The sequence below is a fragment of the Pseudonocardia sp. ICBG601 genome, from assembly GCF_020496245.1.
In genome coordinates this window covers 1-56,858 of record NZ_JAHLJA010000034.1, presented here as the reverse complement: position 1 = coordinate 56,858, position 56,858 = coordinate 1, and the positions used below count along the sequence as shown (strand labels likewise).

The following is a 56,858-nucleotide window of genomic DNA, read 5'->3' as shown; positions in this document are numbered from 1 at the left end:
GCGCGGGGCGCGGCGCAGGAGCCGGCCGTGGTGGGGCTGCCCGCGGCGGCGCGGGCGCAGGCTGGGGCGGGGCCGGGCGGGACGGCGGTTCAGACACAGGAGCCGGGGCCGGCGCGGGGGCGGGTGCGGGGCCGGTCACCACGTCGGTGACCGCACCACCCGCCGCACCGACCGCGTCCACCGCCTTATGACCCGCATCGGTCAGACCGCCCAGGACACCCACCGCGCCCTCCCCCGGCGGCCCCTCGGCCGCGGGCTCGGGCTCCGCCGTCGCAGCGGAGGCGAGCAAGACCGGCGTCACCGCGGTCCCACCGAGCATCGCTCCCGCCGCAAGCGCGGCGACCGCAGAACGGCGCACCACCCCCGCTGCCAGCGACAACGAGACCGAGGACGAGCGAGAAGCACCAGAGCGAGGGGGCATCAACAGACTTCCTTCATGATCAACAATAAGTACGGACAAGAGGGGCCGAGGTCATCAGCGGGCTCATCAGCGGCCGCCGACGTTGTTGACCTCATCGGTGATCGAGGTCGAGGAGTCGGCATCGGTGGAGCCCTCGCTGCCCGCGGAGTCGGTGGAGGCGCCCTCGTCTGCGGCGAGGCCCCACTGCTTGACCCAGTCCACCTGCATCCGCCCCGACTCCCCGTCCCCGCGCGGGAACCAGTCCAGCTGCAGACACAGATGCATCGGACCCGGCGGCAGGATCGAGGTGTCGGTGGTCTTCCACCACTCGCGGCCATCCACGAACGCGGTCACCCCGCCTGGTGTCCACTCCACGGCGTAGTTGTGCCACCGGGTGGCATCGATCTTCAGTTCGCCGTGGACCTGGGAGTTGTCCGCCCCGTAGTGCAGGAACAACTCGACCTTGTCCCGAGACGGATCCATGATCTCGGCGAAGTCGATCTCGCCGCCGACCGGGAAGTTCTCCTGGGTCGGCCAGAGCAGGGCGAGGGCGTTGTAGGAGGGGGAGCCGGTCGGGGCGAGCATTCGGGCCTCCCAGCGGCCGTACTTCTGGGAGTGCGCGGTCCACGCCAGACCGGCGGTCGTGCCGTCCCCGGACCCGTCAATGGTGAGGATCCCGTCAGCGACGGTCGCCGCGCCCGGGGAACGGACACCGTTCCCCGCATGCCCCGGGCCGTCATAGGCGCTCCACCCAGGGCCGAGCGCGGTGCCGGTGAAGTCATCGACGACATCCGGGACGCCCCACCCGAACACCTCACCAGCCGTGGCGCCCTGGTCTTGCGCAGACGACAGAGCAGAAGAACCGGGCGGGGCCGCAGCCACCGACGGGGCCTGCGCGTTCTGTCCGGTCTGCCCCTGGTGAGCATTGGAACCGTTTTCATGATCATCCGAGCGGTTCCCGGCCCCGGCGCTGTAGCAGGCGGCCGGGACGAAACCGGGCTCATCAGCGCCGAGGGCGAGCAACGCCGACCGCACCACCCCCGCACTACCACCGTCCTTGCTGCCGGGGTCGAGTTCAGCCAGGACGCGGGCGGCGGTGATCCGCCACCCACACACGACATTCGCCGTCTCCGCAGGGCCTCCACCTGGAGGGGCGGAGCCCAGCAGCAGAGCCGCAGCAGCCGCGAACACCGAGACACCGCCGACCATCAGCGCCCACCCTGACCACTACGACCGCCACCGGCCGGCCCGGCTCCGGGCGAGACCCGGCGCTTCACCACTCGCTCCACCGCCTCCACCGATCGACACCCGTCCCGAACAACGCCGCGACTGTACCCTATCCACTGTTGTATATCCGTCCACTCGGGCGTGTGATACACACCCGCCAACCCGGACCAGAGATAGAGTCTCAGAACCTACAGACGGTGGCCCCTCGCCCCCGGAAACCGGGGACCCGCAGGGACGACCAGGAACGACCACGACACGAGGAGGAACACCATGGCCCGTCGCCGAGCACAGCCCCACACCACCAGCAACACCGCAACGACCAGTGGAAAGTCCGGCCCCGCCAGCGCGGCCGCGGAGGGGGAGGCGGGGCCGCCGCGGATCAAGCCCGGCGCACCCGACCCGAACCGGTTCGGCACCATCAGCGAACGCCTCAACTACCTCGCCAGCGCCATCCGACGTCCCAACGGAACCGTCTTCCCCGCCACCGACATCGTCCGATGGATCCGCAGCCAAGGCGGCGGCGTCAGCGACGTCTACATCACCAAAATCCTCAACGGCACCCGCGGGAAAGAACCCTCACCCACCTACACCCGCTGGCTCGCCCGCTACTACAACGTCGCCGACGACTTCTTCTACACCGACCACCCCGAAGCCGTGGACGGGCCCGCGCACACCCTGCACATCCTGGTCCGCGAACCCGCCGGCACCGACCTCCTCCACAACTGGGCACTGCTGCCCGAACGCCAGCGCGAGATCATCTCCGCCCTGGTCACCAGCATGGTCCCCCCGCACCACCGACACGCCCTCAGCGCCACCGCCGACAACACCACCGGCGGCGGTGACGACGGGACCGACAACACCGACAGAGCTGACGACACCGACCCCGACGACGACATGGACGACGACTCGTCCACCTCCACAGCCAGAGCCCAGCAGCCATGACCACCGCGCTCCGGCCCGCCAAGGTCAGCCGCGACGGGACCGCCTCCGAGATGTCGATCTTCTACGTCGTCCCCGACGACCAGCTCGTCCCCGACCTCCACCCCACGCTCGGGGCGTTCCGGGCCGGGGAAGCGGTGTTCGCGACCGGCTACCTCGTCGGACTCCTCGAAGCGCCCTGCATGGACTTCCTCCGCCACCACCGCGCCACACCAGAACAGACACCGGTCGGCGCGAAAGTCGCGATCACCCACCGGGCACCGTCGACACCCGGGGACCGACTCCAGATCACCGCACGCTGCACCCACGAGACCGGCACCCGATACGCCTTCACCGTCACCGCACACAACCAACACGGGGTCCTCGTCGCCGACGGGCACATCGTCCAGCACCTCGTCGACACCACCACATTCCGCACGACGCTCCACGAACGAACGCAGGGAAAGGACACACCCATGAACCGTCTTCACGAGGCGCCTACCAGCAGAAACAACGATGACGACGAGAGAGACGACAACAAGTCGGCGGCGTACCCGGCGTACACCACCGGGGAACTCGCCCACCGCCTCCGCCAGCACGGCTTCATCCACCACCGCACCGCACACCCGCAGGACACCGACGAGAATGCAGGAGCAACGACATGACCATCGCCATCAACGCCACCGAGGAGCGGCCCGCGGCGCTGCGCTGGGACGACACCCACGGCCTCTACCGATGCCCGACCTGCGACCAACCACCACAGAACCTACGACTCGGGCCGACCGACGTGTTCCTCTGTAGCGACTGCGCCACCTACTGGCCCACCCACCTCGCCACCGGCAGCTACGGCTTCTGGGACAGAGACGCCGTCGACCACGAGCACCGCGACCGCGGATGCCTCGACCACCCCGCCACCGACACAGCCGAGGCCGCGATCGCGACGGAGGCGCCGCGCGCGGCCGCGTAAACCGTTGCCGCAGGTCTATCTCCGTCCAGCAGCGAGACCGGGCAGATCGACGACCTCGAACTCCAGCAACTCCGACTCCACACCCAGCCGAGCCGACGACACCCCATGCGCCATCTCCCGACCATACGCTAACCAATCATAAAACGAGTCGTCGGAATCCCACCACGACACCACAAAATACCGGCCACCACCATCAACCGGACGCAGCAACTCCAACCCACGAAACCCCGAAACCGCGCTCATATCGGCGCGGCACGAAGCAAACCGGCGTTCTAGGCCAGCTTCCCACGCATCCGCGACACGCACAGCATAGATTTTCACGACCGCCAAAACAACCACCTTCGCGATACTCGAAGAGTGACAGGCGGCATCATTTCCCCATCCATATTTTCTGTCTGCGCATCACCCGGCCGACTCCAGCCGCCACCGCAGCAGTCACGAGAGCCGGGGTCGGGTACACCACAAGACCGACAAGCCACCACCGTTCATCCCTGTGGGCCAGCTCACCGGGAACAAAAGCGACGCTCGCGGTCACTACGACAAGTAGTGCCACAGTGCCCCACGACGGATGCCCACTCCTTCGACCTGCAAAAAGGTCGCGGACGGCCGAAGGCATCTCGATCGGCGATCGGATTCAACAATGGATAGACTCACCCTCCTTGCGCTTCCGTGCCGTCCACATGTGGCTCTATCGGCGCGGTGCTTCGGTCGGGCGGACCGTACCGATTGATTAATTTACCCAGTTCGGCGGCAAGAACCAGCAGAGGGCGGTCGTCGCTCTCGGATACCGGAACAATCAGGACAGGCTCCGTTGCAGTTGCCACGCCTCTGTGAATCTTAACTAACGCTTCATATACTAGCCAAGCCCGCTGCCTGAAGCTAACCGGACCAGCCTCATCCAGAGCGGAGTCGTCGACATACACGCTTACTCGCCACAATGCCCCTTCGCATTCGATGGAGAGCTTATCGTGTCGGAATCGCAAGTCGCGACGGAGTCGATCAACGATCACCGAAAACCGACCTCGACGACGGAAGGCGACGTCTGGAATCGCGGCCACTAACACCTCCCACGCGGGACGTAAGCAGTCCACTTTCCTCTGGATCAATTTCTGCTCGCGCCACAGCACGTACAGAACTCGGAGGCCGAGTACGCAGAGACTCCCAAGGAAGACAGCTATCCCCGCCTCCAGGAGAATTGCCCCCACGCTCTGTAATGTGACAGAAACGCTGGAGCGGCCTTCAGAGAACCAGCGCACCACGAGTGAGGGTATCCGCAGGATAGGTCCGCCAAGCAGCATGGCGAGCGAGGCAAGAGAAGCCAAGTAGAAGACCCAGCGTACGGCCGATTCCACTGCTTGCGCAGCGCCAGTCGCATTAACCGCCAGCAGTACGCAGCTGTAGCCCAGATACGAGTTCGCCACCACATGAAACATATAAGCTGGTGCCAGGTCTGCGCTGAACTCGTCGAGAATCTCTGGATACTGCACGAGGTGACCATTGGATGCGCCCCAAAAAACGGCCAGCAGCACTGCAATAAATAGAAAGGCGGCGACTTGTTGATGAATAGGAGCCTTTTGTGTGCGCATACTGGACCTGCTGAAGCGGCAGTCCAGGACAAAAAGCAGTGCTATTAGAAAGAAGGAGATGAGAGCCAGGTAGAATACAAGGAGACGCAAACCCGGCGCTATCCCGTCCAGAGCCCGACCAAGGACCCGCTCTGACGCGATGAGCATCGTCAGTAGAGAGGTCGTCAGAGCGTTTCCCCAAGGGCGGGCCCGTGACGTTCTGACTAGGAAAATGCGTCCCAAGAGAATCGTTGAAACGACGACCCATACTGCAATGTAGGCGGAGAGCATAACGGCGCCCTACTCCAGCTTATTCTGGCCTGGCTCAGAATATGTCGACCGCGTTCTCCAGCGTCCCACCAAGAATACTTCGTCGCGTAGCCGCCTCTGCCTGATGCCCCCAGTACTGAAGAAGCGCAGCGAAGTGCTCCGCGTCATTCTCGTGAGGGGAATCGAAGCGATCCCGGCGAAGGCACCTCCAGGTCGTACCGGGAGGTAAATGCGGTGCGATCATCGCCGCTACATCATCGTCACTGTTATCCGGTTCATGGTCAAAAACCATGTGGCCGACTTCGTGCAAAATAGTTCGTGTGCGCTGCCGGGGCGGCAGGTTCGCATCATGGATGATGATGTCGGTGTCGGTTGCCTCGACCCATAGCCCAAAGATGCTTGGATCTGGGAAGCAGAACTCTAAGATCTGAATTGGCCGCATCCGCTTTTCGCCAAGATTCAGACAAAGCTCGTCAAGGTCCAATGGCAGCTGCAGGTTGAGATCACGAAGCAGATGGCGCGCTTTAGCTTCAACAGCCCGTCCCGGAGACTGCGACCAGAGCGGAAACTGCGGCCTCTTTATCAAAATCTGCGACCCTCCGTGGTCACCAAGCATTGAGGTCCTCATCTGGAAGCTCCTCGAAGCGACGGCGACGGGCACAGTCGCGCTGCTTGCCCAACGGCTTCCCTGTCGGCAAGGTGGTCACCATGTCGTGGAGCCAATCACGCATCTCCGGATCCAGCGTTGCCGCCCGGGCAGCAATACCGTGAACTTTCGCGTCACGCAGGCTCGCGATCAACTGCAACTCTTCATGGATAGCAGACGCAGTCGAGCCGCTCTCCAAAAAATAAGCGGGGGGAATTCCAAAAAATCTCGCAAGCGCTTCGACAGTCTGGATCGTTGGATTTCTGCTCTTGCCGCTACGCAAGAGTCCTATGTAATTTTCACTGAGAGTCGGCTCGCCGTTTGTCGAGTTCTTTTCGAGCCACCGTGCCACCTCTCGATTTGTGTACGGTGACCGCCCCGGTGGATGCACCGTCTCGAAGACCTGATTGACCTTCTCTGCGAACGCGAGCGGGCGATCCCCATCATCAGCAGCCGACATCAGGGCACCGTCCTTCCAGGGGCCAGGGGCCAGGGGCCAGGGGCCAACCGTAGCAGCGAAGCTGTCGCTCATCCCTAGCAACGACTCCGGTCGGCTCCAGCGCAACTCTAGCAGCTCTTACTCAACTCATCATTGAAACGCTCGACAGTCAAACCATGTACGGAGTTGACGGGCCGCAGGCTGTGTGCCAACCTCCCGGACACGTCCCGTGACGGGACGATCACTCACTACCGCCGGGCAGGCTGCCCGTCACGTGCTGGTACTTCGTCTCCCCCGGAGGTCCCCATGCTCGCCTCGCCCCCCGACGAGCCTGATCCCACACGGCAGTGGATGCCGCCGGGTCTCGTCCCGCCGCGGCCGGTCCGTCGTTCGGGGCGTGACGGGGTGGACCAGGAGAACTGGTTGCGGGACAGGATCCTCACCGCCACCCGGGAGCTGACGCTCGCCGCAGAAAAAGTCCGCAACCCCTACGGCGCGACCCTGGAAGATCAAGCGCCGGCAGCGTGGCATGTCCGGACCACCCAGGCAATCCTGGACGATTGCGTCGAACACCTCGATGACCTCGACGACTGCGACGGACGCCACCGGCCCGGTGAGCCCCCGACGCGGCCGACACGCCCGTAAGAAGCCCCTTCCGGCAGAGCCGACGGGAGGGCCTGGCAGGATCAGACGGTGAGCTGGCTCTTCTGGCTCTTCTGGCTCTTCTGGCTCTTCTGGCTCTTCTGGCTCTTCTGGCTCTTCTGGCTACCGGAGCCCCGGACAGCCGCTTCCCTCGGCGCAGACGAAGGACCGACGACGATGACCACCTAGACCCTCGGAACGGACGGCAGCCACATGCTGGTCGTCCTTGGATCTCAACTCGATATGGCGGGCTGGAGCAGCATCAGCAGCAGTATGTGCTTCAGAACGAAGTAGGGCCCGACCTCTCGGCCGGGCCCTACGACGGAAGTACAACGGAGTTCCAGCTCCGCTCCTTCAGCCCCCCCCATCCCTGAAGGAGCGAGCACGCGTTGGATGCGTGGTTGAAGGATAACGCGGCCCGTCAAGCCCCGGCAACGCCCCCGGTCGGGGGCGCCCGGGAGGTCTGTGGGTGTCTGGTCCGGGCCGCGCTCGGGCTCGACACCGGCCTCTGGTCCCTGACCGCGGGCGAACCGGGCGAGCTAGCTGCTACCGCAGCGGCGATGACCGCTGCGGGCTGGCCGCCCGCCGGCGAGCTGTCCGCCGATCCGCCGCCTGCGGCGCGGATGTGTACGCACTGCGTCCGACGTTCCGGTGTCGCCCGGGACACCGTCCTCGGTACGGTCCTCTGCGGCCGGTGCTGGGTCGAGCTGGGCGAGGACGCGACCCCTGACACCGGCTCGGGTTTTCCCCGGGGGCTGCCGCGCACGGCTCGGGACTGGTACGAGGCGATCCGTGCGTCGACCTGGTACCGGCGGCTGCGCCGCGACGCCCGACGACGCCTCGACGCACTGCTCGCCGAGCTCGCCCGACGGGCGGACTGGACCGATCATCTGACCTGGCCGACCTGGAAACGTCTGCAGGAGGCTACCGGGTGGGCGCGGTCCTCGGTCGCGTCCTGGCTGGCCAAGCTCCAAAAGTCCGACTGGCTCGTCCTGATCGAGCCCGGCTCGACCCCGCAGTACCGAGGCCCGCTCCAGGCCATGATCCACGGCCGCCGCGGCAACCGGGCGGCGGTCTACCAACTCCACCTGCCCGACCACGCGATCACCGACACGAACACCGCCGAACACCGCGACACCGCACGTCCGCTCACCGAGACCGGCACCATCCCCTCCCCAACCCGCGCCGACGCGCCCCGCAGTTCGTTGCGCGACGAAAGTTGGACCCCAACGGGGTTTACTCTTACCGAAGGTAAGAGTTCAGTTCACACGCGCGCGAGAACGATCATCCACAACCGGGTCAGGGCCCGGGCCGGGGCCGAGCCGCCCCGCCAGGGCCGCCGGTGGGGAGACTGGTTCGATCACCGGGTGCCGACCAGCCGCGGGGAGATGCTCGCCGCTGCACGCCAGCTGCGCGACGACCCGCTGCTCGCGCGGCTCTCACCGCGAGCAATCCGCGCCCGGGTGAAGGCGTTCTGGCGGGCCGGGTGGACCAACAACGACCTGCGCCATGCCCTGGATCATCAGCCCACCCTCGACGGGCCTGCCCGGCCTGTCGAGCGCTGCCCGGCCGGGCAGGTGCGCTGGCCCTCGGCCTGGCTACGCCACCGCCTGGCCCCCTGGCAGGGCCCTCACGGGCCCCTTGTCGCCCCGCACGTCGACGACCAGGCCCGGGCCGAGATCGCGGCCCGGCGCGGCCGTGCAGCCGCCGATCGGCTGCCCTACGGCCACACCCACCTGGGTGTCGACGCCCTGCAGGTCGACCACCAGCAACGGGTAGACGCCCGTGCAGTCATAGCCCGCAACCAGACCCGCGACCGCCACGCACTACGCACCGGGCTCGTCCCCGACCACCACACCGCCGATGTCGCCACCCGGGAGGCCGCCCGCGACCAGATCACCGCTCTGCTCCAAGCCCGGCGCTCCCCACGACTCGCCTCTGCCCGAACCTCATCCTGAACACCAGCAACCACTCCGGCCGCCTGTTGTCGAGGCGCACGAACGGTGCTGCCGCGCCGCTTCCGGTCCTCGCCCGCTAGCGCGGGCTGCGGTCCGGGTCGACTTGCCCACGACCACCCAGGTCGCCCGAAGCCGTCACAGACGCCCTCAACGCCCCTACAGGCCCATCGGTCACCGCCGGTGAACGTCCCCGACCACACCCCGGCCAAGACCGCGAGGAAGAAGGACGTCCATCCAGTCAGCACCGGAACGCTGGCCTGCGACGTCGACCTTTGCGGACTCGACGATCTTGCAGTAACGCAGTGTTGCAGTAACGCAGTGTTGCAGTAGTCCCGTAGTTACTGCTTGCCGTAGCCGGTCGGATCGTCGGCGATGCGGTCCCGGACAGCGGCGGCGAGGTTCGGGTCTGCGTCCAGCTCGGCCAACAGCGCCCGGACCACGACCGCGCCGGGCAGGTCGGCGACCATGCCCAACTCCCCCCGGAGCGTGTTCCGTCGTGTCCGGAGCCGTTCATGAGCCAGCGGGGACAGGTCAATGGTCATCCGCACGGGTTTCGTCCTCGGGGTGCTGGCCGCTGCGCGCGCTGGCCGAGTTGGTGGTAACGAGGGCGGCGGCGGATCGGCGGTCAGGGCGACCGGAGCCGGCTGCTGTGGGAGTTGTACCTGCTCGGCAGCCGGCGCTCGGTTCGCCGCGCGGGAGGCCCGCGATCGCAGGTCCTCGCGCCTACTCACCAGCCACCTCGCCCTGCGATCTCGGCGGCAGCGTCCACCACAGCGGTGTCCTCGGCCCGGAATGTGACTGCGGCGCCGATGACCTGGGCGTAGCGCTCGGCCAACGGGATCACGGCGCGGCAGGAGTACCGACGTGACTCGTCCAGCATCTCCCGGTAGACCGCAGCACTGGTGGTGTTCGTCCGGACTCGATTCCACAGCACCGAAACCAGAGCCTGGCCGGAGCGCAACGGCTCCACCTCGTCCAGGGCGTCCCATACCTTCGGCAAGACGTCCCACTCCGACGAAGTGGGAGCGAGAGTCACCACGACGTCAGTTGCGGCGCGCATCGCCGAGTAGACGATGCCGCGTTGCAGCTCCAGCGGCGGCGTGTCCACCACGGCGACGTCATAACGGTCCGGGGACACGATCCCGGAGAGTTCCGTATGCAGCTTGTTCGTGGCGAGGCCGAACACAGGGATGTACCAGTCGGCGTCCTGCGCCCAGCGAGTCAGCGTGCCTTGCGGGTCGGCGTCGACGGCGATCACGCGTCGGCCGGCCTCGGCCCACGCGTGCGCGAGAAGACCAGTGGTCGTGGACTTCCCGCTGCCGCCCTTCAGGTTCGTGACGGTCACGACGCGGAGGCCGGGACCGGTAGAGAGGGATGGAGGGGCCATTCGCCAAGCATACTGCAATACGGCGTGCAGTAATGCCGTCAACATGGGACGGGACCAGCAGAAACTCTCCGGTTCATGATCGTCAATACGGCGACTTGATGGCCTCTCAGAATGCTGGCGCGGCGGACGCACGGCCGCTGACCTGGGAATTCTCCAGGGTCCGGCGCTTTCTCGCCCCGCCGACGACACCCGCGGCGGCCCTCTCCGGCACGGAGATACATCGTCGACGCATGCCTGGACCAGCGAAAACTCCCCAACTCATGATCAACCAGGCGCTCGGGGACGTCCCCGCCGGGGCTTGCCTGCCTCGCGCAATTGTGCTTCTGACCTGGGGTTACTCCCGAGTCCAGGCTGGTCATCGTCGGCTACCGGTCGGTAGCCTCTTTCCGGCGCCACCGTGCGTTACCTCATCTACAAGTACTGGGACCAGCGGAAACGATCCGATTCATGATCGCCCCGCAGGCAGCCGCGCCGCCCCGTGCGGGGCGACCCGCCGCCCCGATCATGCCTCTGGCCTGGGAATACGTTCGCTCACATGCCTCGAACGCCGTGATCCCCCCTCGACCATCCTTCCTTGCGCACCTAGGCGAGTAGGTGTCGGCAAGTATCGGGACCAGCGGAAACGCCGCAATGAAACGATCTTGAGCGGCTAGCGCTGACAGACACTGGCCGCGCCGGTCGAGCCGCGGCGCTCTGACCAGGGGATTCTTTCTGGCGGCGTGGTTGTCGCCGGTGCCCTCCGAGTCACTCCACGCCGCCGCACGGCGAACATTGCACACAGCAAAGGTGCTGGTCCCGGCGCCTGTAGGGCGATCTTGACGCGGGCCCCTGGGCCCCTGGGGCGCTGTCGGGGCGGCGGTCCGCGCTGCCCCAGGAGCAGGTCGTCACGGTGGACTCCGGGCGGCCTGGGCCCGACCGAGCTGCCCTCGGACACCTCGCTGCGCGCTGCCAGAGCAGGCCGCCGGGGCGCCCGAGGTCCGTACCCGTGGTTGCCCGTCCCGGCGGCTGTCAGGCGGCGGCCGGCCGGTGTGGAGTGCCGCCGGGGCCGTGCTCGCCGAGGCCTGCGCCGGTTCCGGCCCTGCCCCGAGGGCGTTATCGAGCAGATATCGCACAGGCGTGGGCGCGTGCCGGGCCTCCGTCCACGGGGGCCACGGTGGGGCTGCCGAGGCCGTCGGTGTCGGTGGTGGTGTCGGGTCGGGGGCGTGGCCAGCCCGTCCGGGGCCCTCGGGGACATCGTCGGCGTCGGTCGCCGTGCACGGCGGAGCCCGGAAAAGTCGGGTGGAAATCCCCGGGGCGTCTCGCGTGCGCGCGCGACACGCGCCTACGCGCACATCGCGTTGAGACCGGCTCAGCGGGAATTTCCGGCACGGAAATTTCCTTGCCGGAAACTCGACCGGCACACCTCGGCCGTCGCCGCACGGCTCGGCCGGCGCCGCCCGTCGTCGCCCCGCGGCGGCGAGGGACGCCGGGCCTGGCGGTTGCTGCCGCGATCCGTGGCCCGGATCGGTCGGTGCGGTCGCCGCCGCGGCCGTGGGTGAGGCGGCCCGGGGCAGCAGCGCGGCCTCCGAGGGCGCCGTCGCTGCGCCTGCTGCCGGCGAGGTCGGCCTGTGGCCGCGTTCGGGCTGCGCGTCCGGGGTCGGTCGCCGGCTCACGGTTCGGCTGGGCTGGCCGAGGCGTGGCGTGACGGTCTGGAGATGATGTTGACCGCCGCGCGGTCGGAGTTTTTCCTGGAGGAAATTTCCCGGGCGGCCGGTGGTCGTGGCCGGTCTCAACGCGATGTGCGCGTAGGCGCGCGTCGCGCGCACGCGAGACACCCCGGAATTTCCTTCGCCCGGCGCGGGGTCGCCGCGCCCAGCCGGTGGCGGCCGGCGCTGGGCCGCCGGGCCTCTCGCGGTCGTGGGCTGCGTGCACTGGGTGCCGCTCCGGTGACCCTGGGTCAGGAGCCGGTCTTGTCACGACCGAGACGGGGTGCTAGACATGAAAAAGCTCGCCAGGAGTCCTGGTGGGCGACCGACACCCCGGATTGAACTCCGGGGCGCCGGTCTGACCAACCAACCTGACTAGAAACAGGTGATCGGCTGTGTGGCATCCTGCCTGCACGACCCATGTTGTTCCACCTCAGGGTGGGGCGATTCCCCCGGATGTTGACCCCGGCTGTGAGCAGCCCAGGTGGTTCCCGGATGGTTTGACCGAGAAGCTCATCGATCGCCTGTGGGCGACCGTTGCGACGATGCCGCTGCCGCGGACGTCGGCGCCGGGGTGGGCCCGATGAACGGCTCGTCGCGGAGCGGTGCACGCTCGCACGGTGTCCGGTCGGAGTCGTGGCTGGAGGACCTGGTCCTCGCCCCGGACTCCGACCGCGATGACTCCGGTGGGGCCGGGCCGCGTCTGATCGGCGAGGCCCGGCTCCTGGCTAAAGAGGTGAAGCAGGCCCGCGCCGTCGTCGCGCTACAGGACGATCCCGCGCTTCTCGACGCCCGGTCGTCGCGGGAGCGGCGCGCTGACCGGAAGGTGACCGAGAAGCTCCGTGGCGCGGAGCGTGCGGAGCGGCGCCGGACTCGGATGGCTGAGATCGCCGCCGCTCGTGGTGTCCGCCGCGAGGCGGGCTGGGCGCATCGTGCGGTCGCGAACCGCGACCGTCTGCTCAACCCGGACCGTCGGCTGACCTCGACCTACCGCCGCTATGTGGGCCTGTCGATGGTGCCGCCGCTGCTGATCGCCGCCGGTGTGCTGTTCATGGCGGTGACCGTGCACGACGGCGTCGTCGGTGTGGACGGCCCGTGGTACGGCTACCTGATCGAACCTCTCGCCTCGGTGTTGCTGGTCGTGAGCTTGTTCGTGGGTTTCACTGCGGTGCAGCACGGCCGCCGCATCCCGCGCGGCCTCTACGTTCTCGACGCCGGCCTCGCCGCCGCGTCCCTCGCTCTCACGGTCGTGCCGTGGGGCGTGCGCTACGGATTCGACCCGGGCTCGACCCTGGCGCATGTCCTGCCGCCGCTCCTGGTCGCCGCAGCGGTGATCGTGCAGCATGTGCTGCATTCGGTGTTCCGGCCGATCTTCGCTGACCTGTATGACGAGCTGACTCCTGCCCGGCTGGATGAGACGGCGGCGGACACGGTCGTGCTGTATGAGCGGACTCGGCGCGCGGTCGTCGACGGCGACATTCCCGCTCCGGCGGTGTCGGGGGAGCGGGCCGGGTCGGTGTCGCGGGAGGCGATCCGTAAGACCTTCGGGGTCGGGAAGTCCCGCGCCCAGCTCGCCGGGGACGCCTATGACCATGTCACCGCGTTCCTGCACCGCACCGCGTCTGCCGCGTCGTCTGCTGTGTCGGCGCCGGTGTCGTCGGTGGCGGGGCGTGTGAACGGCGCCCGGGTCGCCGCCTTCGCATAGTCCTGGCGCAGAGGCGTTCAGTTCGGCTCTGCCGTTCGCTCTGCCGGTCGGGTCTGTCTAGTTTTTCTCGGGTCGTCTTCGGCTGGTTGTAGCGGCGTGCTGTAGCTGCTGTGGGGCTGCCGTGGGCCCGATGGTGTCCGTTATCTCCTGTTTGTTCTGCTTCTTCCTTTTTGGGGTGAGGTTTGCGTGTCTGTTGCTGTGTCGTCATCTGGAGTGTCCCGTCCGGTGCCGCGTCGATCGTCGCGTCGAGTGTCGGACCGGCCGCTGGACCGGGCGTTGGATCACTCGCCAGACCGGTCGGGTCAGTTGTCGTTGTTCCCGCCGGAGCGGGTGCGGGTGCGGCGGCCGAAGTTCGCGCCGCATCCGGTGCGAGCGGCGGTGTCCCGGCTGGGGTCGGCGGCGGTGTCGGTTCCGGTGCTGATCGCCGCTGGTGGTGTGGGGTTCGCGGTGTTCGTGCTGGTGGAGGCGATGTTCCCGGCGGCCGGGGACTGGTCGTCGCCGCGGATCGTGATGGGCTTGGCGGCGGTGGTGGTGTGGTGCAGCGTCGCTGCTCTGGTGACCCGCGCCCTAGAGCACCGGCGGGGTGGTCGGCGGTGAGCGGCTACCGCCGCCGCACCGCAGCGGCTGCTGGCGCGGAGGTGGAGGTCGCGGTGCGGCGTGGCCGTCCGGATCGGCGCCGGTCGCGGTTCGTGGTGCGGTTCGCCGCCGCCGGGTCGGATGTGGAGCGGTTGGTGGCGGCGTTCGATTACGCCCGCGGCGCGGCGAGCAGGCGGCATCCGGACCCGGCCGCAGCCACAGCGGTGGTCGAGTCTGCGGTGTCGGCGCTGGTCACGGCGGGGGATCGGCTGCTGGAGTTGCAGGCGCGGGAGCCGTTGAGCGCGGGAAGGAGCTCGCGGTGAGTGCGACGACGAGTACGGCGCCGGGCGAGTCGGCCCCGAGCGCGGCGGTGCCGGCTGCGGGGAAGGCCGGGTGGGGCCCGGTCCCGGAGGCGGGTCCGCCGTGGTGGGCGCGCCTCGCTCGTGGGCTGGCGAGCGCTACCACGGCTGCGGTGACGGGCTGCCGGGCCGCGGTGGAGCGCCCGGTCACCCTGGCCGAGGGCATCGAGTTGGCGCGCCGTGGGGACTGGACGGTCAGTGAGCATCCGATGGTGCGTCAGGTCGCGGTCGCGCACTTTTGGCTGGTGCAGGCCCCCGCGCTGATCGTGGCCGGGGTGTTGGGGTGGGCGTCGCGGACCCCGGGCCGGCTGTGGACGCTCGGGCCGCTGCTGGTCACCGTGGCGTCGGTGCTGAACGAGATTCCGCTGGTCGGAGTCCTGGTGCCGGAGTTCGTGACCTGGTCCTACTGGATGCCCACGTCGTGGACGGCCGGGCTCGCCGGACCTTCTGAGGGGAGCACGTCATGAACGCGTGGGCCAGTACTGGTGTGGTCGCGGCTCTGGCGCTCGTGCTGGGGGCCTGGCTGAAGTACAACCAGAACTGCGCGAAGACCACGAACGCGCTGTTCCTGGTCGCCGGGACCGGGATCGGTGGTGTGCTGGGGACGCTGCTGGGGCGGGTGTTCACGACGCTGTCGGGGGCGACCTCCACGGTCACCCAGCTCCTCGGCGTCGCCGGGGGCACGGTCCTGGCCGCGGTCTGTGTGATCGCGACCTTGGAGGTCGTGGTGAAGGGCATCGTGCCGAAGACCGCGAAGCCGAAGTCGTGGCATCCGTGGCTGGCGCTGACCGCGCCGACCCTCGCGGTGGCGTCCGGGGCGCCGTTGCTGGCCGGTTTTTACAGCGTCCTGGCCCGCGGGGTCGGGGGCGCGGGAGCGGTGGCCTCGACGTGGATCACCGGGTGATCGGCGGTGGAGACGATCCTGCTGGTGTCCCTGCTTGTGTGGGGCCTGGCGCGATACGCGGGCACGGAGGTGATCGCGACCGCGCGAGGCACGGAGCCGCCCCGGCTGCGAGATCGGCGTCGCAGGGCGGAACGCGCCCATGAACGTCGCATGGCGAAAGACGCCCGCCGGTCAGGTCCGACGATCGCCGAGGCCCTGGCCGCGCGGGTCGCGGAACGGATCGCGCACCCGCGGGGGCGCCGTGAGCCGGGGCCGGCCCGGAAAGCGTTGGGCGAGTGGTGGGCCGATGGCTGGGACTACGCCACCGACCGGCGTCGGCAGCGTCATGAGCGGGCCGCCGCGGGGCAGCTACGCCGGCAGCGGTGGGCGCGGGCTCTGCGCGACCGCGTCCGGCAGGCGTCTCGCGGTCGGTCAGGTGTGGGTGGTCGTGGCGAGTGGACGACCCGCCCAGGCCCGCCGCAGACCCCGCAGGCGGCATCGGAACGCGACACCGACCGGACCCCGGAGGCCGGGCCGATGGTGATCACCGTCGACCCGGCTGCCCCCGAGACGCCTCCGGCGCCTGCGCCGGCGCCCGAGCCGGTGCCCACAGAGAAGGAGACCGAGGAGAAGCGCGAGGACCCGCCCGCCGACGGCAGCGTTCCCGCGACCGAGACCGAGCCCGAGACCGGTGTCGGGTGGGCGTCGGTGCATCCGCTGCACCGCCCCACCCCGACCAGCACGACCAGTAGTCCTGTGACCAGCAGTAACGATGGGAAGGATGGTCTGATGACCGCAGCCACCAGCACTAGCAGCGGCACGATGGCGAGTGGGGAGACGTTGGATCCGGGTAGCGCGCATCATTTCTGTGAGCAGATGCGCGGGCTCGGGGAGCGGATGTTCTCCGAGATCGAGCAGTCGGTGTCGTCGTTGTCCGCGGCGGGGGTGTCGGGCGCTCCGATCGCGTTGCTGTCGCAGATGCAGGAGCACGCGGCCCTGTTCCGGGACAGTGCGGGTAGTGCGCAGAGCCATTTTGCGCGGCATCTGTCGACCCAGGACCAGGTCCTCTCGGATGACTCCCTGGCGGCGACGGTGTCGGGCACCTATATCGGCACCCGCACCTGATGGTTCTGCCCTGGCCTGGGAGTTCTCCCAGGCCAGGGTGTCAGCCCCGTCCTCGAAACCGGTACGCGCGTACTGGTTGTCGGGTGTCCGTGTCGCGGCGGTGCGGGGCACCACCGAACCGTGCTGAACAGAATCGGTCCGTGAACGACCACCTGGAGGGATATCGATGACGGTGTCGGCAGAGTCTGCGGCTCTCACTCCGGAGGTCCTGGCTGCGGCGTTGCAGCGCCTGACTGCTGACACTGTCGTCGAGCCTGTCGAAGGTGTGGGTGGGGAGGTGGTGTTGCGCCGCCCGGGTTCGGTGTTGCGTCGGGAAACACCTGGTCAGGTCGCTGTGAGTGACCGTGAAGATCGGCTACGGAGGTCGGTGCGGTCGCGGCGGGTGCCGTATCTGGCCACGGCGGCGACCGCGGCGACCGGGACGCTGGGCTGGGCGCTGTGCGACCTCGTTGCCGTCTCCGACGGGCCGACGGTAGCGACCGCGGCCGCGGCGGGTCTCGGGCTCACGGTGTCCGCCGGTCTGGCCGGGGTGCGGGGATGGTGGCGCCGCCGTGTCCCGGCGTCCTGGCGGAAGGTGTCGTGGGCGGGTGTCGCGGGTGCGGGGGCGTGGGTGGGTGCGGCGGCGTTGGCCGGCCCGGCCGACCCGACTCTGCTCGGGGTACTCGCGGCGGGCTCGGCGGCGTGTTGGTCGGGCTGGATGGCGGCGCATCCGGTCACCGTGCCCACGGCCGGCCCGGCCTTGCCGGACGAGGACGTGGCGGGTGATGTGGGGGACCGTCTTGCGCGACGGTGGGCTGACAACGTCGCCCGCCGCGGGAAAGCGCTCCCGGACTCGCTGCTCACCGACCGGGTGGAGACCGGCCGGGCGATCCGCTGGACGGTGCGCACCCCGCCCGGTGAGCTGTGTTTCGACGACATCCTGGGGCGTCGGTCTCGGATCGCTTCGGCGTTGGGTGTGTCGGGGAAACACCTGGTGGTGGAGCCGTTCCCGGACGATGAGGGCTGGGCGGTGTTGACGGTGATCACGGCGGATGTGTTGTCGGCGGGGATCGCGTACACCGGGCCGCGGTATGAGGCCGGGGCGGTGCCGTTGGGCCCGTATGCCGACGGGGAAGGCGAGATGGTCTTCCACGCGGTGGAGACCGTCGGTGTCCGTAACGGTCTGGTGACCGGGGAGCCCGGGTCGGGGAAGTCGGCGTGTTTGGAGGCGATCGGCCTCGGCCTCGCCGCGTCGGGGCGGTGGCATGTGTTCTTCGGTGACGGTGACCCGGATGGCGGCTCCAGCCCGGTCCTCAACGATGTCGCGGATTGGGCGGAGTCCGGTCCGGACGGTGTCCTGGCCCAGCTCGCCGCGGTCGAGGCCGCCCTGGAGGTCCGGTCACTGCTGAAGTCCACCCTCACCGACGCCCCCGCCGACCCCGACAGCGGTGGGTCCGGGGCGTTGGTGGCGATCACCGATCCGGCGGTCCAGTCCCCGGCGCGCAAGCTGCTGCCCACCCCGGAGTTGCCGGGCCTGATGTGGATTATCGATGAGTTGCATCGGCTCTCGACGCATCCGCACATGGTCGCGGCGGATTTCATCGGCCGGTTGGAGCGGGTGGTGCGGATCGGCCGTAAATACGGCGTCGGGCTGGTGGTGGGGACGCAGTCGTTGCTGGCGCCGGACTTCGGGCAGTCCACGGTGCTGCGGAGTTTCCTGACTGCACGGAACCTGTTCGCTTTCCGCAACATGAACCGCAGCGAGAACGCCGTGATCGACGGTCTCGCGGTCGCCCCCACGAGCTTGCCGTCGGGTGGTGGGTATTGCTTCGCGAACTCGGGTGGGCGGATGACGATGGGCCGGGTCGCCTGGGCAGAGGACCTGGGGGAGTGGGTGCGGTCGGTGCCCGGCGCGGCCCTGGATGTCGACACTGCCGCAGCGGTCGCGCCGTTCCAGCCGGCCCAGGGTGTGTCGCCGCAGGCGCGGTGGGAGACCCAGACGGCGAAGCTGGCCGCCTGGCGCCGCACCACCCACACCGGCGCCGGCGCCGCCGGGGAGCTGGCCCCGGAGGCACCGGCGCCGGAGCTCTCGGCGCCGTCGGTGGTGTCGGTGGTGGCGTTACCGGGGTGGGCGGGTGTCGCCGTGCCGGCGGCGTTGACCGCCGCCGACGTCGGGCCCCTTCCTGCCCCGGCTGAGGAGACCAGCGCCCTCGAGGTCGCGGAGCACGCCGGGTTGTCGCCTGCGCAGCGGGAGGTCTACGCCGCCCTGGCCGCCGGGCACACCCGGACCGGGGACATCGCTGCGGCGACGGGTCGGAAGGCCCCGGCGGTGTCGAAAGCGCTGACTGCGTTGGCGAGTGCGGGGTTGGCGGTCAAGACCGGGCGCTACTGGAGCGTCTCGACCGCGCCGGTCGGCGCGGCACGGGTGGGGGCGTGAACTCGGGTTTCGGTGGGGAAAGGTTTTATTGTTTGGGTGCGCCGCCGCGGGTGGTGGCGTGTTTGATGCGGAGTCCGGTGAGGAGTTTCGGGTTCCAGTGTCCGTGTGTGAGTAGTTGGTGTTGGGTGAGCCAGGCGACTGCTGTGTGGAGTTGTTTCCGGAGTCGTTCTCGGTCGTCTTTTCCTAGTCCTGCTGGTCCGGCTTTCCCTTTTTCGAGTAGTGCTCCGATGACGGGTGCTAGTGCTCGGCGTTCTTGTAGTGTTGGTGTGCGTCGGGCGAGTACGGCTGCGATTCGTTGTTGGAGTTCAGGTGTGTCTTGTGGGTGCACCATGGTGAGTGGTGTCATTTTCACTGGCCCGGTGCCTTGGATCTGCATCCAGCCGTTTTTCACGGGTTTCAGTGGTTCTGGGGCGGGTTTCGGCTTGGGTGGCGTCGGGGGTTGGCGTTTACGTTTCGGGGTGGGGCGCTTTTTCGGGGGGAATTCCCCTTCGAGTTCCCCGGTGGTGGTGAGGACCAGTACGCGCGCCGGGGTTGTGACGGTCCCGGTTGTGGTCACGTTGTCGAGGTACGCCGACCATGATCGGCATTTTGTGAAGGCGGATAGTTCGAGTCCGGCTTGGGTGGCGAGCTGGGGTAGCGCGGTGAGTTCGTCGACGGGGTAGCAGTGCGTGATCTGCATGGGCAGGCGTGGTGTCCCGGCGGGGAGTGTTGCTGTCACGGTGTCGCCGGGTGCTGCGTCGGGGATTTCGCTGCTGATGGTTGCTGTTTTACGGCCGTCGGCGAGTCGGGTCAGCGCTCCCCGCCCGAAGATCAAGACCGGTTGAGAGTCGTCGGCGGTGGCTGCGGCGCCACCGGCGGTGGTGGCGGTGTTGTCGGTGGTCATCGGGGTCCTGCTTCGTGTGCGCTGTGTCCAGCGGTGGCGTTGTCGGTGGTGTCGGTGGGTCGCGGTTCCGGGTCGGTGGTCACCGGAGGTGCGGGCGTCGGAGTGGTGCTGTCGCTGTCGGGGCGTGTGCGTAGTGCTGTTCCGGCGGGTTGGGTGCCGCAGCCGATGTCGTGGAGTTCGGTGGGGCTCCAGCCGGCTGCTCGGGCGGCGCGGTAGGCGTGGGCGTAGGCGGTTTGTGCGTCGCGCCATCGTTGTCGGGCGTTGTCGATTTCTGTGCGGGCGGTGTCGACGGCGGTTGCGAGTTCGGTGAGTGCGGTGATGGGTTGCATGCGTGCGCGGAGGAGTTCGCGTGCTGCTGTGCGTGCGTGGGTCTTGGCTTGTGGTGTTGCTGTTGTCGCCGCGCGCGCGTTCATGCGTGGAGTGTATCGGGTCTGGGGTCTTCTGGTGAGCGCCTAGCGCGGCCCTGGTCGAGGGGCGGGCTCTCTCGTGTGCTGCTCCGTGGGGGTGCTGCTGAGCGCGGATCTGCGCTGCGCGGTGTGCGTGCGCCTGCGGCGCAGCAAGTTAGGTGTTTTCCTAAGGAAAACACCGGTGAAGGGCTGGCATGTGAGATCGTTGATGTCGGGTCCGGGAGATCTCGGGCTGTCACGGCTGGTCCTGCCGGCGCCGCATCAGCCCGAGGGGGTGATCTTCGATGACCCGGACTCGACGCCCTCGCGCGGAGGGTGGGCGGCCGCACTCGGTGACGGTGTCGTTCTCGGAGTCGGAGTGGGCGGCGATCGAGGCTGTGGCGGCGCGGGCGGTGATGGCTCCGGGTGCGTGGGTGGCTGTGTCGGCGGGGCGTGCGGCGGAGCTGTCCGCGCCGGTGGAGGGTTCGGGGGTTCGGGTTTCGGCCGGGGCTGCTGGGGCGTGGATGCAGCGGTTGATGGGGTTGCGTGCGGAGTTGATGGAGGACCGTCGGGTGCTGCGCAACGTCGGTGGGAATCTCAATGACATCGCTCGGGTCGCGAACACCGACGGTGTGCTGGAGTCGGTGACGGGTCAGGTCGTGGCGATGGTGGCGCGGGCGGTGGAGCGGATCGACCGGACTGTGGCTGAGGTGGATCAGCAGGTGTGTGAGGCGATGCCGCAGGCGCGGCGGAGCAGGAGTCGGCGGTGATCGCGAAGATCAGTCGCGGGTGGCGTCCTGGGGGGCTGGTTCGTTATCTGATGGGGCCGGGTCGGTTCAACGAGCATGTCGGGCAGCGGGTCGTGGCGAGCTGGGACGGGGCGCCTGAGATGCATCAGCCCGCGTCGGCTGGGGACGGTTCTTTCGATGTGCGCGCTCTGGTTGATGGGCTCAGCGCTGCGGCGGTGGCGGCTGGGGTGGGTCTGGGTGAGCCGGTGGTGGAGCAGGGCAAGCGGGTGCGGCAGGGCCTGGTTTGGCATTGCTCGTTGCGTAACTCGCCGGAGGATCCGGTGTTGAGTGATGAGCAGTGGGCGCGGGTGGTCGAGGATTTGATGGATCGGACGGGGATCGCGCGGTGCGGGGACTCTGATGGTTGTCGGTGGGTCGCGATCCGGCACGCCGATGATCATGTGCATGTCGCGGCGGTGTTGGTGGGTCAGGAGTCGGGGCGGCGGGTGGCGCCGTTCCGGGATTTCGTCCGGGCTCGCGAGATGTGTCGGGACTGGGAGCAGAGGCTGGGGTTGGCGCCCACGGCGGGGGCGGATCGTAGTTCGGTGACGGGGCCGTCGCAGGCTGAGCAGGAGAAGGCGCTGCGGCGGGGCGCGGAGGAGACGTCGCGGGAGTGGTTGCGGCGTCAGGTGCGGGCGGCGGCGGTGCAGGGGCGGGACGCGGAGGGGTTCGTGGCGGCGTTGTCGCGGCGGGGGGTGTCGGTGCGGCCTCGTTACGCAGTGGCGGGGGATCGGTCCAGTGGGATGGTCGGGTATGCGGTGTCGGTGCCGGGGGACAAGACCGCTGCGGGGCGGTCGGTGTGGTTCTCGGGTCGGCGGTTGGCGGCGGATCTGTCGTTGCCGAACCTGAGAGCACGGTGGGCATCGGCTGATGTCGAGCCGGGTCTCGGTCGGTCGGACCTGGAGGTGGCAGGCCGTTCGGCGTCGCGGTCGTCGGTGCGGGTGTCGGAGGAGCGGCGGGCTGCGGCGGTGGATGGTGCGGTGGCGACGATGGGGCAGGCGACCGCGGCGTTGTCGGCGTCGGCGTCGGCGTCGGCGTTGTCGGTGGCGCGGGCGTCGTCGGAGGGGCTGTCGGGTCTGTCTGGTCTGGATGGGGATGGTGTCGCGCACGCGGCGGGGGACATGCTGGCTGCGGTCGGGGTCGTCACCGCGGCCCAGGATCCTGAGGGGCGGGTGGCGCGGGTGGCGGGGGATGTGTTCGATCGGGCGACTCGGGTCCCGGGGCGGGTGTTGCCGGTGCGGTGGTCTCCGGTCGCTGCGGGGTTGCGGGCTGCGGCGTGGGAGTTGGCGTCGGTCCGGCACCTGGGGGAGTCCGGTGAGGCGGATACGGCCCGGTTGATCGTCGCGTTAGCGGCAGTCGTGGCGGAGGTCGCGGTGTTGCGGGAGGCCCAGCAGCGCCCGGTACAGGCGGCGGCGGCCCGGCGGGGACGGGACGTGTTGACCGCTGTGCCTGCTGTTGCGGCGGTGTCGGGTGCCCGGTCCCCGACGCTGGGGACCGGGCGTCAGGTGGAGACGGTGCAGGCCCGTCCAGAACCGGCCCGTCCGGTGCTGCCGGTGGCACCGCGTCGGTCCCCGGCCCGCGGGCACCGGCCGAGTCCGGGACGGGGTCCCGGGCTCGGCCGGTAGCGCCGTTGGTGCGGTCGTGGTGCCGGCCAGCGGGTTTACGGTTCGCGGCGGGCGTCGTGGATGAGGTCGGTGGCGTAGTCCTCCCGGCGGATGCGCTGGTCTTGGTAGAGCAGGGCGGTGGCGCCGGTGGCGTAGCTGCAGCTGATCCCGAACACCACGGCCAGGACAACACCGACGCCGAGGATCGCGATCCAGAGTGGTCCGGCGAACCCGATCGCGATGGCGGCGGCGATGGCGGGCAGCGTGATCAGGCTGGTTGTGATCAGGAGGAGCACGCTGATCGCGACCAGGACGGCGAAGCAGCGCCACCAGGACCGGTGGACCAGGTCGAGGGACCGTCGTAGTGCGGCTGCGGTGGTGTGTCCTTCGATGATCACGGCGGCGGGGGCGAAGGCGAGCAGGACCGAGACGTAGATCAGTAGCAGGACCGCGGCCAGGGTCAGGATCCCGGCGAGAGCGACGATGGTGTCCGACGCGGCGGGGGTGTCGGTGGTGTCGGGGGTGTTCCAGAACGGGGCTGCGGCGGCGGTCTGGATCGCGGTCGGGATCAGGGCGATCAGGGTGAGGACCGCCCACACCCCGTAGAGGGGCCGCAGGTGGGGGCGTGCTGTGGCCCAGGCCTGGGACAGCGACACACGGGGGTGTCCGAGGACGGCGGGGCGCAGGGTGGACAGCACCATGGCCGAGGCGGGTGGGGCCACGATGAAACAGAGCGCGAGCAGCACGAGGCTGAACAGCAGATCCTGCGGTGAGGATGCTGCTGCAGCGGCCTGTGCTGCGGCTTCTGCCGCGGCCGGGTCCGCCGCCGCCGCGGCTGCGGCTGCGGCGTCGTCGATGGCGGTGGCCGGGTCGAACAACCACCACCAGGCCAGCCCGCCACCGCCGACCAGGACGAGTGCTTCGAGCAGGGGCGGGACCAACACCGCTGCCGGGTTCGCCCGGACGAACCGGACCGCGACACCGGCGATCTGATACCACCGCAACGCCTGCAACGCCATGATCCCCGGCCGCGGCACCGACCTGCCTGGTCCACTCGGCCCTGTCGGGATGTCAGCACTCATTGATTTCCCCCTTTTTTTCGTAGCTGCAGTAGAGCAATGACGGCTTCAGTGGTCAACGACTGCTGGTCGCGACCTACGGATCTGTGGTGGAGTGACGATTCGACGTCTGCCGCAGCATGGGTCGTGTCTTGGAGATGGGCGTTCGCCGCGAGTGGGACAGACTGTATTTCTGGCGCGAGAGTTATCGAGTATCGTCTTCGGTGATCTTTGAGGGGTCTTCGCCTCGTTGAAGAGCAGCTAGTCGTGCTGCGATGAGTTCGTCGCTGGGGCCGGGTTGCCAAGGTTTCAGCCACATCATCTCGATGGCTCCGGCGCAGAGTGCTGTCGCGCATGCATAGATAGGGATGAAGGGGAGAGCGATCCCGAATGCGGCACCTGCTCCGGCGGCTGAGAGGAATGTGAGGCCAGCGTAAAGCAGGTACCAGAGACGCCAGGAACTCTCCTTGGGAGTCACCGAGGCGAACACCCTGAAAGGGGTAACAATGACGACGAAAAGATAAGCTGATACTGCCGCACCGACTACTTGAAGGGTCGGACTGTAGGTGGGAGGCGGAGCGCTTGCCCACTGGTATCCGAGGCCAGCTATGAGCGCTCCGGCGAGCACTGGGAGCCAGCCGACAAATCCGAATGCAAACGCGATGGTGAAACCGATCCAGCGCCCTTTGATGAGGAAGCGTCCCGGCGAAGGGGGTTCGTTGTCGGGCATGGGTGCTAGATGTTGCTGCACTTGGCGATGACACCGTCGATCCCGATGATCTTCTGCAGGATCGTGGCAGCTTCCTCGCCCAGCTCGGACACGCTCGGATTTGTGTTCAGTTTCTTGATCGCGGCCATCAAGGAACCGTAGACCTTCTTCGCGTCCCGAATGATCTTCACGAGTTTCGCTGCGGGGATCCCGGTGGTGATGATGAACTCGCCCAGTGCGGCGATGCAGGCGGCGACCCCGACGGGGTTGAGGCGGTCGTGGGCTGTGTTCCGATGGAGGGCGTCGCGGACGGCGTGGGGATTGTCGCGCTGGCCGGCGGGCAGGGAGGCCAGGGCGCGTTCCAGTTCGGTCGCGATCCGTTCCAGGGCGCGGGCGATCTCTTCATCGCTGTGGTGAGACGGGAGCGCAGCGGGAAGAGGTGTCGCCGGCGCGGTGATGGCAGTGGATGACGACGTGTGCTGTACGGGTGCGGCGGCGAATCCGGTGGTCATGCTCATCGGGATCGCCTCGGCGCGGATGACGGTGATGATGCGTTGTGTGGACGTCGTCGTGCTCACGCTCCGTAGTGCAGCATGTGGCCGATCGACCGGTCAAGATCAGATACTTATCGCACATGCGTGATGACGAAGCGTGCAATTCCGGTGCAGGTGTTGCCCGAAATCGCGCGTATAGGCATTTTCGTCTGGTTAAGGGCGCTGTCGTGGGGTGTGGGTGTTCTGTCGTTTCCGTGCGAATCGGGCCGGTCGCTGCGGGGCGGGCTGTGCAGTGTCGCCGGTGGTCCTGGCGCCGGCGCCGGTGGCGCTGGTCGTGTCAGTGCTCTGGGCTGCTGTCACCTGATTCGCGGGGTTCTCTTGTTTCGGCTGGTCAGGAGCGCATTCCGGGTGCTGCCCTTGGGTGGGTGCGGCGTCGTGGTCGGTGTCGGGGCCGGCGTGCTGGAGTTCGGTGGGGTGGTCGGCGGTGAGGATGGTGTCGATGTAGTCGTCGTCGGCTGCGGTGCCGGCTCCGCGGGACGCGAGCAGGGTTTCGCGGTCGAGGGCGTTGGTCGGGTCGAGCTGGTGAATGTCGAACGGGGTCGGCGGCACCTGATCGTCGATCGGGTTCTCGTCCACCGTGTTCTCGGTGGTTGTGCTCTCGGTAGTCGTCGGGGTCGGGGTCGGGGCGGCGGTGTTCTGCCTGTCGGCGGCATCGTCTCCAGCGACGGCGTCTCCGACGGTGGTGTCTCTGGCGGTGGTGTCGTGTCGCCTGCGGAAGGTGATGCTGCGGTCGAGGATGGAGCGCAGGTAGATCGCCGGTGCCCGGGCGTCGCGGACGCGTTGGGTGGGGACTCGGGCGAGTTCGGCGGCCAGATAGTCGGTGGTGGTGTCGTCGTGGTGCCAGGTGTGGAGCTGGCGGGCGAGGCCGGGCCAGTGCCGACACCCGGTGACCGCGGTGGTGGTGTCGGGGTCGAGGTGGCGGTGCAGGAGCTGGGCTGCGGCGGGGAGGTCGGTCCCGCGTCGCGGCACCGTCTGCCCGGTCGCGCCGGGTGTGGTGCTCGGCTGCTGCTGTGTGTCGGGGGTCAGGGTGTCGAGGGCGGCGATCAGGGCGGCGCGGGGCCGGTCGCGGTCGATGCCGTTGGGGTCGATGACGGCGAGGAGGTCGGCGGGGTGGTAGCCGCGGTCGTCGAAGGCCCGGAGCCGGCGGTGCAGACCCTCAAGGGATCGGTCGTCCGGGTTCGCGCCGTCCGGGTCAGTGCTGTCGGTGTCGGTGTGGAGGACGGTGGTGGCGAGGTCGGGGTGGTCGGGCCAGGCGGTGTGCAGGGCGTGGCGGACGTGCTCGGTGAACTGGATGTCGTCGGGCCGGACTTGAGTGCGGGCGTGGTCGGCGCGGAGGCAGCCGTAGACGCCGAGGGCGCGGAGTTGGAGCAGGGTGCGTTGCTGGTCGTGGGTGAGTTCGTCGCGCAGTGCGGTGGCGAGGTCGCGGTCGGGGACGACGACGAACACCGACAGTTCTTTGTCCCCGCGCCGGCCGTGGGCCCACAGTCCCCAGCGGTCCTGGCCGCCGGAGGGGGCGTGGGCGGGGATCGGGCCGATGGTGGTGTGGACGGTCCACCCGAACTGCGGTTCCGGGCTGGTCAGCTCCTCGAACCCGGCCGTCGCTGCGGCAGTGGCGTCGGTGGTGGCGGCGTGGCGGAAGGCGGTCTCGTCGGCGGCGGCCATCGCCGCGACCCGCGGGTCGAGATCGGCCGCGTACTGCGCGCCCCGGCGCCGCGCGGCGTGCTGGTCGCTGAACGCCGCCCGCCCTCGGTCGAGGCGGTGCTGGCGCAGGGCCGTCGCGATGGTCAGGGCGAGGCGCACCCAGGCCTGGGACTGCTCACGACCGAGCCCGAGGGCCGGGACCTCCCCGACCGGCGCGCTCGTCGCGCTCGTCGTTGTCGTCATCGCTGCGGCTCCTTCTCGTCTGCGGTGGCGGCGCGGTCGCCGTCGGTCTTGGCGTCTGCGCCGCCGTCCTCGGCGGGTTCGGGTTCGTCGGGGTGGTGGTCTTGGCCGAGGTAGCCGACGGTGGGGTCACCCCGGTCGGGCGGGCGGTGTCGGCCGCCGGGGCAGGCGGAGAAGGGTCCGTGGTCGCTCATCAGGACTTCGAGGGTGTGGTCGAGGTGTTCGTAGTAGGCGACCAGGGCGGTGCCGGTGCCGGTCTCGGGGTCGGTGGCCTCGACCCAGGCCCGGTACAGGGCGGCGAAGCGGGCGAGGGCTTCGCGGTGGCGCCACCAGGAACGACACCACCGGATCCGGCCCTGGCCCTGGGGAAGTTTCCGCTCGCAGCGCTCAGCGATGGTGTGTCGGACCCACGAGAGGAGGACCTGCATGTCCGGCCCGTCATCGCGGTCCCTGTCGTCAGAGCTGTTCTTGTCACCGGCGGGGTCCTTGGTGCTGTCGGTGTCGGGGGCCTCTGTCGGGCTGGTGTCGGTGCGGTGTTCAGGTGCGTCCGGGGTGGGGGTGTCGTGGTCGGCGCTCGCGGCGAGGAGGGTTTTCTCCAGGCGGTCGAAGGTTCCGGCGAGGGTGTCGAGTTCGTCGGCGAGGTCGGCGACGCGGTGGTCGAGCAGGGTGTGGTCGTCGCGGAGCGCCTCGATCAACACCACATGAGCAGCGCGGCTGTCCTCGGTGTCGCTGGTGTCGTGGTCGCTGGTCACGACGACTCCTGTTCCTGCTGGTCGTGGGTGTGGAGGCGGCGGGCGAGTGGGTTGTCGTCGCCGAGGTGGGTGATCGCGGCGTGTCGCACGTCCGCGCTGGCCTGGGCGGCGGCGGCGGTGATGTCGGCGTGGGTGTGTCCGGCGGTGTCGGGTTCGCGGTACCAGGGCAACAGTTCCAGGACGGTGGGGCGTGCTCCGGTGGCGAGGCAGATGGCGTAGCGCTTGTCGAGGGCGGCGATGTCGGCGACGGCCATCGCGGGTTTGTCCCGGGTGGTGTGGGAGGTGGAGGTGCCGCTGCGGGAGTGGGTGCGCGAGACGGTGGGCAGTTCGAGGTCGCCGAGTAGCGCGGTCAGGTGGCGGGTGAGGTCGAGGTCGGTGACCCCGGCCCCGACCAGGGTGATCGTGGCGGCGCCCCAGAGTTTGTGCATTCCGGCACTGCCCCAGACGTCGGTGCCTTGGGGGAAGGACTGCAGGAACGTGGCGACCTGGATGCTGTGGGAGCCGAAGTAGGAGTAGAGGGCGGGCAGGTTGGCGATCGGGCACACGTTGGCTGCTTCGTCGAGGATCACGCGCACGGGTGGGTCGCAGCGCCCGCCTTGGGCGGCGGCGGCGCGGGCGGCGACGCGCAACACGTGGTCGACGAGGGCGGCGATGACCGGTGCGCCGGAGCCGGGGCCGTCCTGGGTGAGCAGATACAGGGTGTCGCGCGGCGGGGTGACGTGTCCGGTGTCGGGGTCGGTGTGGCCGACGATGAAGGTCCACGGGTCCAGCTCGGTCACGGTGTCGGGGTCGTCGGGTGGGGTGCGCCAGGTCGTGGGTGGGGTGATGATGCGGGTGACGTGTTCGTTCTCCAGGGCGCCCAGGGTGGTCAGGGCGCCGGCGAAGATCCCGCCGCGGGTCTCGGCGGGGGCTTCGTATTGGGCTTGGAGGCCGTCGGCGACCTCGGTGAAGCCGTGGGCGCGGAGGACCGCGACGGGGGCGGGGTCCTCGGTCGCGGCCCATCGGCGGACGTCGCGGATCGACACCGGTGCCCCAGCCGGGGTGCGGTCGGCGTTGCGGGCGGCGTGGGCGGCGGCCAGGACCAGCGCGGCGAGCAGACGCCGGGAGGATTGGGCGAAGAACTCCCCACTCCCACTCCCGCCCCCGGCACTGGTGCTGGTGGGGCTGGTGAAGTGGGCGAGCAGGGTGGAGGCGTCGGCGAGGTCGTGGACCGGGGCGAGTGGGTCGAGCCACCAGCTCTGCTCAAGGTCGGTGAGGTGTTGCGGGTCGGCGACCCACACCCGGGCACCGTCGATCCCGGCGCGCAGGCGGGCGGTGAGGGTGTAGATGTCGTTTTTGTTGCTGGTCGCGATCACCGGGCCGGGTGCGGACAGGATCGCGGGAACGACCAGCGCGGATGTCTTGTTGGAGCGGGGCCCGGCGATGACCAGGATGACGTCTTCCTCGGCGGCATAGACCCGCCGAGCCCGCTCCCCGCCCAGGACGCTGCCCATGCTGTTGCTCGGGATGCGGCCGAGGAGCATGCCGAGGTCACGCTCGTCCACCCGCACCCGTCGCCGGTCTCGGTGCGGGGTCGGCCCGTTCTGGCCGTGCTGCTGACTGTGTTGCTGGTCGGGGTGTTGCTGGTCGGGGTGCTGCTGGAGGAGGGAGGGGCGGAGTTCGGTGGCGCGCTGGTGGGCGGCGGGTCCGCGCATCCCGGGTAGCGCGTTGCGGGTGAGCGCCGCCGGGGGCCGTTGCGTGCGGGTGGTATCGCGCAGACTCCAGGCCAGGATGCCGGCGACGATGGCTGTGGCGAGGATGATCGCGGTCCCGGCGATGACGGCCCAGAACAGTGGTCGGGATCCGGCCGGGCCGATCAGCGGATCCAGGCTGCCCGCGCTACTGGCGGCGATCAGGGCCTTCGCGGTGGCCGCCCCCCACTGCGGCGCTGCGTCTGCCCCCGCGAGGGCGGCGGCTGACCAGGCGACACTCACGATCGAGGCCCCGGCGGCGAGGACACCGAGCAACGCGAGCGGAGCGGCGAGCTGGCCCCACGGAATCCCCGCCGGGGGCTGCGACGACGAGGTGGTCACGGCACGGTCACCGCGGCCGTGTCGTGGGCGTCGTCCTCCGGTGCACGTGGCGGCTGGTACTGCTGCCCCGGGCCGGTCGGGGGCCATGGCCTGGGGCAGCAGCGCCAGCGTCACCGGAGGGGTGTCCGGTATCGCGGCGGTCATGCTGCCAGCTCCCGGGCCTGTCTGGGGGGTTGCGATGGGGTTCATCACTTTTGTCCGAATGTTCTGGCGATGTCCACGGTCGGGTCTTCCCGTACCGGGGTCCGACGATCGCCAGGACCGCACTGAGCTCGCACCCCGCTATCGACAGAGCTATCGACCTCGACCTCGACCTCGGTGCCGGTGTCGGTGGTGCTGGTTGTTCTGCTCGGGTAGCGATATCAGCGTCGGTGGGGTGGGGTCGGTGCAGGTCACAGGGCTCGGGCGTGGTCACTGGGGGACTCCTGGTCGGTGCTGGTGTCGGTGCTGGTGTCGGGGTGGGTGCCAGGTGTGTTCGGTGTGGTAGAGGTCGAGTTCGTCGCTGGTGAGGCTCAGGTGGATGGGCAGGCCGGTGCGGCCGCCGGACTTGATCAGGTATTTGCCGCGGCCGGGGTGGAGTTGTCCGGGGACCCAGGTGGGTGGGGCGGCCCAGCCGTGGACCATCGCGGTCTCGGCGGTGCTGAGTGGGGTGATGGCGTGGAGGCGGTCGAGGTCGGCGGTGCTCATGCCGCCGAGGACGGTGATGGCGTTGCGTCCGGCCAGCCCGCGGGCTTTCGCCCGGTCTTGCGGGGTGGGCAGCGCGTCGAGGTCGTCGAGGGAGTGGGTGACCTGGGCGGAGATCTCCCCACGAGAGCGGCCCAGGCGGGTGACGCGGTCGGAGAGTTCGACCAGTCCGGGTGCGACGCGCAGCGCGCGCCAGAGTTCGTCCTGGACCCGGAACACCGTCCGGTGGCCGCCGAGAGTGGTGGCGGCGGTGGTGACCCCGGCGGCCCAGGCCCAGGCGGAGAGCATGGCGGCGGCGACGACGTCATCGTCGTCGTGGTCGAGCGCGGAGATGTCGAGCGAGAGGGCGGGGGTGTCGAGGTCGGTGGTGACGGTGGATGGTCGGTCGAACAGGCCGCGCATCGCGCCGGTACACAGCAACGCGAGGGTGTTGACCAGGTCGCGTGCCTCGCGCCGGTAGCGGGTCTCGGTGTCGGTGGCGGTGACAGCCAGCAACGACTCCGGTGGGGTGGTCAGGACGTCGAGGATGTCACCGATCACCGGCTCCGCCCCGCCCCCAGCGCCGGTCCCGGTGCCGTTCCCGGCGTTGTCTGGGGTGGTGTGGTCGAGGGCGGTGTCGAGTAGGCGGCGTTCGGTGACGGTGATCGGGCCGCGGCGCACGATCACCACGAGTGCTTCGAGCAGGGACAGGCGCCGCGCCCGGATCGTCTCGGCCAGTGCGTGGCGTTCGGTCCCGACCGCGGCCCGGAGGGCGGCGCGCAACGGTCCGGCATCGAGGGGATTCAACGAGTGCAGTCCGCGGCCCAGGCGCCACACGGTGCCGCCGAGATGGTCGACCAGGGCGGTGTATTCGCCTTTGACGTCGCCGGGGATCACTGCGGTCGCGCCGAACGCGACCAGCCCGGTGAGCAGGCGTTTCACGATCGTCGATTTCCCGATGCCGGGCTGGCCCTGGATCCACATGCCGGTGTTGGACACCAGCCCGGTGCGCAGCCAGTGGGCGGGGTCGAGGCCGACGGGTTCCCCGGTGTGGAGGTGGCGGCCGACGGGGACCCCGCGGGGCGCAGCACCCCCGGCCACGGCGAACGGGAACAGTCCGCACACCTGGCTGGTCGTGGCCTGCCACATGATGCCGGGGTCGACGTTCGCCGCCCGGCCCCCGCCGCGCGCGGGCCAGCCCCACGCCGGGGGCAGATCCCGGTTCCGGGTCTGCTGCGCGCCGGCGAGGTCGGGCGCGGCCGGATGCACCGGCTCAGAGCAGCGGGGATCGTGGCCGGTCGTGGTCATGAACGTCTGCTCTCTGCAGGGTGAGCGGCGGTTAGTGGCGGTGGTGGAGTTCGTCGGGGTTGACGCCGAGGCCGAGGGCGGCGGCGAACCCGGCCGTGTGGGCGCCGCCCAGTCTGCGGAGGCGGAGTTTGCTGTGGCCGGCGCGTTGTTCGCAGTCGGCGACGGCGGCGGGCAACAGGGTCTGGTCGGTGACGGTGGTGGTGGCATAGAGGGTGAAGCGGCCCAGGCCGGCGCCTTCGGCTTCTTCGCGGGCGGTCTGGACCGCGCGGGCGAGGTCGTCGCGGTCACGTTGGGTCTCGTCGCGTTTCGTCTTTCGCGCCCAGGAGCGGCGGATGTGGGTGTGGGTGATCTCCCGCTCGACCTCGGCGGCGGCGGTGGCGGCGTTGAAGGGGGTGTAGAGCAGGGTGGTGCGCCGGGCGAAGGGGCCGGGGGCCAGGAGCGGAGCGAGGATGCGGTCCATGACAGCTTGTCTCGGTGCGTCGATCATCGCCCAGGACACCGATATCCCCGAGTCGTGCCGCCAGTGATCCCAGGATTCCCGAGCGCGGATCGGGGCGGCGTCAGCCCACTCCGCCGCCCACTCCGCAGCCCAGCCCGATGCCGGGTGCTGTGACGAGCCCGGCGGCACACCGCCACCGTCACCACCAGCAGCGCCAGCAGCGGCTGCAGCGGCGGTTGCTGCGAGGTCGGGTCGGGCTGCGGGGTCGTAGGCGGCGCGTAGGTGATCGGTCAGCCAGCGGGTGGTGGCACGTCCCAGGACCGCGACCCCGGTCGCGGACAGCGCTCGTTCGGTGCCGGGCAGCCACCGGGTGACCTCCGCGACCGCCGCCGGGAGATCCGGCGGGCGCGGGGTGGCGCGGGACGGGTCGAAGCAGAGCGCGACGTAGGTGGTGACCTCGGCCGCGGAGGACGGCGCGGCGGCGGCGAGTGCGGCCATGACCGCCCGCGCCGCCGCTGGTGCGGCCGGGTCGAGTCGGGCGGTGACGTCGTCGCGCAGGGTGGTACCGCCGGTGGGGGAGGTGTCCACGGTGACGCTGACATGGCGGATCATGGGTTGGTAGCCGAGGTCGGCGAGGAACGCGCCCCACTGCGCGACCCAGGTGTCGGCCTGGGCGCGGTCGATCAGGTCCAGCCCGACCGGGGAGACCCGCAGGACCGCGGTCAGGGTCCCGGTGCGCCGATCCCAGAGCAGGCCCTGCCTGCCGCCGCGGCCGTCGTCGGTCGAGAGCGGTACTACCGGGGCGAGGGGGCCGGGTAGGTCGTGGCGGCGGGGGTGCTCGGTGAGCAGGCCGCCGGAGAGCTCGGTCCAGCCGGCCCGCTGGGCGCGGTGGAACCGCAGCCGGCGAGCGAGGAGCCCGGTGATGGATTGGCCGTCGATCTTGACCACGGTGACCGCGACCGCGACCGCACCCACCACGGCCAGGACCAGCGCGGCGCGGCCGGAGCCGATCGCGACCAGCGCCGGGACGACCAGAGCGGTGAACACGACTTTCGTCTCGGTCGACGACAGTGTGCCGATGCCGAACCCGCGGGCCCGGCGCCAATTCCCATAGGTCCGCCGCACTGCACCCGCACTGCTGTTGCTGTTGCTCATGGTCACCGTCCTGCCCCGTCGGTGTCGGTGCCTGCGCCGGGTGGGGCCGCCCCGGCACCCGACGGCCCGCCCGCGCTGCCATGGCTGTCTGCTCCGGGGTCGGGGTTGTCGCGGGTGGGGCCGGTCAGCTGGTCGGCGGTGGCCTCGGCCGCCGACTGCGCGGACTGCGCGGCCTGTACCGCTGCCGCTCCCGCGGCCGCCGCTGCGCCGACCCCCGACACCGCAGCACCAGCACCACCCGCAGCACCGGCGGTGCTGGTGCCGGTGGCCGCGCCCGGCGCCGGGCCGGGGGCCGGCGCCGGGGTGTTCTGCGGTCCGGCCGTAGCCCCAGAGCCCGCCCCAGGGGGATCGGGGGTCCCCGGTCCGCTGCCGGCACCCGGGCCGGTCCCGGCCCCACCAACACCAGGGTGGGGGTCGCCCGCTCCGGGAGATCCCGTCGGGCTCGTAGCAGGTGGGGTGGTCCAGGCCGGGGCGCTGTCGGGGCCGGTCAACTCCATGGATCGGCTGTTGCGCATCCCGGCCAGCGACACCGCCCCGGTCGCCGCCCCGGCGACCATCCCGCCCGCGGAACCGGTGGTGATCGTGGTGCCGGTGAAGGAGAAGAACCGCAGCAGCGCCGGGAGCGCGATCACCGCGAGGGCGAGGATGACGATCCCGACCAGGATCGCGACCCACTCCGGCCCACCGGTGGCCGGTGTCGGGGTGGACATCAGGGTCATCCCGATCGCGTAGATCAGCCCGGCGGCCGGTTTGTAGAAGATCAGCGCGGCGAGCCAGGCGATCACGGTCGGCAGCCACCGGCGGGTCGCCCCGGACAGCGCTCCGGCCGCGGCGATCGGCAGGACCGCGATCAGCACGAAGATCCCCGCCTGGCGGACGAACATCGCCAACCACTGCAACGCCCCCAGGACCAGGACGACGGTGCCGAGCAGGATCTGCGATCCCACCCCCATCTGCGACAGCTGGAGGACGGTGGTGAGGCGGTCGACGAACTCCGGCAGCGCCGCCCCCAGGAACTCCGTGGTCGCCGCGTCCGCAGCGGCCAGCACGGTGACGGTGAGCAGGACCCCGACCGTGGTGGCGGCCACGAACCGGATGAGCCCGGCGGCGGCGTCGACGAGGGGTTCACCGCGGCAGGTCAGGATCATCTTCCCCACCTGACACAACAAGCAGATCGTGACGATCGCGGCCACGATCGGCCCGGTCAGCACCGCGAACCGGGCCGCATGCCCCTCCAGGCCGCTGAACACCGTCTCCTCGGTGAGCCACCACGTCAACAGGGCGGCGAGGATCTCCGCCGCGGACTCCGCCAGAGCGCCCCCGGGATCAGTCCAGAACCCCATGACTCACCCCACCCCGACAAAGAGACACCCACACGCAGACGTGGACGCAGACGTGGCCGTGGCCGTGGCCGTGCGGGATACCGGACCGGGCTCGGCCGGGGCGGCCGGGAAGGATGACCGGTTGTGCATGGTGCTCTTCTCGTTTCGGTCGGTCAGGTGTTCCCGTCGCTGGGCTGGAACCCGGTCGAGGTCAACTACGTCCTCTCGGAGTTTCTGGTCGAACAGATCCGGGAAGACCGCATCGTCGACGCGACGGTCGCGCCGTTGCCCGACCGGAACGAGGGGGTCGCGCTCACCGTGACCGTGATCGCCGAAGGGCAGCTGCCCGGCGGGACCGCGGTCGCCGACGGTGTCCGCCAAGCGGTGTCGGCGATGCAGTCGGCCTGGTTGTGGCTCAACGCCGGCCTGTCGGCGAACGGGTTGACCGAAATCGACGATGAGATCATCCGGCGGATGATCCTGTTCGGTGGGCGGGACCTGCAGGTCCGCTACCTCGACGCACCCACCCCGGAAGAAGAACTCGACGTCTCCGGGTTCATCCGCTCCCAGCTCCTGGTCGACCCCCAGCCCTAGAGGAAGACCGCGACGATCCCCGAGGCCCCCGCGGCCAGAGCGAGGCCGCCGACGACCCACAAGGTGCCGGTCAGACCGTCGATGGCCATCGCATGATTGCGTTTGCGGCCGATGACGATCATCGCAGCGCACACCAACAACCCGACCACCCCCGCGGCGATCAGACCCCACTTGAACCAGCCGATGATCTGATCCACAAAATCGCCCAGCTTCCCCGGCGGGCGCTGCGGCGGCGGGTCCGGCGGCACCACCTGCTCCGGCACTGCACCCGGGTCCAGGGCAGGTGCCGAGGCCGGGTCCAGGGCGGTGAGCGTGTCGGACGCCGACACCGCAGCGGAGATCACCAGAGACATGAGGGCTCCTCGAACAGGAACGGCAGAGCAGAGAGAGCGGAGACGAGCCGGCGGTCATGCCAGACGCACCCGGGGCGCATCCGCCGCCACGACCGGATCAGCGGGAGCGGCGTCGTCCGGGGCCGACCGGGCGTCGTGGCCAGGGAGAGCGTGGTCGGGGAGAGCGAGGACAGCGTCGATCACCTGCCCCAACGCCCGGACCAGCGCCCGTTCAGGTTTCGACAACTCCGCAGGGGCGAGGGCCAGGAGCTGAGCAGCCCGCTGGATCGGGCGCAGGGTGTCGCGCCAAGCGGCCACGAGAGGGATAGGCACGATCCCGGCGGTGTGCGGCTCGATACTGCGTAACCGATTCCGCGTATTCGACCCCCATCTCACGCCAGGAGCATCAGCGACTACCGCCAGCACCGGCAGGCCCGGGGTGTGCTGCAACGCATGCGCCGCAGCACCGACCGAGGACACCGTCGACCGACACACCAACACCACCACAGACGTCTGCGCCCGATAAACCCCCCGATCCACACCACCCACCGCCGCCGCGAGCAGCGACGTGCCGACCCCGCCGGCGACCCCGGCCACGCACGGACGCTCCCGCACCCCTCACCACCCCACCTCAGTATTATCCACCGACATGCCGCCGGAGATGCCACCGAATTGAACGGAATCACAAGCGGTGAAACCATACATGCTCGATGGGGTGCCGCGCACGAACGCGACGGCCGAGGCCGAGCAGGCCTGACCCGCACCGCTGTGGGCCACCGTGCGCCGTCGGGTGGTGGTCGTCGGAGGCGGTAACGCCGCTACCTCCGGCGGCGATATCCTGAAACACGAGACCAGACAAGACGGACACAGCAGATATGACGGACGGATCGGGAGGTTCGGGGCAGGTGGAACGGTCGTTCCTCGGACCCGACCTGCGCCGCGACCGTCACGGGCGGCTCGGCACGGCCCTGGGGCTGGTCATCGCCGGGGTGGTGACCCTGGGCGGGGCGATCCTGCTGGCGGTGTCACTGCTGTCGTCGGTCGGGCCGCCACCCAAGGCCGCGTCCGCGGTCGGCGCGGCCGTCGTGACCCCCGACGGTATCGGGGTGGCCTCGGTCGATCCGCTGATCACCGCGCAGCGCTGGCTGATCGCCACCCGCACCGTCTCCTACACCGACCCCGACCCACTGGCCTGGACCGACCGGGCCGCGCCGCTGCTGACCGGACCCGCCGCCCGCGCCAACACCCGACTCGCCGCACACGGGACACGAACCGGGGGCGGCTGGCCACAACTGGTCGCCGACCGCTGCAGCGTCACCGTCTCCGGACTGGCTGCGGTGATCCCCCCGGAAGCCCCGCGTAGTAGTGACCGGGTCGCGGTCCAGGTCTCCGGTACCGTCCACACCCGCTGCACCGAACCCCACGGCCCGCGCGTGCCACCCGAGCCCGTCGCAGCGACCCTCACCCTGACCCGCGGCGGTATCGACAGCAACAGCCCCGACAACACCGGTAACAACACCGGCGGGGACCAGCTCTGGCGCGTCCACGAACACCTCCGCTGAACCACCGCACTCCGCAGCTGCCACCGCCCGGGCGAGTTCCCCCACCCCGGACACGATCATGAAAGAGGCCCTCGACGTCTGTGAGTGCTGTGCTCGTCCGAATGACCTGCTGCGGACACACCTGGGTCGGACCCGACCGCGCCCACTGCTGCCGCCGCACCGGCGGCTGCGGACACGTCTTCGACAACGCCGCCCTGTGGGACACCCACCGCGTCGACCACGACGACAGCACCGTCTGCCTCGACCCCGCCACGCTCGGCCTGACCACCACCAAAAACGGCATCTGGATCCAGCCGTAAAGCCCGACAAGCGGTATCGCCGTCGATTCGCTTTCATGCAGTATTTACGGTGGTGTGGAGTTCCCCTTATTTGCGGGACGTAAGTTGTTCATGATGACATGGCCTGGCGACTGAGTCCGCCATGTTGTTACTACGTGCACAGCTGTGTTTCATCGTGACTTTACACAATGTATCTTTCCTTGGACTGGTGGGCGAGTCATTCTGTGGCGGTGATCAGCGCCAGCTGGAGCGGTCGTAGGTATTTTTATTCTGAGTGTGCGGGTATGAGTCGTCAGGCACACGTGCTGGCTGCGGTCGCAGCACCGGTATGCATCGTCATTCTCGGTATCAGTGGTGTCCTGCTCGGTGGATGGTTGCCGCCTCAGATCGGACCAGGTGATAGCGCTGCGGTCGTTGCGGGCTATTACGCGCAGAATGCTTTGCGGGTTCGCGTCGGTGCGGTGCTCGCGATGATCTCGTTCGGTGTCATCCCGGTGTGGGGTGCGGCGATGGCCGCACAGACCCGGCGGAAAGAGGGTGCGTTCCCGGTTCTGGCCTATGTGCAGGTGGCGTGTATGGCGGTGGAGACAGCGCAGATCGTGCTCAACACGGCGCTGTGGGCGACCGCGGCGTTTCGTGCGGGTGAGGTGTCGCCGGAGATCACGCAAACACTCAACGACGCCGGGTTCATCATCTTCCTCGGCACATGGATTCCGTTCACCTTGTGGGCGGTCGCTCTGGGATTGAGTGTCCTGCTGGACCGAAGCGGATCTCCGGTGTATCCTCGATGGAGCGGCTATCTGAGTATCTGGGTGGGTATCGGCTATCTGCCCTGCGTCACGGTGTGGTTTTTCAAGGACGGGCCGTTCGGGTGGCAGGGGATCGTGTGCATGGGAGTCCCGATCATCGTGTTCGGGATATGGCTGTTGACGTTCTCCGCGTTGACGGTGCGGAACGTCCGGGCCGGGTTTCTCCACGAACAAGATCTCGACGACACGTCTCGGATGGGCACCGGGGCACCTCCATGACACGCGAGAGTCGACCTGCTGCGGGCATGTGCGTGGACATGTTCACCGGTCCGGTCGCCTCGACCTCGGGCGGTCCGGCTGCGCGGGAATGGATCCCTGGTGGCCGCAGCAGAGTGCCGGGTGAGCTGGGTGTGTGGGTGCTGATCGGTGGCGAGCTGCTGATCTTCGGGCTCGTCTTCATCGTGTTCGGCTATGAGCGCGCCCAGCAGGTCGAGATCTTCAGGACTGCTCAGTCGACGATGAATCTGGCCTACGGCGCGGTGGACACTGCTCTGTTGCTCACCGGGTCCGTGTTCGTGGCATGGGGCGTGATCGCAGTCCGTGATGACCGGCTCCGGTGGGGTGCCCGGATGTTCGGAGCAGCCATAGCGTGTGGGCTGGTATTCGTTGTCAGTAAATAGGGGCGCCGGTAAGGGAGTTGTCACCAGCCGCAAACGAGTCGATCATTGCTGGTCAGCGGGTTTATTTTCGGTGAGGTTGCGGTAGAGGGTGGCGCGGCTGACGCCGAACGCGGCTGCGATCTGGTCGGCGGTCTGGCCGGTGTCGAGGGCGGCCTGGGCCGCGGCGAGCTGGTTGGGGTCGAGTTTGCGGGGTCGGCCGGGCAGTTTGCCCGTGGCTGCGGTGGCCTCGCGGGCGTGGGCGGCGCGTTCGCGCATGAACACTCGTTCCATGTGTGCGAACAGCGCCAGTAGCGCGACGGCGAGTTCGGCCATCGGCGAGTCGTCGGTGGTGTCGATCGGGATCGGGTCCTTCAGGGTCTTGATCCCGATGCCCTGCTCGCGCAGCTCGTGCACGACGTTGAGGCATTCGCGCAGATTGCGGCCGAGTCGGTCGAGGTTGGTCGCGATGATCGTGTCGCCGGAGCGGGCGTAGCGGCGCAGCTCGGTGAAGCCGGGCCGGTCGATGGTGGCGCCGGTCTTCTTGTCGGTGTAGATCCGCTCGTCGGGTATGCCGTGGTGGCCCAGGGCGTCGAGCTGTCGTTCGAGGTCCTGGTGTGTGGTCGAGACGCGGGCGTAGCCCAGTTCCATCACGTCACCGTCCTGGCCTGGTCCCGGTCGGCATCCAGGGCGGCGGCGATCCGCGGGTCGGTAATGGCGGACTCGCCGGTCATGATCGTCTCGTTTCCTCCCGCAACTGTCTCATAAGTTTACCATGTGGCCGTGTTTCGAGGCGGTGTTTCGACGTTAGATTGTGAGACAGCGTGACCTGGGGTGATGTCGATGTCCGAACTCGCCTGCACGCTGTCGCGGAACCTTGGTTTCGAGACCGGCCAGTCAGCCGCTGGAGGCGGCGGCGGCCAGGCGAAGACGGGCGTCCATGTTCAGCCGCACCTCGCCGTAGGGCAGCACGTGCGCCCAGAACAGCGGCGTCAGCCCGCGCCGATCCTCAGCGGTGAGCGCGTCGTCCCACTCGGAGCCAGCGAGCAGGTCCTGGATCATCAGGGTGTTCACGTACACCAGGGCGGCCTGCAAGATCCGCAGGCACAGCACGCTCATCTCCTGCTCGTCGCGCCGGTTGGTGGCCAGGTCCCCGCCCTTGCCGTAGAAGATGACCGCGTTGGCCCGATTCCACGACTCGACCACGTTCAGGCCCTCGTGGATCTCTCGCTGGAGTGCCCGGCTGTGCAGGTAACGGGCCAAGAAGATGGTCTTTTGCGCCCGGCCCAGCTCGATCATCGCCTGGTAGGTCGGGTGCGCTGCGTTGGCCTTCATGAATCGCCGCAGGATCGCCTCGGTCGAGGCGGTGCCCACGCGGATCGCGGTGGCGTACTTGAGCATCTGGTCGTACTGCTCAGCGATGCGGTCCCACCGGACCGGGCGGGTCATCGCCGGTGCCAGACCCGGCCAGGCGTCTGGCTCGCCAGCAGCCGGGCGGTACAGCTTGACCTTGTTGATCCGCTTGATCCTCGGCAGCAGGTCGAACCCGAGCAGCTTCGTGATGCCGAACCCGATCTCGGACTGACCATGCGTGTCCACGTAATTGGCCTCGACCTGCATGTCGGTGCCATGCCGGATCGCGCCGTCGACCATCGCGTGCACCTCGGAGGCCGAGCAGTTCAGCCGCTGCGAGTGGATCACCACGGAGCCGCGCTCGACGTGCCAGTAGATCAGCACCCCTCGGCCGCCGTAGCGGGAGTGCCACTCGGTGAAGATGTTCTGGTCGAACGCGCCGAAGTGAGTCGAGTCGCTGGCCACGGCGGTGGATCCGTCGCCCCACAGTGTCTGCTGGCGGGCGGCGAAGGTGGCGTTGGCGATCTCGATCGCGATCTGCCGCGCGGCCTCGGTGCTCAGGTAGCGGCGCCGGGCGTAGCGAATCTCGTCCTCGGAATGCCCGTGCTCGCCGCCGGCGACCGCACGGATGCCGGTGTTGGTGCCGTACCCGTAGATAGCCAGCAGCAACCGCTCGGCCAGCACGTGCTCGGGCAAGGTGCCGCGGTCGGCGACCGAGGTCACCGCCGACAGGCAGCCGGTGCGCAGCACCGCCTCCTTGAGCATGTCGATCAGCGGCACCGTGCCCCACCGGGCCTGCACAGCCTGCTTGAGCCGGCGCAGGTTGCGCGGCTCCGGCGAGGCCTCCAGCGGGGCCAGCTTGACCGCGCCAGCCGCGCGGTCGCTAATCGACAACCAATCGCAGCCCGGCAGGGCGGTGTGCAGGGCCTCCAGCTCGGCGCGCATCTCGGCTTGCAGGTCGGCGATGAACTGGCTGGGGTCCAGCGGCTTGCGCAGCGCCTGGTAGTGCTCGACGCGATGGTCCTCGAAATCGGTCGGAAGGTCTTCGGCCGGGTTGCGCCAGGTGTCCGCGCCGACGACCCAGATTTCCTTGCACCGCAACTGCTCGCGTAGCGCCTGGAAGGTGCACACCTCGTAGACCATGCGCACGACCCGTTGCCGGCGTTCACGGTCGCCTCGGCGACCCGGAACAGCAAGTTCTCCTTGCCGGTGACCCGCTTGAACTCCTTGATCAGCTCCTTGGTCACCCGGACCTCGGCGCGGGCGTTGATCCGGTGCACGGTGGAGATCAGCAGCTCGACCAGCGTGTCGGTGATCTCCCGTTCCCGGCAGTGCAACAACGCCGCCAGCAGGGCCAGCGTCACCTCAGGCGCGTGTCCGCGCAGGTGGCTGGGCGCCTCGACCGCCGCCCGCGCCCGCCAGGCGGCGACCACCTTCGGGGCGATGTCGGCGAACACGCCGGCTGACAGGCCGACCGCCCGTACCGCTTCCAGCTTGGCGATCTCGGTCAACATCGTGTTCAGGCTGACGTTGCCCGGATCGGACCGGATCGAGGCCAGCACCGCCGGCCCGTCACCGTCCCCGCCGGGTTGGCCGTCGTCATCGGCACCGGCCGCGACCAAGGCGAACAGCCGAACGCGCACCGCCTCGGATAAGCGGATCGCCACCCGTGCGAACAGCAGCTCCTCGCCGCGGTGCAGCGCCGAGCGCACGATCCGGTCGACGCGGCCGCCGGTGGGCGGCTCGATACGTTCCTCCCGGCACCGGTCCAGCAGCTGGTCACGGACACGTTCAGCGCCGCGCTCGGTCTGGGTGACGGTGGTGACCAGCCACTCGGTGAGCTTGTCGGCGTCGGCGACGCTGCACTCCCGGAACCCCAGTGTCCGGCGAATCTGGCTGCGATGGAACTCGATCGTGCGGCCGGACCAGTCGTAGAACGCCAGCTCGGTCACCGGCACACCGACCTGCCGGGCCACGTAGTCCACAGCGGCGTCGGGGATCTCGCTCCGGCTGCGGGGAAACCGGCCGTGCTCGGTGTAAAAGCGCAGCAACACCGCGAACCCGAGCCGCGTCGCGCCACGCTTGCCGGCCACCATCGCCAGCTCGGCCTCGACCAGCGTCCACCGATCGATCAGTTCGTCCTGACCCAGCTCACGCGCCACGCACGGACGCTACTCCCACCCCCCGGACACCGCCGCGACCAGAGATTCAGGGTCAAGCCCCCAGCGCTCGTTTGCGGCTGATGACACGATCCTTACCGGCACCCCAAATACGCCGAATGGTCAGACCTGCTCGCGGCCGGGCACGATCCGTTCACGAACGACTTCTTCACGTTCTACTTCGCCCTCACCGCCATACACCTGACACATCTCATCGCCGGACTCGCAGTCCTGGTCGGCATGTGCCGCATCGCCCGCACACCGGGCACTACAGTCCGCGACCTGTGCCATATCGAGGCCGGAGCCTGCTTCTGGCACCTCGTCGACCTCATATGGATCATACTGTTCGCGCTACTGTATCTCGCGAGATAGAAATCATGACACGTCGCATCGCGACGCGACCATACGCACGCATGCTCGTGGCCTGGGCCGGACTCATGGCCGCCACGATCCTCTCTGGCGCTGGGCCGACACACACGATATGTCAAGTCTCGTGAACAGTGGGATCATCCTACTCGCCTTCATCAAGGTGTATCTCCGGCACGCCCACGAGCCGACCCGAGGAGAACCACGGCGAGGAGCACGGCAAGGACTGTTGCGTTGACGCCGCTGACCGGGGCGGTTCTGCCGGTGCCGTCGTGGCGGCGGTGAGCAGGTGAGTCGCTCGGTGGAGGATGCGCGGGCTGCGGTTGCGCTGTTGGATGAGTTCCTCGACGTCCTGGAAGCCGAGCCGGCCAGCCCGGTCGGCGCGGGGGGTGAGGCGGGTCGGGTGGTCCTCGACGCTGCTGCGGATAGTGGCCGCAGCCCAGCGGTCGGCAGTGCTGTGGGTGCTGTGTCTGGGCCTGCGGCCCCGTCGGAGCGCCCCGTGGACACCGCGGCGCCGAGGTCGTCTGCCAGTGGCGCCAGCACGGTCACGCGGACCACGGATGAGCACACCAGCACTGGTCAGAGCACCGAGCCGCGGAGCGAGGGCCCGGGTGAGGCCCGGCAGGGTGAGGGCCTGGCCGCGGGTGTGGAGGAGCTGACCGAGCAGGCCGCCCGTGCGGCTGCGGCCGACCCGGACGCGGTCGCCCTGCTGGAGACCCTCACCGACCCGGCCCTGAGCCTCGACGACCTCGACACCACCACCAGCAACAGCGCTGAGAGTGCTGGTAGTGCTGGTGAGACGATCTCCCGAACCAACGGTGCTCTCGCTCCCGCGACCGAGCCGTCGTCCGGTCCCGCCGCTGAGGCCCGCCCGCCGCCGCCCAGGAACCCGACACGGACACTGCGGCGTCGGCGTCGGTGTCGGCGTCGGCGGCCCCGGTCGCGGAGAAGAGCGCGGGCGGGGCCTCGGAAGGCGTGTGGGATGCGCTGGCCGAGTGCGAGTCGGGTGGGGACTGGTCGACCCGAACCGGGAACGGGCTCGCCGGTGGCCTGCAGTTCACGCCGTCGACCTGGGAGGCCTTCGGCGGCACCGGTGCCGCCCACGAAGCGTCCCGGGAAGAGCAGATCGCGGTGGCGCAGCGGGTGCAGGAAGGCCAGGGCTGGGGTGCGTGGCCGGCGTGCAGCGAGCGGCTCGGTCTCACCGACTGAACTGGTGAGCTGGGTCGGTGCGGCCTGTGTCACCACCCTGCCGGCCAGAGCCCCTGAGGTCGGACCGGCGTTCGAGACTGGGGAGTTCACGATGAAGACCGCGACGACCGGGCTCGCCTGCGTGACCGCGCTGGTGGGCGCGGTCGTCGTGCTGTTCGTGATCGCCCTCGGCGGTGCGATCACCGCCGGTGGCCGCACGTTCTCGCTGGGCGTTCCCGGGGTGGTGTGTGCTCCCGCCGGGGTGGACCCGGCTGACCTGGTCGAGGGTTTCGGCCCCGTCCAGGTGTCCAACGCCGCGCACATCGTCGCCGCCGGTGTCGAGATGGGTGTCCCCGTGCGGGGCCAGGTGGTCGCGGTCGCGACCGCGATGCAGGAATCCAGTCTGCTCAACTACGCCAACACCACTGTCACCGAATCGTTGACACGCCCGCATGAGGCGGTCGGGGCCGATCATGACTCGGTCGGGTTGTTCCAGCAGCGCGCCGCCGGTTGGGGGCCGGTCACCGTCCGCATGGACCCCAGGGGCTCGGCGCGGTTGTTCTATGAACGCCTGCTGCAGGTCCCCGGGTGGGAGACGATGCCGTTGACCCGGGCGGCGCAAGCGGTGCAGATCAGTGCGTTCCCCGCCGCCTACGCCAAATGGGAACACCCCGCCGCGCTACTGGTCGCCGCTCTGGACGACATCACCTGCACCGGCCCCGGCGGCGCGGGCAGCCCGCCGGGCTCTCCGGTGTTGCCCGGTGCGGTGGATCCGCACATCCGCCAGGTGATCGACCGCGCCCTGACCCAACAAGGCCAGCCCTATGTCTGGGCCGGAGGCGACGCCCACGGCCCCACCCGGGGCGGGTTCGACTGCTCCGGACTCATGACCTACGCCTTCGCCGGCATCGGGATCGACGTCCCCGGACAAACCCAAGCCATCTGGCAACGCTTCCCACCCGCCATCACCGACCCCGCCCAGGTCCAACCCGGGGACATGCTCCTGTTCACCTCGAACGGTCGCCCCGGCGGGATCCACCACGTCGGCCTCTACCTCGGCACAGGCCAGATGCTCCACGCCCCACAGACCGGCGACGTCGTCAAAATCGAGGCCGACGTCTGGAACAACAGCTACTACGCCCGCGAATTCATCGGCGCCGTCCGCGCCACCCACCACCCCGCCGCGTGACGCGCCTTCGTCTGGGATCAGTGTAGTTACAGCGTTACGGGGCTGGTCTTCCTGGGATCAGTGTAGTTACAGCGTTACGGCGCTGTAGATGGAGGAGTATCGCCCTCGGTGTTGTAGCGTTACAGCTATGTCGAAGGTGCTCGTGGTCGCCTCCCCGAAGGGGGGCGTGGGTAAGACCACTCTTGCGTACGAGTTGGCGTATCTACTTGACGCGGTGCTGCTGGACCTGGAATGGGACGGGGGTAGCGCTAGCCGCCGCTGGGGCTACCGCCCAGGCTATGAAGCGACGGATCCGCTGTTTGATGCCCTGGAGAAGAGGCGGACTCCACGGCCGCGTAGAGGTTTCCGTAAGGCAGACCTTGAGGCTTATTCAGGCCCCGTGAAATAACGATCTAGCCCGGCGTGTCGGGTTGGGCGACAGCCCGTCCATCGCGAAGATTGGTTTGCCGAATCAATCCGAGATGAACGGGCTGTCGCAGTATGTACTATACCACTGGTTTCCGGCGTGATGAAATTCAGAATCTTGTCGCTATAGTGTATGAGCAGGATCAGCGGGACGCGACGGAGGCACGTTTGTCTTGGCCGCCGGTTCTGGGGTTGTTCTGGTCGGTGGTGATCACGTTGGCGTATCTGCGCGGGAATCGTGTGCAGTGGGAGTTGGCGGAAACCTATGGGGTGTCGCAGTCGACGGTTAGTCGAGCGATCACGGGGGTGACACCGTTGCTGGCACAGGCGCTGCGGAGTGTCGTTCCGACGGCAGAGGAGCTTCGTGCCGATCGGCAGTACATCATCGATGGAACCTTGCTGCCCTGCTGGTCATGGGCCGCGGTGCCGGGTCTGTGGTCGGGCAAGCATCGCACCACCGGCGTCGTCGTCCAGGTCGCAGCTACCCTGGAAGGGCAGCTGTCGTGGATCTCCGACCCGACCCCAGGCTCCCGACACGACCTATATTGCCTCGACCAATCCGGCGCCCTCGACCACCTCGCCACATACCCCCCGATCGGCGATAAAGGATACATCGGGCGCGGCATGCTCACCCCGTTCAAAAAACCACCCGGCCGGGAACTTCTCGACTGGCAAAAAACATTCAACAAGAGCCTCAACCACACCCGCGCCACCATCGAACGAGTCATCGCCCATATCAAAACGTGGAAAGTTCTCCACACAGACTACCGGCGGCCCTACGCCACATTTAAAACGACAATCTCGGCAGTCATCGGACTCATCTTCTACACACTTACCTGACGGAGCCTGAATAAGCCTCCTTGTTCCCAGTAGCCCAAATCTGATTGATCTGCCCCTGGACTCGGAGCGATGGGCAGATCTCATCACTGAATGGGCAGGAGCGTGGCGTCGGGACTGGGTCGTCGTTGACACGCATCCCGGAGCAGCCCCTTCTACCTTCGGAGCAATGGCGGCAGCGAACGTGGTCTGCGTTCCCACAGGACTGCGTACTGATGATTTGAATGCTACGGAGCAGGCGGTCACTGAGAGCGCTGACTATCCACTCGTGATCGTTCCTAACATGATTCATCGTGTTCCTCCGGCGTTCGAAGTTCGCCGGCTTGAGCAGATGATCGCTGGCACGCCAGTGCGGGTTGGCCCCTCCGTTCCCTACGCGAGAGCGATCGAAACGCGAAAGCGCCGCATGGCGATGACCTCGGACCTGACTTCGGTCACTTGTCTTAGTGCTTCGCCGCGGGCTGACGGAGCGCGTCGAGGAGGGCCTGTTTGTCGGCGGGGACGGCGGGCGGGAAGGTCTGCTGGGTGCCGTTGATGGCGATGGTGGCCGAGCGCAGTGGTCGGAGCTGGCGGACGACGTTGCGGATGGTGAGCCCGGTGCGGTTCTGGATCTCGCGGGCGACTGCGAGGGCGGTGAACACGATGGTCAGGTGCGCTTCGATGGACTGGCGTTGGTGGTGGAACATCGGGCGGGCGCGTAGGTCGGTTTTGCTCATCCGGAAGGACTGCTCGACGTGCCAGAGGTCGTGGTAGTCGCCGATGATCTCCCCGGCCGCTGCGCCGCCGGCCGGGATGTTGGTCACGTAGCCCTTCAACCCGACCAACCGGTATGCCCGAGCCAAGGAGGCCTCGTCCAGGGCGCGGGAGCCGTTGGTGACCTTGACGAACCGCGGTGTGCGCGCGGGCTTCTCGCCGGCGATGACCTCGCGGGCCCGGTTCTCCTGCAGGGTCAACGTGCGCCGGTCCCGGACGGCCCGCTTCGTGGAGTAGGCCCAGACCGCCCGCCAGGATCCCGGATGCTGGTTGGGGTTCCAGACGGGCTCGGCCTTGACCTTCGGGCTGTTCTCGCTGCGCCCGGTGCGGCGGTCGCGTGGTGTGAGGGTGTCGATGATCTGCCCGTCGACGAAGGCGTCGCCGTGCCAGTGGAAGTGCGACTCCAGGTCAACCGGGGCCTTGGTGAGTCGGGAGCCGACGATGAACCGCAGGCCGGCCTCGTCGAGGTCGCGCAGGTTCGCGGCCGAGAGCATCCCTGCGTCGGCGACCACGACCATCCCGCCCGGCTCGACCGGCAGCTGGTGTCGGGCCCGGAAGGCCTCGATGATCGGCAGGATCGTCGCGGTCTCGGTCTTGTTGCCCTCGAAACAGCCGATCTCGAGGGGGAACCCTGCGCGATCGACCAGCAGCCCGACGACGACCTGCGGGTCGACCCGGCGTTCCTTGGAGAACCCGACCTTGCGCAGGTCGTCCTCCTTCTCCGCCTCGAAGTAGAGGGTGGTGACGTCGTAGAGACACAACGACACATCCCCACTGCCACGGGCGTGGGTGAAGCAGGCCCTCGCGATCTCGTCGCGGTAGCTGCGCCCGGTGCAGCGCAGCAGGGTGCGGCGCATCGTCTTTTCGCTCGCCGCGGTGACGCCCAGACCGGCCAGCACCCGACCCGGTGTCCAGGATGGACGTGGGCTCGACGATCCGGGCGATCACCAGGTCGCGGAACGTGTCATCAGCGACCTCTGCGAACCCGAGGCCCGCGTAGACCTCGGCGAGGATGTCGAACAGCACCCGCGACCCGGTCGTGATCACCTGCGGCGCACCCACCCGCCGGGTTGTGGTGCTCGGGGCGCGCCGCGGCATCTGGCCGAACAGCCCCTCCTGCGTGGCACCGCCGGCCGCGGTGGGCGCGATCAGCTCGGCCCGCCGGGGTGACGGCGCGACGCCCAGATCCAGGGCCTGCTGTGCAGCGTCGTCGATCAGCCCACGGGCCTGCTCGACCAGCAGGCCCAGCTCGGCCTCGGTGTGCGCTGACCCGACATGGGCCACGATCCGTCGATGGCCCTGCACGGACTCGGCGATCTGGACCGCGGTCGCCCCGGAGGCCGTCCGTACCCGCCTCACCCACGCCACCTGACCGAGCGTAGAGCACCGAATTAGTGCCTCACACCGCTCCCGCGCAAACACATCACCGCAGCTCAGCGCAGTACAAGCTGCGAAACCAGGCTCGGGTGACCAAAGTCAGGTCGGAGAACCCCACTCCCAAGGCAATCCAAGCCGCAGTCGGAAGCTATCGAAAACTTGCTTCTTATGTGAAGGAGTACAGCGCATGAGCAACAGCGAAGAGGGCATCGCCGAACTGAAACAGAAACGAGAGGACGCTGCAATCAACTCAGCCCGCGCCCGCGCGCGCCCACGACACAGTCCGAAGAAGCGAGAGGAGCTACCGCCGCAGCCGTCAAACCTCGATGGTCGAGGCTCCGCCGGCGGTCCAATCCCCTCTGCGGAATCGGGCGCCATGCCTAGTCGGCTGACTCGTGCCACGATATATCTTGACGAGTCCGCCGAAAATCTTCTTGCCGAAGTGGAAATTCTCGGGCGTCGCTGCCGTCCACGAGTAGATGTCTCTCGTAGCGCGATCGCGCGGATCGCCCTAGAACGACTTGCAGACCAGCTAACGCCGGAGCAGATCCTGCAACTTCTACAAGATCGCGTTGTCGCGTCTCCTGCGCGGGTTGGTCGCCCTCGCATGTGAATGATCACATGACCATGCCGATCAGGGCGGCGCAGATAACAACACACCACCCCGCGAAAGTGACGCGGAGTAGCGGTGGCGCGGCACGGAGCTCCATGAAGTAGTGGCCGACGAGATACACCTTGATGAAGGCGAGTAGGATGATCCCACTGTTCACGAGACTTGACATATCGTGTGTGTCGGCCCAGCGCCAGGAGAGGATCGTGGCGGCCATGAGTCCGGCCCAGGCCACGAGCATGCGTGCGTATGGTCGCGTCGCGATGCGACGTGTCATGATTTCTATCTCGCGAGATACAGTAGCGCGAACAGTATGATCCATATGAGGTCGACGAGGTGCCAGAAGCAGGCTCCGGCCTCGATATGGCACAGGTCGCGGACTGTAGTGCCCGGTGTGCGGGCGATGCGGCACATGCCGACCAGGACTGCGAGTCCGGCGATGAGATGTGTCAGGTGTATGGCGGTGAGGGCGAAGTAGAACGTGAAGAAGTCGTTCGTGAACGGATCGTGCCCGGCCGCGAGCAGGTCTGACCATTCGGCGTATTTGGGGTGCCGGTAAGGATCGTGTCATCAGCCGCAAACGAGCGCTGGGGGCTTGACCCTGAATCTCTGGTCGCGGCGGTGTCCGGGGGGTGGGAGTAGCGTCCGTGCGTGGCGCGTGAGCTGGGTCAGGACGAACTGATCGATCGGTGGACGCTGGTCGAGGCCGAGCTGGCGATGGTGGCCGGCAAGCGTGGCGCGACGCGGCTCGGGTTCGCGGTGTTGCTGCGCTTTTACACCGAGCACGGCCGGTTTCCCCGCAGCCGGAGCGAGATCCCCGACGCCGCTGTGGACTACGTGGCCCGGCAGGTCGGTGTGCCGGTGACCGAGCTGGCGTTCTACGACTGGTCCGGCCGCACGATCGAGTTCCATCGCAGCCAGATTCGCCGGACACTGGGGTTCCGGGAGTGCAGCGTCGCCGACGCCGACAAGCTCACCGAGTGGCTGGTCACCACCGTCACCCAGACCGAGCGCGGCGCTGAACGTGTCCGTGACCAGCTGCTGGACCGGTGCCGGGAGGAACGTATCGAGCCGCCCCACCGGCGGCCGCGTCGACCGGATCGTGCGCTCGGCGCTGCACCGCGGCGAGGAGCTGCTGTTCGCACGGGTGGCGATCCGCTTATCCGAGGCGGTGCGCGTTCGGCTGTTCGCCTTGGTCGCGGCCGGTGCCGATGACGACGGCCAACCCGGCGGGGACGGTGACGGGCCGGCGGTGCTGGCCTCGATCCGGTCCGATCCGGGCAACGTCAGCCTGAACACGATGTTGACCGAGATCGCCAAGCTGGAAGCGGTACGGGCGGTCGGCCTGTCAGCCGGCGTGTTCGCCGACATCGCCCCGAAGGTGGTCGCCGCCTGGCGGGCGCGGGCGGCGGTCGAGGCGCCCAGCCACCTGCGCGGACACGCGCCTGAGGTGACGCTGGCCCTGCTGGCGGCGTTGTTGCACTGCCGGGAACGGGAGATCACCGACACGCTGGTCGAGCTGCTGATCTCCACCGTGCACCGGATCAACGCCCGCGCCGAGGTCCGGGTGACCAAGGAGCTGATCAAGGAGTTCAAGCGGGTCACCGGCAAGGAGAACTTGCTGTTCCGGGTCGCCGAGGCGACCGTGAACGCCGGCAACGGGTCGTGCGCATGGTCTACGAGGTGTGCACCTTCCAGGCGCTACGCGAGCAGTTGCGGTGCAAGGAAATCTGGGTCGTCGGCGCGGACACCTGGCGCAACCCGGCCGAAGACCTTCCGACCGATTTCGAGGACCATCGCGTCGAGCACTACCAGGCGCTGCGCAAGCCGCTGGACCCCAGCCAGTTCATCGCCGACCTGCAAGCCGAGATGCGCGCCGAGCTGGAGGCCCTGCACACCGCCCTGCCGGGCTGCGATTGGTTGTCGATTAGCGACCGCGCGGCTGGCGCGGTCAAGCTGGCCCCGCTGGAGGCCTCGCCGGAGCCGCGCAACCTGCGCCGGCTCAAGCAGGCTGTGCAGGCCCGGTGGGGCACGGTGCCGCTGATCGACATGCTCAAGGAGGCGGTGCTGCGCACCGGCTGCCTGTCGGCGGTGACCTCGGTCGCCGACCGCGGCACCTTGCCCGAGCACGTGCTGGCCGAGCGGTTGCTGCTGGCTATCTACGGGTACGGCACCAACACCGGCATCCGTGCGGTCGCCGGCGGCGAGCACGGGCATTCCGAGGACGAGATTCGCTACGCCCGGCGCCGCTACCTGAGCACCGAGGCCGCGCGGCAGATCGCGATCGAGATCGCCAACGCCACCTTCGCCGCCCGCCAGCAGACACTGTGGGGCGACGGATCCACCGCCGTGGCCAGCGACTCGACTCACTTCGGCGCGTTCGACCAGAACATCTTCACCGAGTGGCACTCCCGCTACGGCGGCCGAGGGGTGCTGATCTACTGGCACGTCGAGCGCGGCTCCGTGGTGATCCACTCGCAGCGGCTGAACTGCTCGGCCTCCGAGGTGCACGCGATGGTCGACGGCGCGATCCGGCATGGCACCGACATGCAGGTCGAGGCCAATTACGTGGACACGCATGGTCAGTCCGAGATCGGGTTCGGCATCACGAAGCTGCTCGGGTTCGACCTGCTGCCGAGGATCAAGCGGATCAACAAGGTCAAGCTGTACCGCCCGGCTGCTGGCGAGCCAGACGCCTGGCCGGGTCTGGCACCGGCGATGACCCGCCCGGTCCGGTGGGACCGCATCGCTGAGCAGTACGACCAGATGCTCAAGTACGCCACCGCGATCCGCGTGGGCACCGCCTCGACCGAGGCGATCCTGCGGCGATTCATGAAGGCCAACGCAGCGCACCCGACCTACCAGGCGATGATCGAGCTGGGCCGGGCGCAAAAGACCATCTTCTTGGCCCGTTACCTGCACAGCCGGGCACTCCAGCGAGAGATCCACGAGGGCCTGAACGTGGTCGAGTCGTGGAATCGGGCCAACGCGGTCATCTTCTACGGCAAGGGCGGGGACCTGGCCACCAACCGGCGCGACGAGCAGGAGATGAGCGTGCTGTGCCTGCGGATCTTGCAGGCCGCCCTGGTGTACGTGAACACCCTGATGATCCAGGACCTGCTCGCTGGCTCCGAGTGGGACGACGCGCTCACCGCTGAGGATCGGCGCGGGCTGACGCCGCTGTTCTGGGCGCACGTGCTGCCCTACGGCGAGGTGCGGCTGAACATGGACGCCCGTCTTCGCCTGGCCGCCGCCGCCTCCAGCGGCTGACTGGCCGGTCTCGAAACCAAGGTTCCGCGACAGCGTGCAGGCGAGTTCGGACATCGACATCACCCCAGGTCACGCTGTCTCACAATCTAACGTCGAAACACCGCCTCGAAACACGGCCACATGGTAAACTTATGAGACAGTTGCGGGAGGAAACGAGACGATCATGACCGGCGAGTCCGCCATTACCGACCCGCGGATCGCCGCCGCCCTGGATGCCGACCGGGACCAGGCCAGGACGGTGACGTGATGGAACTGGGCTACGCCCGCGTCTCGACCACACACCAGGACCTCGAACGACAGCTCGACGCCCTGGGCCACCACGGCATACCCGACGAGCGGATCTACACCGACAAGAAGACCGGCGCCACCATCGACCGGCCCGGCTTCACCGAGCTGCGCCGCTACGCCCGCTCCGGCGACACGATCATCGCGACCAACCTCGACCGACTCGGCCGCAATCTGCGCGAATGCCTCAACGTCGTGCACGAGCTGCGCGAGCAGGGCATCGGGATCAAGACCCTGAAGGACCCGATCCCGATCGACACCACCGACGACTCGCCGATGGCCGAACTCGCCGTCGCGCTACTGGCGCTGTTCGCACACATGGAACGAGTGTTCATGCGCGAACGCGCCGCCCACGCCCGCGAGGCCACCGCAGCCACGGGCAAACTGCCCGGCCGACCCCGCAAACTCGACCCCAACCAGCTCGCCGCGGCCCAGGCCGCCCTCGACACCGGCCAGACCGCCGACCAGATCGCAGCCGCGTTCGGCGTCAGCCGCGCCACCCTCTACCGCAACCTCACCGAAAATAAACCCGCTGACCAGCAATGATCGACTCGTTTGCGGCTGGTGACAACTCCCTTACCGGCGCCCCTATTTACTGACAACGAATACCAGCCCACACGCTATGGCTGCTCCGAACATCCGGGCACCCCACCGGAGCCGGTCATCACGGACTGCGATCACGCCCCATGCCACGAACACGGACCCGGTGAGCAACAGAGCAGTGTCCACCGCGCCGTAGGCCAGATTCATCGTCGACTGAGCAGTCCTGAAGATCTCGACCTGCTGGGCGCGCTCATAGCCGAACACGATGAAGACGAGCCCGAAGATCAGCAGCTCGCCACCGATCAGCACCCACACACCCAGCTCACCCGGCACTCTGCTGCGGCCACCAGGGATCCATTCCCGCGCAGCCGGACCGCCCGAGGTCGAGGCGACCGGACCGGTGAACATGTCCACGCACATGCCCGCAGCAGGTCGACTCTCGCGTGTCATGGAGGTGCCCCGGTGCCCATCCGAGACGTGTCGTCGAGATCTTGTTCGTGGAGAAACCCGGCCCGGACGTTCCGCACCGTCAACGCGGAGAACGTCAACAGCCATATCCCGAACACGATGATCGGGACTCCCATGCACACGATCCCCTGCCACCCGAACGGCCCGTCCTTGAAAAACCACACCGTGACGCAGGGCAGATAGCCGATACCCACCCAGATACTCAGATAGCCGCTCCATCGAGGATACACCGGAGATCCGCTTCGGTCCAGCAGGACACTCAATCCCAGAGCGACCGCCCACAAGGTGAACGGAATCCATGTGCCGAGGAAGATGATGAACCCGGCGTCGTTGAGTGTTTGCGTGATCTCCGGCGACACCTCACCCGCACGAAACGCCGCGGTCGCCCACAGCGCCGTGTTGAGCACGATCTGCGCTGTCTCCACCGCCATACACGCCACCTGCACATAGGCCAGAACCGGGAACGCACCCTCTTTCCGCCGGGTCTGTGCGGCCATCGCCGCACCCCACACCGGGATGACACCGAACGAGATCATCGCGAGCACCGCACCGACGCGAACCCGCAAAGCATTCTGCGCGTAATAGCCCGCAACGACCGCAGCGCTATCACCTGGTCCGATCTGAGGCGGCAACCATCCACCGAGCAGGACACCACTGATACCGAGAATGACGATGCATACCGGTGCTGCGACCGCAGCCAGCACGTGTGCCTGACGACTCATACCCGCACACTCAGAATAAAAATACCTACGACCGCTCCAGCTGGCGCTGATCACCGCCACAGAATGACTCGCCCACCAGTCCAAGGAAAGATACATTGTGTAAAGTCACGATGAAACACAGCTGTGCACGTAGTAACAACATGGCGGACTCAGTCGCCAGGCCATGTCATCATGAACAACTTACGTCCCGCAAATAAGGGGAACTCCACACCACCGTAAATACTGCATGAAAGCGAATCGACGGCGATACCGCTTGTCGGGCTTTACGGCTGGATCCAGATGCCGTTTTTGGTGGTGGTCAGGCCGAGCGTGGCGGGGTCGAGGCAGACGGTGCTGTCGTCGTGGTCGACGCGGTGGGTGTCCCACAGGGCGGCGTTGTCGAAGACGTGTCCGCAGCCGCCGGTGCGGCGGCAGCAGTGGGCGCGGTCGGGTCCGACCCAGGTGTGTCCGCAGCAGGTCATTCGGACGAGCACAGCACTCACAGACGTCGAGGGCCTCTTTCATGATCGTGTCCGGGGTGGGGGAACTCGCCCGGGCGGTGGCAGCTGCGGAGTGCGGTGGTTCAGCGGAGGTGTTCGTGGACGCGCCAGAGCTGGTCCCCGCCGGTGTTGTTACCGGTGTTGTCGGGGCTGTTGCTGTCGATACCGCCGCGGGTCAGGGTGAGGGTCGCTGCGACGGGCTCGGGTGGCACGCGCGGGCCGTGGGGTTCGGTGCAGCGGGTGTGGACGGTACCGGAGACCTGGACCGCGACCCGGTCACTACTACGCGGGGCTTCCGGGGGGATCACCGCAGCCAGTCCGGAGACGGTGACGCTGCAGCGGTCGGCGACCAGTTGTGGCCAGCCGCCCCCGGTTCGTGTCCCGTGTGCGGCGAGTCGGGTGTTGGCGCGGGCGGCGGGTCCGGTCAGCAGCGGCGCGGCCCGGTCGGTCCAGGCCAGTGGGTCGGGGTCGGTGTAGGAGACGGTGCGGGTGGCGATCAGCCAGCGCTGCGCGGTGATCAGCGGATCGACCGAGGCCACCCCGATACCGTCGGGGGTCACGACGGCCGCGCCGACCGCGGACGCGGCCTTGGGTGGCGGCCCGACCGACGACAGCAGTGACACCGCCAGCAGGATCGCCCCGCCCAGGGTCACCACCCCGGCGATGACCAGCCCCAGGGCCGTGCCGAGCCGCCCGTGACGGTCGCGGCGCAGGTCGGGTCCGAGGAACGACCGTTCCACCTGCCCCGAACCTCCCGATCCGTCCGTCATATCTGCTGTGTCCGTCTTGTCTGGTCTCGTGTTTCAGGATATCGCCGCCGGAGGTAGCGGCGTTACCGCCTCCGACGACCACCACCCGACGGCGCACGGTGGCCCACAGCGGTGCGGGTCAGGCCTGCTCGGCCTCGGCCGTCGCGTTCGTGCGCGGCACCCCATCGAGCATGTATGGTTTCACCGCTTGTGATTCCGTTCAATTCGGTGGCATCTCCGGCGGCATGTCGGTGGATAATACTGAGGTGGGGTGGTGAGGGGTGCGGGAGCGTCCGTGCGTGGCCGGGGTCGCCGGCGGGGTCGGCACGTCGCTGCTCGCGGCGGCGGTGGGTGGTGTGGATCGGGGGGTTTATCGGGCGCAGACGTCTGTGGTGGTGTTGGTGTGTCGGTCGACGGTGTCCTCGGTCGGTGCTGCGGCGCATGCGTTGCAGCACACCCCGGGCCTGCCGGTGCTGGCGGTAGTCGCTGATGCTCCTGGCGTGAGATGGGGGTCGAATACGCGGAATCGGTTACGCAGTATCGAGCCGCACACCGCCGGGATCGTGCCTATCCCTCTCGTGGCCGCTTGGCGCGACACCCTGCGCCCGATCCAGCGGGCTGCTCAGCTCCTGGCCCTCGCCCCTGCGGAGTTGTCGAAACCTGAACGGGCGCTGGTCCGGGCGTTGGGGCAGGTGATCGACGCTGTCCTCGCTCTCCCCGACCACGCTCTCCCTGGCCACGACGCCCGGTCGGCCCCGGACGACGCCGCTCCCGCTGATCCGGTCGTGGCGGCGGATGCGCCCCGGGTGCGTCTGGCATGACCGCCGGCTCGTCTCCGCTCTCTCTGCTCTGCCGTTCCTGTTCGAGGAGCCCTCATGTCTCTGGTGATCTCCGCTGCGGTGTCGGCGTCCGACACGCTCACCGCCCTGGACCCGGCCTCGGCACCTGCCCTGGACCCGGGTGCAGTGCCGGAGCAGGTGGTGCCGCCGGACCCGCCGCCGCAGCGCCCGCCGGGGAAGCTGGGCGATTTTGTGGATCAGATCATCGGCTGGTTCAAGTGGGGTCTGATCGCCGCGGGGGTGGTCGGGTTGTTGGTGTGCGCTGCGATGATCGTCATCGGCCGCAAACGCAATCATGCGATGGCCATCGACGGTCTGACCGGCACCTTGTGGGTCGTCGGCGGCCTCGCTCT

General features: G+C 68.6%; 55 protein-coding genes and 2 pseudogenes. 28 read left to right on the top strand and 29 right to left on the bottom strand.

Translation table 11 applies throughout. From position 1 onward, the window contains the following. Positions 1-487: 487 nt before the first annotated feature. The gene (locus tag KPL57_RS13060) at positions 488-1,609 is read right to left on the bottom strand and encodes a glycoside hydrolase family 16 protein (RefSeq protein ID WP_226351811.1); all 1,122 of its coding nucleotides are present in this window, start codon (positions 1,607-1,609) and stop codon (positions 488-490) included. Positions 1,610-1,897: 288 nt separating this feature from the next. Here KPL57_RS13060 and KPL57_RS13055 point away from each other — a divergent pair, with 288 nt between their 5' ends. From KPL57_RS13055 to KPL57_RS13045, 3 genes are read left to right on the top strand one after another with little or no spacing between them, the layout of a single operon-like run. Next, positions 1,898-2,569 carry a hypothetical protein gene (locus tag KPL57_RS13055; RefSeq protein WP_226351810.1) on the top strand — a complete coding sequence of 224 codons (672 nt, stop codon included), beginning with the start codon at positions 1,898-1,900 and terminating at the stop codon, positions 2,567-2,569. A 50-nt stretch (positions 2,570-2,619) separates the two neighbouring features. Next, positions 2,620-3,210, top strand: a complete 591-nt coding sequence (locus tag KPL57_RS13050; RefSeq protein ID WP_226351809.1) for a thioesterase family protein — start codon at positions 2,620-2,622, stop codon at positions 3,208-3,210. Then, entirely contained in the window at positions 3,207-3,512 is a 306-nt protein-coding gene (locus KPL57_RS13045; protein ID WP_226351808.1) for a hypothetical protein, read from the top strand. The genes KPL57_RS13050 and KPL57_RS13045 overlap by 4 nt, the downstream gene beginning before the upstream one ends. Before the next feature lie 15 nt (positions 3,513-3,527). On the opposite strand, the gene KPL57_RS72075 is transcribed toward KPL57_RS13045, so the two are convergent. The 4 genes from KPL57_RS72075 to KPL57_RS13025 all read right to left on the bottom strand — a co-directional run bounded on the left by KPL57_RS72075 (position 3,528) and on the right by KPL57_RS13025 (position 6,525). Beyond that, a complete protein-coding gene (locus tag KPL57_RS72075; protein WP_226351815.1) occupies positions 3,528-3,818 on the bottom strand; it encodes an antibiotic biosynthesis monooxygenase in 291 nt (96 codons plus the stop codon). 344 nt (positions 3,819-4,162) lie between these two features. After that, positions 4,163-5,098: a DUF6545 domain-containing protein gene (locus KPL57_RS13035; protein WP_226351807.1), complete on the bottom strand. Its 936-nt coding sequence runs from the start codon at positions 5,096-5,098 to the stop codon at positions 4,163-4,165. A 304-nt stretch (positions 5,099-5,402) separates the two neighbouring features. Further along, complete coding sequence (locus tag KPL57_RS13030; protein WP_226351806.1) at positions 5,403-5,975, bottom strand: ImmA/IrrE family metallo-endopeptidase; 573 nt, start codon at positions 5,973-5,975, stop codon at positions 5,403-5,405. Continuing rightward, positions 5,953-6,525, bottom strand: coding sequence for a helix-turn-helix transcriptional regulator (locus KPL57_RS13025; protein ID WP_226351805.1), 573 nt, complete (start codon positions 6,523-6,525; stop codon positions 5,953-5,955). The genes KPL57_RS13030 and KPL57_RS13025 overlap by 23 nt, the downstream gene beginning before the upstream one ends. A gap of 312 nt (positions 6,526-6,837) precedes the next feature. Between KPL57_RS13025 and KPL57_RS13020 the strand changes: the two genes are divergently transcribed. Both KPL57_RS13020 and KPL57_RS13015 read left to right on the top strand, forming a co-directional pair. Further along, positions 6,838-7,077 (top strand): hypothetical protein, encoded by a 240-nt coding sequence (locus KPL57_RS13020; RefSeq protein WP_226351804.1) that lies wholly within the window; start codon positions 6,838-6,840, stop codon positions 7,075-7,077. A gap of 557 nt (positions 7,078-7,634) precedes the next feature. Continuing rightward, on the top strand, positions 7,635-9,032 hold the full coding sequence (locus KPL57_RS13015; RefSeq protein ID WP_226351803.1) for a hypothetical protein: 1,398 nt from the start codon (positions 7,635-7,637) through the stop codon (positions 9,030-9,032). A 338-nt stretch (positions 9,033-9,370) separates the two neighbouring features. Here the strand turns inward: KPL57_RS13015 and KPL57_RS66390 are convergent, their stop codons facing one another. After that, positions 9,371-9,499, bottom strand: coding sequence for a hypothetical protein (locus KPL57_RS66390; protein WP_264198049.1), 129 nt, complete (start codon positions 9,497-9,499; stop codon positions 9,371-9,373). 260 nt (positions 9,500-9,759) lie between these two features. Continuing rightward, positions 9,760-10,377 carry a ParA family protein gene (locus KPL57_RS13010; RefSeq protein ID WP_308252862.1) on the bottom strand — a complete coding sequence of 206 codons (618 nt, stop codon included), beginning with the start codon at positions 10,375-10,377 and terminating at the stop codon, positions 9,760-9,762. Between the two features lie 2,463 nt (positions 10,378-12,840). Between KPL57_RS13010 and KPL57_RS13005 the strand changes: the two genes are divergently transcribed. From KPL57_RS13005 to KPL57_RS12975, 7 genes are all read left to right on the top strand, one after another. Beyond that, a complete protein-coding gene (locus KPL57_RS13005; RefSeq protein WP_226351801.1) occupies positions 12,841-13,809 on the top strand; it encodes a hypothetical protein in 969 nt (322 codons plus the stop codon). Between the two features lie 306 nt (positions 13,810-14,115). Further along, positions 14,116-14,406, top strand: coding sequence for a hypothetical protein (locus KPL57_RS13000; RefSeq protein ID WP_226351800.1), 291 nt, complete (start codon positions 14,116-14,118; stop codon positions 14,404-14,406). Continuing rightward, positions 14,403-14,708 (top strand): hypothetical protein, encoded by a 306-nt coding sequence (locus tag KPL57_RS12995; protein WP_226351799.1) that lies wholly within the window; start codon positions 14,403-14,405, stop codon positions 14,706-14,708. Before KPL57_RS13000 ends, KPL57_RS12995 begins: the two co-directional genes overlap by 4 nt. Further along, entirely contained in the window at positions 14,705-15,211 is a 507-nt protein-coding gene (locus KPL57_RS12990; RefSeq protein WP_226351798.1) for a hypothetical protein, read from the top strand. The genes KPL57_RS12995 and KPL57_RS12990 overlap by 4 nt, the downstream gene beginning before the upstream one ends. Then, positions 15,208-15,648: a hypothetical protein gene (locus tag KPL57_RS12985; RefSeq protein WP_226351797.1), complete on the top strand. Its 441-nt coding sequence runs from the start codon at positions 15,208-15,210 to the stop codon at positions 15,646-15,648. The genes KPL57_RS12990 and KPL57_RS12985 overlap by 4 nt, the downstream gene beginning before the upstream one ends. A gap of 6 nt (positions 15,649-15,654) precedes the next feature. After that, positions 15,655-16,752, top strand: a complete 1,098-nt coding sequence (locus KPL57_RS12980) for a hypothetical protein (protein WP_226351796.1) — start codon at positions 15,655-15,657, stop codon at positions 16,750-16,752. A 382-nt stretch (positions 16,753-17,134) separates the two neighbouring features. Further along, entirely contained in the window at positions 17,135-19,168 is a 2,034-nt protein-coding gene (locus KPL57_RS12975; RefSeq protein WP_226351795.1) for an FtsK/SpoIIIE domain-containing protein, read from the top strand. A gap of 25 nt (positions 19,169-19,193) precedes the next feature. Here the strand turns inward: KPL57_RS12975 and KPL57_RS12970 are convergent, their stop codons facing one another. Together KPL57_RS12970 and KPL57_RS12965 are read right to left on the bottom strand one after the other, a co-directional pair. Further along, positions 19,194-20,051 carry a hypothetical protein gene (locus KPL57_RS12970; RefSeq protein ID WP_226351794.1) on the bottom strand — a complete coding sequence of 286 codons (858 nt, stop codon included), beginning with the start codon at positions 20,049-20,051 and terminating at the stop codon, positions 19,194-19,196. After that, positions 20,048-20,464, bottom strand: a complete 417-nt coding sequence (locus KPL57_RS12965) for a hypothetical protein (protein ID WP_226351793.1) — start codon at positions 20,462-20,464, stop codon at positions 20,048-20,050. The genes KPL57_RS12970 and KPL57_RS12965 overlap by 4 nt, the downstream gene beginning before the upstream one ends. 326 nt (positions 20,465-20,790) lie before the next feature. Here KPL57_RS12965 and KPL57_RS12960 point away from each other — a divergent pair, with 326 nt between their 5' ends. Together KPL57_RS12960 and KPL57_RS12955 are read left to right on the top strand one after the other, a co-directional pair. Then, on the top strand, positions 20,791-21,207 hold the full coding sequence (locus tag KPL57_RS12960; RefSeq protein ID WP_226351792.1) for a MobC family plasmid mobilization relaxosome protein: 417 nt from the start codon (positions 20,791-20,793) through the stop codon (positions 21,205-21,207). Next, a complete protein-coding gene (locus tag KPL57_RS12955) occupies positions 21,204-22,850 on the top strand; it encodes a relaxase/mobilization nuclease domain-containing protein (RefSeq protein ID WP_226351791.1) in 1,647 nt (548 codons plus the stop codon). The genes KPL57_RS12960 and KPL57_RS12955 overlap by 4 nt, the downstream gene beginning before the upstream one ends. 35 nt (positions 22,851-22,885) lie before the next feature. Here the strand turns inward: KPL57_RS12955 and KPL57_RS12950 are convergent, their stop codons facing one another. The 9 genes from KPL57_RS12950 to KPL57_RS12910 all read right to left on the bottom strand — a co-directional run bounded on the left by KPL57_RS12950 (position 22,886) and on the right by KPL57_RS12910 (position 34,763). Then, positions 22,886-23,833, bottom strand: coding sequence for a glycerophosphoryl diester phosphodiesterase membrane domain-containing protein (locus KPL57_RS12950; protein ID WP_226351790.1), 948 nt, complete (start codon positions 23,831-23,833; stop codon positions 22,886-22,888). Positions 23,834-24,092: 259 nt separating this feature from the next. Then, positions 24,093-24,617, bottom strand: coding sequence for a hypothetical protein (locus KPL57_RS12945; protein ID WP_226351789.1), 525 nt, complete (start codon positions 24,615-24,617; stop codon positions 24,093-24,095). A gap of 5 nt (positions 24,618-24,622) precedes the next feature. Next, positions 24,623-25,174 carry an FUSC family protein gene (locus KPL57_RS12940; RefSeq protein WP_226351788.1) on the bottom strand — a complete coding sequence of 184 codons (552 nt, stop codon included), beginning with the start codon at positions 25,172-25,174 and terminating at the stop codon, positions 24,623-24,625. 129 nt (positions 25,175-25,303) lie between these two features. Continuing rightward, positions 25,304-27,034, bottom strand: coding sequence for a hypothetical protein (locus KPL57_RS12935; RefSeq protein WP_226351787.1), 1,731 nt, complete (start codon positions 27,032-27,034; stop codon positions 25,304-25,306). After that, positions 27,031-27,783, bottom strand: coding sequence for a DUF4913 domain-containing protein (locus tag KPL57_RS69650; RefSeq protein WP_226351786.1), 753 nt, complete (start codon positions 27,781-27,783; stop codon positions 27,031-27,033). The genes KPL57_RS12935 and KPL57_RS69650 overlap by 4 nt, the downstream gene beginning before the upstream one ends. Continuing rightward, positions 27,780-29,855, bottom strand: a complete 2,076-nt coding sequence (locus tag KPL57_RS12925) for a type IV secretory system conjugative DNA transfer family protein (protein ID WP_226351785.1) — start codon at positions 29,853-29,855, stop codon at positions 27,780-27,782. The genes KPL57_RS69650 and KPL57_RS12925 overlap by 4 nt, the downstream gene beginning before the upstream one ends. Before the next feature lie 411 nt (positions 29,856-30,266). After that, entirely contained in the window at positions 30,267-31,826 is a 1,560-nt protein-coding gene (locus KPL57_RS12920; RefSeq protein ID WP_226351784.1) for an ATP-binding protein, read from the bottom strand. 31 nt (positions 31,827-31,857) lie between these two features. Then, entirely contained in the window at positions 31,858-33,420 is a 1,563-nt protein-coding gene (locus KPL57_RS12915; protein WP_226351783.1) for an SCO6880 family protein, read from the bottom strand. A gap of 2 nt (positions 33,421-33,422) precedes the next feature. Further along, a complete protein-coding gene (locus KPL57_RS12910) occupies positions 33,423-34,763 on the bottom strand; it encodes a hypothetical protein (protein ID WP_226351782.1) in 1,341 nt (446 codons plus the stop codon). Positions 34,764-34,919: 156 nt separating this feature from the next. Here KPL57_RS12910 and KPL57_RS12905 point away from each other — a divergent pair, with 156 nt between their 5' ends. Further along, entirely contained in the window at positions 34,920-35,336 is a 417-nt protein-coding gene (locus KPL57_RS12905; RefSeq protein WP_226351781.1) for a hypothetical protein, read from the top strand. Here KPL57_RS12905 and KPL57_RS12900 read toward each other — a convergent pair. After that, a complete protein-coding gene (locus tag KPL57_RS12900) occupies positions 35,333-35,680 on the bottom strand; it encodes a hypothetical protein (protein ID WP_226351780.1) in 348 nt (115 codons plus the stop codon). The two genes, KPL57_RS12905 and KPL57_RS12900, sit on opposite strands and share 4 nt — an antisense overlap. Positions 35,681-36,573: 893 nt before the next feature. Between KPL57_RS12900 and KPL57_RS12895 the strand changes: the two genes are divergently transcribed. The 4 genes from KPL57_RS12895 to KPL57_RS12880 all read left to right on the top strand — a co-directional run bounded on the left by KPL57_RS12895 (position 36,574) and on the right by KPL57_RS12880 (position 38,937). After that, complete coding sequence (locus KPL57_RS12895) at positions 36,574-37,230, top strand: hypothetical protein (RefSeq protein ID WP_226351771.1); 657 nt, start codon at positions 36,574-36,576, stop codon at positions 37,228-37,230. A gap of 101 nt (positions 37,231-37,331) precedes the next feature. Continuing rightward, a complete protein-coding gene (locus KPL57_RS12890) occupies positions 37,332-37,529 on the top strand; it encodes a hypothetical protein (RefSeq protein ID WP_226351772.1) in 198 nt (65 codons plus the stop codon). Between the two features lie 209 nt (positions 37,530-37,738). Next, complete coding sequence (locus KPL57_RS12885; RefSeq protein ID WP_226351773.1) at positions 37,739-38,536, top strand: hypothetical protein; 798 nt, start codon at positions 37,739-37,741, stop codon at positions 38,534-38,536. Positions 38,537-38,568: 32 nt separating this feature from the next. Next, positions 38,569-38,937 carry a hypothetical protein gene (locus tag KPL57_RS12880; RefSeq protein ID WP_226351774.1) on the top strand — a complete coding sequence of 123 codons (369 nt, stop codon included), beginning with the start codon at positions 38,569-38,571 and terminating at the stop codon, positions 38,935-38,937. Between the two features lie 42 nt (positions 38,938-38,979). Here KPL57_RS12880 and KPL57_RS12875 read toward each other — a convergent pair whose 3' ends face one another. The 3 genes and pseudogenes from KPL57_RS12875 to KPL57_RS12865 all read right to left on the bottom strand — a co-directional run. Further along, entirely contained in the window at positions 38,980-39,564 is a 585-nt protein-coding gene (locus KPL57_RS12875) for a recombinase family protein (protein ID WP_226351775.1), read from the bottom strand. Between the two features lie 246 nt (positions 39,565-39,810). Then, the gene (locus KPL57_RS12870) at positions 39,811-41,409 is read right to left on the bottom strand and encodes a transposase (protein ID WP_226351776.1); all 1,599 of its coding nucleotides are present in this window, start codon (positions 41,407-41,409) and stop codon (positions 39,811-39,813) included. 617 nt (positions 41,410-42,026) lie between these two features. Next, a pseudogene (locus tag KPL57_RS12865) lies at positions 42,027-42,362 on the bottom strand (DUF4158 domain-containing protein); the annotation flags it as partial. Positions 42,363-42,554: 192 nt separating this feature from the next. Here KPL57_RS12865 and KPL57_RS72070 point away from each other — a divergent pair. The 5 genes from KPL57_RS72070 (at position 42,555) to KPL57_RS12845 (ending at position 46,413) form a co-directional block, all read left to right on the top strand. After that, on the top strand, positions 42,555-42,797 hold the full coding sequence (locus KPL57_RS72070; protein ID WP_226351814.1) for a cytochrome c oxidase subunit 3: 243 nt from the start codon (positions 42,555-42,557) through the stop codon (positions 42,795-42,797). Positions 42,798-43,709: 912 nt separating this feature from the next. Then, positions 43,710-44,000 carry a transglycosylase family protein gene (locus tag KPL57_RS12855; RefSeq protein WP_374203707.1) on the top strand — a complete coding sequence of 97 codons (291 nt, stop codon included), beginning with the start codon at positions 43,710-43,712 and terminating at the stop codon, positions 43,998-44,000. Positions 44,001-44,133: 133 nt separating this feature from the next. Beyond that, a complete protein-coding gene (locus KPL57_RS69645; RefSeq protein ID WP_308252861.1) occupies positions 44,134-45,168 on the top strand; it encodes a C40 family peptidase in 1,035 nt (344 codons plus the stop codon). An 88-nt stretch (positions 45,169-45,256) separates the two neighbouring features. Then, the gene (locus KPL57_RS72065; protein WP_374203706.1) at positions 45,257-45,556 is read left to right on the top strand and encodes a ParA family protein; all 300 of its coding nucleotides are present in this window, start codon (positions 45,257-45,259) and stop codon (positions 45,554-45,556) included. A 185-nt stretch (positions 45,557-45,741) separates the two neighbouring features. Next, a complete protein-coding gene (locus KPL57_RS12845) occupies positions 45,742-46,413 on the top strand; it encodes a transposase (protein ID WP_226351779.1) in 672 nt (223 codons plus the stop codon). 440 nt (positions 46,414-46,853) lie between these two features. Here the strand turns inward: KPL57_RS12845 and KPL57_RS12840 are convergent. The 3 genes and pseudogenes from KPL57_RS12840 to KPL57_RS72060 all read right to left on the bottom strand — a co-directional run bounded on the left by KPL57_RS12840 (position 46,854) and on the right by KPL57_RS72060 (position 49,675). Then, positions 46,854-48,531, bottom strand: a pseudogene (locus KPL57_RS12840) (IS1634 family transposase). A 626-nt stretch (positions 48,532-49,157) separates the two neighbouring features. After that, positions 49,158-49,391, bottom strand: coding sequence for a cytochrome C oxidase subunit IV family protein (locus KPL57_RS12835; RefSeq protein ID WP_226351778.1), 234 nt, complete (start codon positions 49,389-49,391; stop codon positions 49,158-49,160). Between the two features lie 41 nt (positions 49,392-49,432). Next, complete coding sequence (locus tag KPL57_RS72060) at positions 49,433-49,675, bottom strand: cytochrome c oxidase subunit 3 (RefSeq protein ID WP_226351814.1); 243 nt, start codon at positions 49,673-49,675, stop codon at positions 49,433-49,435. Between the two features lie 126 nt (positions 49,676-49,801). Between KPL57_RS72060 and KPL57_RS12825 the strand changes: the two genes are divergently transcribed. From KPL57_RS12825 to KPL57_RS12815, 3 genes are all read left to right on the top strand, one after another. Beyond that, a complete protein-coding gene (locus KPL57_RS12825) occupies positions 49,802-50,365 on the top strand; it encodes a DUF4158 domain-containing protein (RefSeq protein ID WP_226351777.1) in 564 nt (187 codons plus the stop codon). Between the two features lie 450 nt (positions 50,366-50,815). Next, on the top strand, positions 50,816-52,420 hold the full coding sequence (locus KPL57_RS12820) for a Tn3 family transposase (protein WP_308252860.1): 1,605 nt from the start codon (positions 50,816-50,818) through the stop codon (positions 52,418-52,420). 246 nt (positions 52,421-52,666) lie between these two features. After that, entirely contained in the window at positions 52,667-53,251 is a 585-nt protein-coding gene (locus KPL57_RS12815; RefSeq protein WP_226351775.1) for a recombinase family protein, read from the top strand. Between the two features lie 42 nt (positions 53,252-53,293). Here KPL57_RS12815 and KPL57_RS12810 read toward each other — a convergent pair whose 3' ends face one another. The 4 genes from KPL57_RS12810 to KPL57_RS12795 all read right to left on the bottom strand — a co-directional run bounded on the left by KPL57_RS12810 (position 53,294) and on the right by KPL57_RS12795 (position 55,657). Next, on the bottom strand, positions 53,294-53,662 hold the full coding sequence (locus tag KPL57_RS12810) for a hypothetical protein (protein ID WP_226351774.1): 369 nt from the start codon (positions 53,660-53,662) through the stop codon (positions 53,294-53,296). Between the two features lie 32 nt (positions 53,663-53,694). Continuing rightward, positions 53,695-54,492: a hypothetical protein gene (locus KPL57_RS12805; RefSeq protein WP_226351773.1), complete on the bottom strand. Its 798-nt coding sequence runs from the start codon at positions 54,490-54,492 to the stop codon at positions 53,695-53,697. 209 nt (positions 54,493-54,701) lie between these two features. After that, positions 54,702-54,899 (bottom strand): hypothetical protein, encoded by a 198-nt coding sequence (locus tag KPL57_RS12800; protein ID WP_226351772.1) that lies wholly within the window; start codon positions 54,897-54,899, stop codon positions 54,702-54,704. A gap of 101 nt (positions 54,900-55,000) precedes the next feature. Further along, positions 55,001-55,657 (bottom strand): hypothetical protein, encoded by a 657-nt coding sequence (locus KPL57_RS12795; RefSeq protein ID WP_226351771.1) that lies wholly within the window; start codon positions 55,655-55,657, stop codon positions 55,001-55,003. A gap of 884 nt (positions 55,658-56,541) precedes the next feature. On the opposite strand from KPL57_RS12795, the gene KPL57_RS12790 reads away from it, so the two are divergent. Then, positions 56,542-56,858: hypothetical protein (locus tag KPL57_RS12790; protein ID WP_226351770.1), on the top strand; the 317-nt coding region annotated here is incomplete at its 3' end.

What these genes read in the sequence shown, in the direction of transcription:
- KPL57_RS13060 (WP_226351811.1), bottom strand. Translation starts at nt 1,609, where the DNA reads ATGGTCGGCGGTGTCTCGGTGTTCGCGGCTGCTGCGGCTCTGCTGCTG.
- KPL57_RS13055 (WP_226351810.1), top strand. Translation starts at nt 1,898, where the DNA reads ATGGCCCGTCGCCGAGCACAGCCCCACACCACCAGCAACACCGCAACG.
- KPL57_RS13050 (WP_226351809.1), top strand. Translation starts at nt 2,620, where the DNA reads ATGTCGATCTTCTACGTCGTCCCCGACGACCAGCTCGTCCCCGACCTC.
- KPL57_RS13045 (WP_226351808.1), top strand. Translation starts at nt 3,207, where the DNA reads ATGACCATCGCCATCAACGCCACCGAGGAGCGGCCCGCGGCGCTGCGC.
- KPL57_RS13035 (WP_226351807.1), bottom strand. Translation starts at nt 5,098, where the DNA reads ATGCGCACACAAAAGGCTCCTATTCATCAACAAGTCGCCGCCTTTCTA.
- KPL57_RS13030 (WP_226351806.1), bottom strand. Translation starts at nt 5,975, where the DNA reads ATGAGGACCTCAATGCTTGGTGACCACGGAGGGTCGCAGATTTTGATA.
- KPL57_RS13025 (WP_226351805.1), bottom strand. Translation starts at nt 6,525, where the DNA reads ATGAGCGACAGCTTCGCTGCTACGGTTGGCCCCTGGCCCCTGGCCCCT.
- KPL57_RS13015 (WP_226351803.1), top strand. Translation starts at nt 7,635, where the DNA reads ATGACCGCTGCGGGCTGGCCGCCCGCCGGCGAGCTGTCCGCCGATCCG.
- KPL57_RS66390 (WP_264198049.1), bottom strand. Translation starts at nt 9,499, where the DNA reads ATGGTCGCCGACCTGCCCGGCGCGGTCGTGGTCCGGGCGCTGTTGGCC.
- KPL57_RS12985 (WP_226351797.1), top strand. Translation starts at nt 15,208, where the DNA reads ATGAACGCGTGGGCCAGTACTGGTGTGGTCGCGGCTCTGGCGCTCGTG.
- KPL57_RS12970 (WP_226351794.1), bottom strand. Translation starts at nt 20,051, where the DNA reads ATGACCACCGACAACACCGCCACCACCGCCGGTGGCGCCGCAGCCACC.
- KPL57_RS12965 (WP_226351793.1), bottom strand. Translation starts at nt 20,464, where the DNA reads ATGAACGCGCGCGCGGCGACAACAGCAACACCACAAGCCAAGACCCAC.
- KPL57_RS12945 (WP_226351789.1), bottom strand. Translation starts at nt 24,617, where the DNA reads ATGCCCGACAACGAACCCCCTTCGCCGGGACGCTTCCTCATCAAAGGG.
- KPL57_RS12935 (WP_226351787.1), bottom strand. Translation starts at nt 27,034, where the DNA reads ATGACGACAACGACGAGCGCGACGAGCGCGCCGGTCGGGGAGGTCCCG.
- KPL57_RS12920 (WP_226351784.1), bottom strand. Translation starts at nt 31,826, where the DNA reads ATGACCACGACCGGCCACGATCCCCGCTGCTCTGAGCCGGTGCATCCG.
- KPL57_RS12915 (WP_226351783.1), bottom strand. Translation starts at nt 33,420, where the DNA reads ATGAGCAACAGCAACAGCAGTGCGGGTGCAGTGCGGCGGACCTATGGG.
- KPL57_RS12910 (WP_226351782.1), bottom strand. Translation starts at nt 34,763, where the DNA reads ATGGGGTTCTGGACTGATCCCGGGGGCGCTCTGGCGGAGTCCGCGGCG.
- KPL57_RS12890 (WP_226351772.1), top strand. Translation starts at nt 37,332, where the DNA reads ATGACCTGCTGCGGACACACCTGGGTCGGACCCGACCGCGCCCACTGC.
- KPL57_RS12875 (WP_226351775.1), bottom strand. Translation starts at nt 39,564, where the DNA reads ATGGAACTGGGCTACGCCCGCGTCTCGACCACACACCAGGACCTCGAA.
- KPL57_RS12870 (WP_226351776.1), bottom strand. Translation starts at nt 41,409, where the DNA reads ATGGTCTACGAGGTGTGCACCTTCCAGGCGCTACGCGAGCAGTTGCGG.
- KPL57_RS72065 (WP_374203706.1), top strand. Translation starts at nt 45,257, where the DNA reads ATGGAGGAGTATCGCCCTCGGTGTTGTAGCGTTACAGCTATGTCGAAG.
- KPL57_RS12835 (WP_226351778.1), bottom strand. Translation starts at nt 49,391, where the DNA reads ATGCTCGTGGCCTGGGCCGGACTCATGGCCGCCACGATCCTCTCCTGG.
- KPL57_RS12815 (WP_226351775.1), top strand. Translation starts at nt 52,667, where the DNA reads ATGGAACTGGGCTACGCCCGCGTCTCGACCACACACCAGGACCTCGAA.
- KPL57_RS12800 (WP_226351772.1), bottom strand. Translation starts at nt 54,899, where the DNA reads ATGACCTGCTGCGGACACACCTGGGTCGGACCCGACCGCGCCCACTGC.